Genomic DNA, 56604 nt, shown 5'->3' with positions numbered 1-56604 from the left:
GCCCTTCCATCAGGCGCCCGCTTGGTCGCCAACGCCGTTACTTTGGAAAGCGAAGCGCTGCTGGCCCGCTGGCACGAAGAATTGGGCGGAGATCTTTTGCGGATTGAACTTGCGCACTCGGCACCGCTCGGCTCTCGGCGCGGATGGAAATCGGCCTATCCGGTCGTGCAATGGAGTGTGACGCTATGATCGTCGCAGGCCTTGGCTTTTCATCAAGCGCAACAGTGGACAGCCTGCGCGCGGCCTATGACGCCGCTGCCGCTGATCATGACGTTCAAGCCTTGGCAACCGTTGCCGACAAAGAGGGCCACCTGGCTCTGGCCAGTTTCGCAGAAGGCCTTGCCCTGCCCTTGCATTTCGTTGCCGCAGCCGATCTGGCCGGGCAGCGCACCCTGACATGCTCGAACCGCAGCCGCGCCACCTATGGCACTGGTAGCGTGGCCGAAGCATCCGCATTGGTCGCCGCCGGGAATGGCGCGCGGCTTCTTTCACCCAGACATATCTCGGACGACGGGCTGGCGACATGCGCCATTGCCATCGGAGGACACTCATGACCGTTCATTTCATTGGCGCCGGACCGGGCGCTGCCGATCTGCTCACACTGCGTGGGCGCGATATCATCGCCTCCTGCCCCGTTTGCCTCTATGCGGGATCTCTGGTGCCCGAAGAAATTCTGAGCCACTGCCCCGAAGGCGCTAAGATCATCAACACCGCGCCCATGGATCTGGATCAGATCATGGCCGAGATCGATGCGGCGCATAAGGCCGGCCAGGATGTAGCACGCCTGCATTCGGGCGATCTGTCGGTCTGGTCGGCAATGGGTGAACAAATCCGCCGACTTAAAGATATGGGCATCCCCGTCAGCGTTACCCCGGGCGTGCCTTCATTCGCTGCGGCTGCGGCGTCTTTGGGCACCGAGCTGACCTTGCCCGGCCTGGCGCAATCTGTGATCCTGACGCGGACCCCGGGCCGTGCGTCCTCGATGCCCGAAGGCGAAACGTTGGAAAACTTTGCCCGCACTGGTGCGACATTGGCCATTCATCTGTCGATCGGCAACTTGGACAAGGTGATTGCCGATCTGAGCCCTGCCTATGGCGCGGACTGCCCAGTAGCGGTCGTCTATCGAGCCAGTTGGCCGGATGAGCGGATCATCCGCGCGACATTGGCCACCCTCGAAGACGCGCTGGATGAAAGTATTTCGCGCACCGCGCTGATCATTGTCGGGCCTGCGTTGGCAGGTGAAGGGTTCGACGAAAGCTGCCTGTATTCAAAAGACTATGACCGTCGCTATCGCCCGCAAAGTGCGGACAGCCCATGGTCTAGCTGGAGCCCCGAGGATGAATGACTCGATGACTAACCCTCCGGGCATTCTGATATCGGCCCCCTCTTCGGGGACCGGCAAAACCACCGTGATGCTGGGCCTGTTGCGGGCGCTGGCCGAGGATGGCCTCACAGTACAGCCGTTCAAGAGCGGCCCCGACTATATTGACCCGGCCTTCCACCGCGCGGCTGCGGGGCGGGCGTCGTTCAACCTCGACAGTTGGGCGATGGGCGACGGGCTGCTTGGCGCGATCTCGGATCAGGCCGAAGGGGCGGATATCGTGGTGGCCGAAGGCTCGATGGGCTTGTTTGACGGCGTCGCCAAACCCGGAGAGCTGGGGCATGGGTCCAGCGCCGAGACAGCACAGCGGATGGGCTGGCCTGTTGTGCTGGTGTTGGACGTGGGCGGTCAGGCCCAATCGGCGGCGGCGACCGCGCTTGGGTTCAAGATGTACAACCCCGACCTGCCTTTCGCCGGAGTTATCCTGAACCGCTGCGCCAGCCCTCGGCATGAGCGTTTGACGCGGCTGGGAATGGAACGTGCAGGCCTGCCGGTTCTGGGCGTATTGCCCCGTCGCGGAGACCTGACTCTGCCGGAACGTCACCTAGGGCTGATCCAAGCGGTTGAGCATCCTGATCTGGAAAGCGCCATTGTCGGATATGCTTCCTTCCTGCGGGAACATGTGGACCTTGAGGCGATCAAACTGGCGGCTTCCTCAGGCCCCAAAGGGCCATCGTCAGCCGCGCTGCCGCGGCCTCCGGCGCAACGAATCGCATTGGCCCGGGATGCGGCGTTTTCGTTCACCTATCCGCATCTTTTGGAGGGATGGCGCGCGACGGGGGCCGAGATCCTGCCGTTTTCTCCATTAGCCAATGAAGCCCCTGCCGATGATGCCGATCTGGTTTGGTTGCCGGGCGGGTATCCGGAGCTGCACGCGGGCACTTTGGCTGCCGCGGGCACGTTCCTGACCGGTTTGCGGAAACACGCGGAAACCAAGCCGGTGCATGGGGAATGCGGTGGCTATATGGCCCTTGGTGAGGTTCTGATCGACAAAGAGGGCGTGCCGCACCAGATGGCTGGATTGCTGGGGCTGCAGACCTCGTACCAGAAGCGCAAGTTCAACCTGGGGTATCGCCGGGCCGAACTGCTGTCTCCGATGCCGGGGTTTGCGCAAGGCGCATCGCTGCGCGGGCATGAGTTCCACTATTCCTCGATCATCGAACAGCCTGATGCACCGCTGGCGCGCGTGTTCGATGCCGAAGGAGATGAAGGCCCGCAGACCGGATCACGCCGTAGCAATGTCACCGGTACGTTCTTTCACCTCATCGCCGAGGCCTCGGCATGAGTGGGTTTGTGTCATTCATCGGGTCCGGTCCGGGAGACCCGGAATTGCTGACCCTGAAGGCTGTGGACCGGATGCAGAAGGCCGACGCCGTTCTGTTCGACGATCTGAGCAGCGGGCCCATTCTGAGCCACGCGCAACCGGATGCGGATCTTGTGGGCGTCGGCAAACGGGCCGGGCGGCCCTCGCCGAAACAGGATCATGTCAGCCGCCTGCTCGTGGAATACGCGCAGACCGGACAACGTATCGTGCGGTTGAAATCCGGTGATGGCGGCATGTTCGGACGGCTTGAGGAAGAGATCGTCGCCCTGCGTACAGCCGGGATCGACTATGAGATCATCCCCGGCATCCCCTCGGCCATCGCAGCCGCAGCCGCTGCCGGTATTCCGCTGACCCGCAGGCTGACGGCCCGGCGTGTACAGTTTGTCACCGGCCACGATGTCAGCGGGCAACTGCCCCCCGATCTGAACCTGACCGCTTTGGCGGACGCTGCGGCGACCACCGTTGTGTTCATGGGCAAACGGACCTTTCCGCTGCTGGTCGAGGCCCTGCACGCCAACGGCCTGCCACTGGATACGCCTGCACTGATGGCGGAATCCGTTTCCACACCGGATCAGAAGCTGCACCGCTCGACCATTGGCGCGCTGACCGACACGCTGAAATCCGAGATCGGAACGGCCCCTGCCCTTATCCTCTATGGGCCCTTGGCGGAGTTCGAGGATGTATGAGCTGTCCCTGGTCGGAATTGGCACCGGAAATCCCGATCACGTAACCCTGCAAGGCGCGCAGGCAATCCGCGAGGCGGATCTGATCCTGATCCCGCGCAAGGGTGAGAACAAAGCCGATCTGGCCGGACTGCGGGAGGAGATCATCGCCAAGGTCACTGAGATGCCTCCGCAGATCGCGTATTTCGATATCCCCAAGCGCCGCTCGGACGACGGATATCTGCAAGGCGTCGACGAGTGGCACGATGCTATTGCACTGCGCTGGCAAGAAGCGATGGCGGAACATCCTGAGGCCTCAAAGATCGCCCTATTGATCTGGGGGGATCCCTCGCTTTATGACAGCTCGCTTCGGATTGCCTCTCGGCTGGACCCGCAACCGCGCAAACGCGTGATTCCGGGGATTACCGCGCTACAAGCGCTGACAGCAGCCCATACCATTCCCATCAACGATATCGGCGCGCCTTATGTTGTTACCACTGGCCGCCGCATCCGCGATGAAGGCTGGCCCTCGGACGCCACCAAGGTGGCCGTGATGCTAGACGGCGAGTGTTCATTCCAAGCGCTGGATATGAAGGCGTTCGATATCTGGTGGGGCGCCTATGTCGGCATGAAGGAAGAGATCCTGATCCACGGCCCACTAGATGAGGTAGCCGAAACCATCTTGACCACCCGCGCGCAGGCCCGAGCCGATCATGGTTGGATCATGGATATCTACCTGCTGCAAAAGCGGTCACTCTGAAGACGCATACGCAAATGTGAATGCACAGGCAGGCGAAACCTGCTCTAGTTGGGCACCAACAACACGGAGACCCTGTGATGAGAGCAATCTGCGCTGCGTTCTACTTGCTGGCCTCGCCTGCCCTTGCGGATCAGGCCCTGCCGGGATGGGCCGTTCATGACACAGGGAAATCCTATGACGCGCTGGTGGCTGACACCAAGGCCGCCGTCAAGGAACACGGGCTGATCGTGGTCACTCAGGCCGGGCCGACAAAAGCGGCGGCGGCCCGTGGGATCACCATTCCGGGCAATCGCGTGATCGGCGTGTTCAACAACGACTATGCGGTGCGGGTACTCGAAACCTCGACCGCAGCGATGATCGAGGCTCCGATTCGCCTGTATGTCACCGAAAATGACGACGGCACCGCGAGTTTGTCCTACAAAACCCCCAGCTTTGTGTTTGCGCCTTACGCGGATCAGGGCGGGCAGGCCCTGTCCGATATTGCCGCAGAACTGGACCAAAAGTTTCAATCCATCGCGAAAACAGCCGTCAAATAGTCACACTGATGTGAACCCGCTTGCCTCTTGCCAGTGTGTCAGACATTTGCTGTCACATATCTTTTTCTCGGAGCATGACTGATGCAGGACCTCTCTCCCCGCGCGGCGGATCTACTGGCTCAACGATTGTATGAGGCAGGGTGCCGCCATGCGTTCGGTATGCCAGGCGGCGAGGTTCTGACGCTGGTGGACGCCCTCGAACGGGCCGGCATAACCTTTCATCTGACCAAACACGAGAACGCAGCCGGTTTCATGGCCGAAGCCGTCCATCACCGCGACGGCGCGCCCGCGATACTGGTTGCAACCCTTGGTCCCGGCGCGATGAACGGGATCAACGTGGTTGCCAACGCGCTGCAAGACCGGGTGCCGATGATCGTGCTGACCGGCTGCGTCGACGCGGATGAAGCGCTGACCTATACGCATCAGGTCATGGACCACAGCCAGGTTTATCGCTCGATCACCAAAGGGACCTTTACCCTCACCGCTGAGGGCGCGGATATCATCGCCGACAAGGCGGTGTCGCTTGCAAACCAGCCCCGCCCCGGCCCGGTGCACATCGACGTGCCGATCTCGGTCGCGGATACCCGCGTCTCATCGACGAAACGCCGCCGTCTGGCCAAGGTTGCCGCCGTGGCCCCCGAAGGCGATTGCCTGTCCAAGGCCCGTCGCTGGGTGGCCGAAGCCGAGCGTCCGATTGCGATCATCGGGCTGGACGTCCTCTATGACGACTCGCGAAGCGTGGTTCAGGCGTTTCTGGAGCATTTCAGCATTCCCTTCGTCACCACCTACAAAGCGAAGGGCGTGGTGCCCGAAGATCATCCCTTGTGTCTCGGCGGTGCCGGTTTGTCCCCTCTGGCCGACAAACACCTTGTCCCGCTGGTGGAACAGGCCGATCTGGTTCTCTGCCTGGGCTATGACCCGATCGAAATGCGCCCTGGCTGGCGCGAGATCTGGGATCCCGAGGAGACACGCGTCATCGACATCTCGGCCGTGGTCAATGATCACTACATGCATCAGGCCGGTCTGAACCTTGTTGCCGATACCGGCGAGACCCTCGAGGCCATCGCCAAAGGCAACCCCGCCCGCGCCACCTGGCCTGCCGGAGAACCCGTGAAGGTCAAAGCCGCTTTGGCGGAAGACTTCCCACAAGATGACGATTGGGGTCCCGCTGGTGTGATTGCCGAGACGCGCGCTGCTCTGCCCGCGAATACTCTGGCAACAGCGGATAGCGGCGCGCACCGCATTCTCCTCAGCCAGATGTGGGACTGCTCAGAGCCACGTGGGCTGATCCAGTCCTCGGCCCTTTGCACCATGGGCTGCGCTGTTCCGATGGCGATCGGGCTGAAACTGGCGGAACCGAACCGCCCGGTGATCAGCTTTTCGGGCGATGCCGGGTTCCTGATGGTCGCCGGAGAGCTATCGACCGCCGCTGAAATGGGCGGCAACCCGATCTTTCTGGTCTTTGTCGACGCCTCCCTCGCCCTGATCGAGTTGAAACAACGCCAACGACAAATGGGCAACAACGGGGTCGATTTCGACCGCCATGACTTTGCCGCCCTGGGCCGCGCGTTCGGAGGCTATGGACACACGGTCCGCAACCGCGCAGAACTGCGTGCAGCACTGGATGAGGCGGTCAAAGCCGACCGCTTCACCGTCATCGCTGCCGAGATCGAGCGTGGAGGATATGATGGCCGAATCTAATGGGCCGCTGAAAGGCGTAAAGGTTCTGGACCTGTCGCGCATTCTGGCCGGACCGACCTGCACCCAACTTCTGGGCGATCTGGGCGCAAGCGTCATCAAGATCGAAAACCCCTCGACCGGTGGGGATGATACGCGGCAATGGGGCCCTCCGTATGTTGAGGATGAAGCGGGCAACCGTTCCGACCTGAGCGCGTATTTCATGTCGGCCAACAGGAATAAGAAATCTGTTGCCATCGACGTTGCAACACCCGAAGGACAAGCCGAGATCAAGCGGCTGGCCTCGCATGCTGATATCCTGATCGAGAATTTCAAACCCGGCGGGCTGGCGAAATACGGGCTGGATTACAACAGCTTGTCGCAGGATCTTCCCGGCCTCGTCTATTGCTCGATTTCCGGCTACGGGCAAACGGGACCAAACTCCAGCAAGCCCGGCTATGACCTGATGGCGCAAGGGTATGGTGGGATCATGTCCCTGACCGGCGACCCCGAGGGCGCTCCGATGAAGGTAGGCGTCGGCATCGCCGATGTGATGTGCGGCATGTACGCAACCGTTGGTATTCTGGCAGCTTTGCGCCACCGCGATCAGACCGGTGAAGGGCAACAGATCGACCTTGCCTTGGTGGATGCACAGATCTCATGGTTGATCAATGAAGGCACAAACTACCTGACCTCGGGCCAGGTACCTCAGCGGCGCGGCAACGGACATCCTAATATTGTCCCATATGAGGTTTATGAGACAGCAGATGGTCACGTGATTTTGGCCGTTGGAAATGACAGCCAGTTCCGCAGGTTCTGCGCGTTCATCGGCCACGCGGATCTTGCCGACGACGCACGCTTTGCCACCAATCCGGCGCGACTGGAGCACCGTGACGCACTGAACGCGATCCTGCGCCCGGCGATGAAACAGCATCCGACGACGACCGTAATTTCCGAGCTTGAGGCCCGCAAGGTACCCGTCGGCCCGGTGCAAACGGTGGATCAGGTGTTTGACACCGATCAGGTCGCCGCGCGGCAGATGAAGGTCGCCATGCAGGCCCAACCGGCAGAGGTGAATCTGATCGGCAATCCGCTCAACCTGTCGCTCACACCTGTAACATATCGGCATGCGCCACCGGTCTTCGGGGCCGATACTGATGATATTTTAAGCGCTGAAAACCCGTTCGAAGATTGAAACACTTGCATGTTTCGGCAGCAACTTGCTGAAACATGCCCTTGAATCGGCGGTTTTTTTCACTTTTTTCACACACGCGATTTCACCAATTCGAGAGCAGGGTCGATACTGTTACGAGGCCGTCGCAGACTCTGGTAAATCGAACGGTGTCAAATACCGCAACCAGATTGGACCCAAGTATGAAACAAGACGTTTTTGGACAGATGAGCACTCTGACCCACCCGGCGGCAGTCGAGGCATGGGACGGTGTTCTGCTTGGGTTCATGGCGCATGCGGCGATTACCCCCCAGCATTTGGGCAAGGTATTGGAGCTCGAGCCCGACTTCGCTTTGGGCCACGCAGTCAAGGGCCTGTTCATGGTTCTTCTGGGCCGACGCGAGATGCTACCCGTAGCCGTCGACGCGCTGAGCGCCGCCAATGAAGCGATGAAACGCCAGCCCATCTCGAAGCGAGAGCAGCTATTTGTTGAGGCCCTGTCCCTCTATCTGGCGGACCTGCCCTCGCAAGCCGTGCAGAAATTCGAAGAGGTGCTGCGCGCCCATCCGACAGACTCGCTGGCGATGAAGCTCAGCCATGCGACCCGGTTTGTGCTGGGCGACGCGGAAGGCATGCGGCGCTCGATCGAACGCGTCATGCCCGCCTACGAGCCGGATCATGCAGGCCGTGGCTATCTGCTGGGTTGTCATTCTTTCGCACTGGAAGAGACCGGATCCTACGAAAAGGCTGAGATTGCCGGTCGTCAGGCGCTGTGGATGGTTTCCGACGATGCCTGGGGTCTGCACGCGGTCGCCCATGTTCACGAGATGACGGGCAATGCTCAGCTCGGCCTGGATTGGCTGGCGGGGCGTGAGGACGCCTGGGCCCATTGCAACAACTTCCGCTATCACGTTTGGTGGCACAAGGCGCTGATGCATCTGGATCTGGGTCAGGTCGATCAGGTCATTGACCTCTATGATCAGCATATCCGCAAGGACAAGACTGACGATTATCGCGATATCTCGAACGCAACCTCGCTGCTGTCTCGGATGGAGCTTGAAGGCATTGATGTCGGCGACCGGTGGGAGGAGCTGGCAGATCTCAGCGCCGCCCGGACCGAAGATGGCTGCCTGATTTTCGCCGACCTGCATTATCTGCTGGCGCTGACCGGCGACAACCGCTCGGACGCGACGGGCAAGATGCTGCAGCGCATCCAGAAAGACGCCCAGCGCAATCAGGGCGACACGCCGATCCGTATGTCTGACCCGGGCATTGCCGCCGCCAAAGGGCTTGAGGCCTTTGGTGATGGTCTGTACGGCGCGGCGTTTGATTTCCTGTCGACCGCCCGCTCCGGCATGCAGTTGGCCGGTGGCAGTCACGCCCAACGTGATGTATTCGAGCGCATCACAATTGATTCCGGCCTGCGCGCCGGGCGCCTGGATGCGGTCGAGCGTATTCTGGATGACCGCCGCGCCAAACGCGCTGGAGGCGAGGACAATTACGCACTCGCGCGCCGCGCCCTGATCAGCGCGGCCCGCGACAACGGCGACGCACAAAGCGTTCCGGCTGAATAACAAAAAGACCAAGAAGGACAGAAAACGTATGGCGACTGTTTCGCCCGCTTCTGATTTTGCGCCCGTTGCGGCCTCGGCCGCAGCGCCCACTGCGCGTGTGCGCGATCCGCGACTGGATTTCTATCGCGGCATCGCGATGTTCATCATCCTGATCGCCCATATCCCGAACGATCCTTGGGCCAAATGGATCCCGGCCCGTTTCGGGTTTTCGGACGCGACCGAGATCTTTGTGTTCTGCTCGGGCATGGCCTCGGCCATCGCCTTTGGCGGCGCCTTCCTGCGCAAAGGCTGGTGGATGGGGACGGCCCGCGTGGCGTTCCGCATCTGGCAGGTCTACTGGGCGCATATCTGTCTGTTCTTCTTTGTCGCCATGAGCATGGCCGCTCTGGACAATTCCGGCCTGTTTGAAAAAAGCTACGTATCGTCGCTGAACCTGCAGCATTTCTTCAATGACCCGCTGCCGCAAATGGTCGGGATTTTCACCCTGACCTATGTGCCGAACTACTTCGACATCCTGCCGATGTATCTGGTCGTTCTGGCGATGATGCCGCTCTACATGGCCCTTTACCGCGTCAGCTTTTGGCTGATGGCTGCTGTATCGGTCGCGATCTGGCTTGTCGCCCAGACCGGAGTGCTGGCCCTTCCGGCTGAGCCGTGGTCGGACCGTCAATGGTTCTTCAACCCATTCGGTTGGCAACTGCTGTTCTTCACTGGGTTCGCCTTTATGCGCGGCTGGCTTCCGGCGCCTCCGGTATCAAAAGCACTGATCTGGGCGGCCATTGCATTTCTGGTTCTGTCTGCGCCCTTCGGGTCGTGGAAGGTTTTCCTGTGGGTTCAATCCGCGGCCCCCGGTCTGGCCGAGCAAATCCGCGAACTTTGGCCTTTGACGAAAGAACTGCGTGGAAAAACCGAGTTCGGCCTGTTCCGCTACATCCACTTCCTGTCGCTGGCCTATCTGGGCTGGGTCGTTGCAGGTGAGCATGGTCACCGTCTGATCGCCACCGAGCACTCTCTGGGCGCGCGCATCTGGCAGGTGGTTCTGAAACTGATCACCAAAGTGGGGCAGCAATCCCTGGCGGTCTTTGTGTTCTCGATGGCCGCAGCCCGCCTGATCGGGGTCGCGCTGGATCAGACCGAGCGGGATGTTGCCAGTGTCTTTGTCGCCAACATGATTGGCTTTGCCATGATCATCGGGGTGGCCTATCTGGCCGCCTGGTTCAAATCTCAGCCATGGAAATCAAAGAAATGAATTTGACTCGCCGCGCATTTCTGGCCTCGACCTCCGCGCTGTTTCTGGCGCCGGCCACCTTTGCCTCGGGGTCAGAGGTTCCGTTCGACCGCAACGACGTGGTTGAACTGGCCCGAGAACTGGCCAGCCGCCCCTTTGCCGAGCGCGAGATGGTGCCGCAGGAATGGCAGGACCTGACTTATACGCAATACCGCTCGATCCGTTTCCGGCTGGACCGCGCCCTGTGGTACGAGACCGAGACCCCCTTTAACGTCGATTTCTTCACCCCCGGCTTGTATTTCCCGCGCACGGTCAAGGTTTCGACCGTCGAGAACGGGATGACCAAGCCGGTCGCTTTCGACCTTGAGATGTTCGACAAGGCCGAAGAGGTCCCGACCCTTCCAATCGACGAAACGCTTGGGTTCTCGGGCCTGCGGCTGCGCACAGAAATGCACCGCCCCGGCAAGACCGATGAGTTCTGCGTCTGGCAGGGTGCCAGCTATTTCCGCGCCATTGGTCTGCACGAGGTCTACGGCCTGTCCGCGCGCGGTCTGGCCCTGAAAACCGGCGATCCGGATGGTGAGGAATTCCCCGAATTCATCCGCTTTTGGCTGGAACGTCCCGAACCCGGTCACCGCAACATGGTTGTCCACGCCCTGATGGACAGCCCCAGCGTGACCGGTGCATACCGCTTTAACGTCACCGCCGGTGCCGATTGCATCATGGATGTCGAGGCCAGCCTCTTCCCCCGCGAAGAACTGCCACATGTGGGTATCGCACCCGGCACCTCGATGTTCCTATTCGATCAGACCAATCACAGCCGGTTCGACGATTTCCGCCCCGCTGTCCATGACAGTGACGGGCTGCTGATCCGCAACGGCGCGGGTGAGGTGATCTGGCGTCCCTTGGCGAACCCGACCCGTTTGCAAATCTCATCATTCGTGGACATGAACCCTCAGGGCTTTGGCCTGATGCAGCGCAAGCGCGAATTCTCGGACTACGCGGATCTTGAGGCGAACTATCATAAGCGTCCCAGCCTGTGGGTCGAGCCCGGCTCCGATTGGGGCAAGGGCTCGGTGACACTGGTCGAGATCCCAGCCGATCAGGAGATCTATGACAATATCGTCGCCTACTGGCGGCCCGCCGAGCCCTATGCCGCAGGCAGCCAGGTAGACCTGAGCTACCGCCTGATCTGGGGTGAGGAACCTCAGCGCACGCCGATGCCGCGGGTCATCAACACGGCGATGGGTGAGAACACCTTTGGCGAAGGCCGTCTGGCCGTGATCGACTTTGAGCCCAGCCCTCTGTTCGACGATCTGGAGGCAGTCAGCATTTTCGCGGATTCGCCTCATGCGGAAACCTCGGACGGTGTGTTGCAGCGCAACCCCGATACCGGCGGTGTGCGTCTGGCGTTCTCGTTCCAGCCGGGCGAACGAGACCATGTGGAGCTTCGCGCGCAATTGCTGGTCGGCAAGCAACCCGCCTCCGAAGTCTGGCTGTACCGTTGGACCGCATGAGCCGCGACCTGCATATCATGCCACCCGAGGCACCGCTGACAATGCCCGCTCAGGATTTCAGCGCAGGATTCCGGGATGCGCAGGTCCCCGCGGGTGCCCGCCCCTCTGCAGGGTTCTGGCGCGCACTGGCTTTATCGCCCGCAATGGCAGCCACATTGGGTTTGCTATGGGTCATGAGCGACTGGTTCGGCTCCGAAGGCATCAACCTTGTCGAAGCCATCCTTCTAACGTTGATCTCGTTCAACTTCTTCTGGATCTCATTCACCGTCTGCACCGTGCTACTAGGCATGATCTCTTTGTCCAGGCAAGAGCGCCCGGTCAGACAAGACCGCGCGCAACCGCTGCGGGTTGCCCTGCTGATGCCGACCTACAATGAGGTGCCGTGGTTCGTGCTGGGCAATGCCCGCACCATGCTGGAAGAACTGCGCGCCCGGGGCGGGCAGCATGAATACGCGATGTTCATCCTCTCGGACACCCGCGACCCGGACATTGCCGCGCAAGAACAAGCCAGTATTGAGGCTTTGCGCACCACGCTGGCCCCCGACCTGAAGCTCTACTACCGCCGTCGCGAACAGAATACTGACCGGAAAGTTGGCAATATCGCCGATTGGGTCAGCCGCTGGGGTGCGGATTGGGACGCTATGCTGGTGCTGGATGCCGACAGCCTGATGACGGGCCGCGCGATTGCTCGGCTGACTGATTCTTTGGCGCGTGATCCCAGCGCAGGCTTGATTCAAAGCTACCCGCAACTCATTGGCGCACAGTCCGTCTTTGCCCGGATGCAGCAATTCGCCAATGGCGTCTACGGCATCGCCTTTGCCGAAGGTCTGGCCCGCTGGTGTGGGCAAGAGGGCAACTATTGGGGCCACAACGCCATAATCCGCACCAAGGCTTTTGCTACCTGTGCCGGACTGCCCAAGCTTCGCGCCTTCAACGGGCAGGAAAAGCTGATCATGAGCCACGACTTTGTCGAGGCCGGTCTGCTGCGCCGTGCCGGGTGGGCCGTGCGGTTTCTGCCGCGCATTCGGGGTTCATACGAGGAAACGCCCCCCACCCTTATCGACCACGCCATGCGGGACCGCCGCTGGTGTCAGGGGAACCTGCAACATCTGAAACTGCTGGGCTCGCGCGGGTTTCGGTCCGTCTCGCGGTTTCACATGTTCCACGGGGCGGTCGGCTATTTGATGTCGCCTCTGTGGTTTGCGCTGTTGCTGATGTGGGCGTTGATTGGTCAGGGTGAGGACGCCTCGGTCCTGCATTATTTCAGCCCCGACAACCCCCTGTTCCCACAATGGCCGGAGATGTCTGAGACGCGCCATGTGCTGATCATTCTCGTCATGTATGCGATGCTGCTGGCCCCCAAGGTTCTGGGCGTTGCCGCCCTACCCCTCAGCGGTGTGCGCTATTCCGATTTCGGCGGCTGGCGGCGGTTCTTCACCTCGTTCCTTTTCGAGGTCATCCTGTCGATCCTCTACGCACCAATTCTGATGGTGCAGCAGATGATCGCCGTGTTCCGCACCGCATTGGGCATCCAGAAAGGCTGGTCTCCGCAGGCGCGTGACGGAGGTAGCTATTCCTTGCGTACGCTGGTCCTGTGCCACGCGCTGGAAACCGTCAGTGGCATAGCACTTAGCGTTGGTATTCTGGCCGGGCTGGTCTCGGTCTGGCTGGCCCCAATTGCGATCAGCCTTGCGCTGGCGATCCCGCTGTCGGCGCTCAGCGGTGTGTCGGCTGGTACCGCCCGCCGTATGGTCGGCATGCGTGAGGATTTTGCTGAGCCCGCCATCACCCGTTCGGCCCGTCGTCATCGGAATGAGTTGAAGCGCCTGATCGAGGGCAAGGGCAGCATGACCCCGGCGGAATAATCAACCGCCGGGCAATCCTTCGTACCAATCCAGGATCATATCCGCCCACCCGGTGGGCACCGTATGACCGCCGGGGAACAGCGCGAATTCCAGCGCGCTGCCCTCGGCACATCCCATCCAGTTGCGCCGCATGAACTGGCCCGTGGTCGAGAACCCGCTGGGCTTGGTATCAACACAGCCATTAGCCTCGCGCCAGATCTCAAGACCGGCAAAGATATCGCCTTGATGGAAACGGCCACCGCCCAGCAAACGCCCCTCGAGCGGAACGACATTGTCGATCCAGCCATGGGTGTGAAACATGCGGATCGGTCCGGCGCAGGATTCGGGATGCGGACGCCAGAAGCCACCCGAGACGGGGACATAGGCCGAGAAGGTCTCGGGCGCGTCGCAGGCGAGGTAATTCACCATGAAGCCGCCGGCGGAAAACCCTCCTAGAACAACGCGTTCACCGTCAATGCCAAACCGCTCAGCGGCGTCATCCACCGCTTCGCTGAGAAAGGCCGTTTCGTCACGCTCGCCAAAGCCGGGATAGAAGTTCCAGCTTTGAATGCCGCCTCGGTCCGGCCGCTCCAACCCCTCCGGCGCCATCACCGCATAGCCGCGCGCCAGCAGTGGCTCGACCATGCTGCGATTGTTCATCGTTCCTGAGCCGCTGCCTCCGTAGCCATGCAGAAACACGACCAGTGGCGGGTTTTCGGCTTCGGGCAGCTCGATGTGATACGCGCCCGAGGCGATCTCGCAGGTACCTTCATCCGGGCCACAATCGGCCAAGGTTGGTTGCGCCGCTGCGGCCAGACAGAAAGATAGCCAGTATTTGTATTTCATCACGCTCCCTCGACAAAGGTCTCAACCGGCAGACCGGCCCGCACCCATCCTGGTCCGGCGGCCGAGCCCAACATACCCTCAGGCACGTCAATGATATTGGTAAACCCGGCTGCGGTCAGTTGATTGCTCAACCGTGCCGAACGGACCCCACGCGCGCAGATCAGAGCCACAGGGGCGGACTTGTCACCGCCAGCCATTTGCACAAGGGCCGGAATAAAATCCTCGCGCCGCATGTCCAGAGGCTGCGCCCCCTGTCCGACGCCTGTGGCCCTCCATTCCCGAGGTGTGCGGATATCCACCAGCAACACGTCCCCAGCGACGGCCTTCTTATGCGCCTGCGTTACCTCCAGCTGGCCACCCGAGTAATCCTGCGGGATCAGGCTGTACTCACGAATGGCAAATCCTGCGGCAATAGCGCCTGCCCCGCCCATCAAAACCCACCGTCGCGTTCGGCTTTTCCCGTCTGCCATATGGCGTTCTCCTGCACTCATGGCTTGGTTCTATCACAAGGGTTGCAATCGCGCCCCGGGGAATTCCGGCAGCAGGATCAAGTTCGCGTCATTATCACGCAGAAAGATAGGTTCGATATACACCTTTTAACATCTGTCAAAACCTTGCAATTTTTGGACAATCATTAAATTATCCTACAAAATCTGTCATATTGACCGCCCAGACCGGAGTATCGCACTTGTCCCTATTCCTCATCGCGGCCCTTCCCTTCCTCGGAGCTGTTTTCCCAGCCCTCCTGATACGGGCGGGACGAAATGCAGCCGCCTCGGCCGCAGGGTTGACCACTTTCCTCGCCTTGATGGGGTTGCTGATCCATATCCCCAGCGTGATGCGCGGCGATGTCGTGACAGCGCGGTTTGACTGGATACCGGGGCTGGGGCTGAACGCGAATTTCATGCTGGACGGGCTTGGTTTTCTGTTTGCCCTGCTGATCCTCGGCATCGGCCTGCTGATCATCCTGTATGCGCGGTTCTACCTGTCGCGCGAAGACCCGATGGGGCAGTTCTACACTTATCTGCTGCTGTTCCAGGGCGCTATGGTTGGGATTGTTCTGTCCGATAACATCCTGCTTTTGCTCATTTTCTGGGAGCTGACCTCACTCAGTTCATTCCTGCTGATCGGCTATTGGAAACACCTACCCGAAGGCCGACAAGGCGCCCGCATGGCACTGGCCGTTACCGGAGGCGGTGGCTTGGCGATGATTGCCGGGATGCTGATTTTGGGGAATATCGTCGGGTCCTATGACCTCAGCGTGATTTTGCAGAACAAAGAGCTGATCCAGGCCTCGCCCTACTATCTGCCCGCGCTGATCCTGATCCTGCTGGGCTGTTTTACCAAATCGGCGCAGTTCCCGTTCCATTTCTGGCTGCCTCACGCCATGGCCGCCCCGACGCCGGTTTCGGCCTATCTGCACTCGGCCACCATGGTGAAGGCCGGGCTGTTCCTGATGGCGCGGATGTGGCCGGTTCTGGCGGGGACAGAGGCGTGGTTCTATATCGTCGCAACAACCGGTCTGGTGACCATGTTGCTGGGGGCCGTGATCGCCCTGTTCAAGGACGATCTGAAGGCTCTGCTGGCGTTCTCAACGGTGTCGCATCTGGGTTTGATCACAATGCTGCTGGGCTTTGGCACCAAGTTTGCAGCCGTGGCCGCCGTGTTCCACATCATCAACCACGCGACGTTCAAAGCCGCGCTGTTCATGACCGCCGGGATCGTGGATCACGAAACCGGAACGCGCGATGTCAAACGGCTGGGCGGCTTGCGTCATCTGATGCCGATCACCTTCACCATTGGCACCATCGCAGCTTTGTCCATGGCTGGTCTGCCTCCGCTGAACGGCTTTTTGTCAAAAGAGATGATGCTGGAGGAAACCGTCCACACCACTTGGCTGAACTCTCACTATCTGGTGCCGGGTCTGGCCCTGCTGGCAGCGCTGTTCTCGGCAGCCTATTCCTTCCGTTTTGTCAGCCATGTCTTTCTTGGGCCAAAGCGTGAGGACTACCCGGCCCATCCGCATGACCCTCCGGTCGGGCTGTGGCTAGCACCCGCGTTTATGGTCGTTTTGGTCGTACTGATCGGCCTGTATTCGGCGGCCATCGTCGGCCCGCTGGTGGCCGTCGTATCCAGCGCCGTGATCGGTGGCGAGAAGCTGCCGTATTACTCACTGAAACTGTGGCACGGCTTTACGCCTGCGCTGTATATGTCCGTTGTCGCCACGCTGGGCGGTCTGTTCCTGATGTCGCAACACAAACGCGCGCAGCAGCTTTGGAACACCCTGCCCCGGCCTGAGGCCAAGGTGATTTTCGAGGCCGTGATCCACGCCTTCACCCGCCTCAGTCAGTGGATCACGGATGAACTGCACAATGGTGTCCTCAGCCGATATGCGATAATCTTTGTCGCCTTTACCGTCGGGCTTGGCTACTACGCCTATTCCACCGGGACGATCGGAGTTGAAACCCGCGTGCCGCTGCCCGCACAGATCATTCCGATCGTCGGCTGGATCTGTCTGGTGGGCGCAACGCTGGGCATCATGTGGTTCCACCGTAACCGTTTGCTATCGTTGGTTCTGATCGGTGTAGTCGGTCTGATCGTTTCGGTTGCGTTCAACTACCTCTCAGCCCCTGATCTGGCACTGACCCAGATCTCGGTCGAGGTGGTGACGATGATCCTGTTGCTGCTGTCGCTGAACTTCCTGCCGACCGAAACCCCATGGGATAGCACCGCCGCGCGGCGCTGGCGGGATGCTGCGATCTCGGTTGTGGCCGGGCTTGGAACCGGGGCGCTGGTCTATGCGATTATGCTGCGCGATTTCGCCTTTCCGACCATTTCCGAGTTCCACCTCGCCAACTCGTACAAGGGCGGCGGCGGCACCAACGTGGTGAACGTCATCCTTGTGGATTTCCGGGGCTTTGATACCTTTGGCGAGATCATCGTTCTGGGCATTGCCGCGCTGATCATCTTTGCCCTGACCGAAGCGGTCCTGAGCAGCAATGTCCGAGGCTACCTGCTGAACCGCAAGCCGCACTGGCCGCAATCGGGCGACTCGCATCCGCTGATGATGGTTGTGGTGACCCGCGTGATGATGCCGATTGCCCTGATGGTGGGTGCCTACATCTTCTTCCGTGGCCACAACCAGCCCGGAGGCGGCTTTATCGCCGGCCTGATCGTCGCCATCGCCTATCTGATGCAATACATGGCCAGTGGCTACACCTGGGCGATCGAACGGCAGAGGTTCTACTATCACGGCACCATCGGCTGGGGCGTGCTGATCGCCGCCGCCACCGGTCTAGGTGCTTGGTTCAATGAACGCCCCTTCCTGACCAGCGATTTCGGCTACATCAACTGGCCACCGCTGGAAGAATTCGAATGGGCCACCGCCATGTTGTTCGACACCGGAGTATTCCTCGCTGTTCTAGGCGCGGTGATGCTGGCGCTGGATAGCCTGTCCCGCTTTGCGTGGCAGCCGGGTATGGCGCAGGAGTTCCCGATGGATATCAACCCGCTGCGGGATGCTCCGCCGGAAGAAGAACAAGAGAAGGAGCAGGCCTGATGGAAGCGCTCGTTGCCTCTGCCGTAGGTATTCTGACCGCCGCCGGGATTTTCCTGATCCTGCGTCGCCGGACATTCCCGGTCATTCTTGGCCTGTCGCTGATCACCTATGCGGTGAATGTGTTCCTGTTCGCAACCGGACGTCTGGCGCTGAATTCGCCTGCCGTTCTGAACAAATACGAAGACGTCCCTTATACCGATCCGCTGCCGCAGGCACTCGTGCTGACGGCCATCGTGATCTCGTTTGGGATGACGGCGGTGATCGTGATGATCTCGCTCTCGGCCTATCTGTCCTCGAAGGATGACCATATCGACATGAGCCCGCATGACAGTGTGGACGCGCCGGGAGAAGACGCATGAACCATTGGATCGTTGCGCCGATCGTCCTTCCTGCGATCCTAGCCCCATTCATCATCATGGTCCTGCGCTATCACCTCGACCTGCAGCGCATTTTCTCGGTCGCGGGGGTTGTTGCCCTTCTGGGCATTGCCCTGACCATCACCGCGCAGGCCGCGGGAGGCGACATTCAGGTCTATGAACTGGGCAACTGGCCCGCCCCCTTCGGGATTGTCATGGTGCTGGACCGGCTTTCAGCCATGATGGTTCTGCTGACCGCCCTTCTGGCCCTCCCCATTGTGCTCTACGCCATCGGTTCGGGTTGGGACGAGCGTGGCAAGCATTTTCACGCACTGTTTCATTTCCAGCTTATGGGCGTATGCGGGGCCTTCCTGACCGGCGACGCCTTCAACCTGTTTGTGTTCTTCGAAGTCCTGCTGATCGCCTCCTACGGTCTGATGACCCATGGTGGCGGTGCGGTCAGGCTGAAGGCTGGCGTGCAATACGTGGCCTATAATCTATTGGGGTCGACCCTGTTCCTGTTCGCCCTGGGCACACTCTATGGTGTGACTGGCACGCTCAACATGGCCGACATTGCGCTCCGGGTGGCCGAGATACCGCCCGAGGATACCGCTTTGCTGCGGGTTGGTGCTGTGTTGCTGTTATTGGTGTTCTGTATCAAGGCCGCCGTTCTGCCGTTGCATTTCTGGCTACCGGCCAGCTACGCCAACGCTCCCCTACCCGTGGCGGCCTTGTTCGCGATTATGACCAAGGTTGGGGCGTATTCGATCATCCGGATGTACACTCTGGCCTTCGGCCCGGAGGTCGAGGCAACGCAAGGTCTGGTCGGCAATTGGCTGCAACCTGCTGCGCTGGTCACCCTTGCCGTCGGAGCTATCGGCATCCTCGGCTCGCAACATATCGCGCGGATGGTCGCCTTTTGTGCCATCGCCTCGATGGGGACGCTGCTGATTGCCATTTCACTGTTCACGCCGGATGCCAGTGCAGCCGCGCTCTACTACGTGTTCCATTCGACGCTTGCGACGGCCCTGTTGTTCCTTGTCGCCGATCTGGTGATGGAACGCCGCGGTGGTGCGATCGCGCCCACGAGACCAATGGCGCAGACCGGATTGATCTCAGCGCTGTTTTTCGTCGGAGCGATTGCCATGGCCGGGATGCCTCCGCTGTCCGGCTTTATCGGCAAGCTGCTGGTTCTGGACGCGGCCCGGGATGCACCCGACGCAACCTCTGTCTGGGCGGTCATCCTGATCGGATCCTTTGTCACAATCGTTGGTCTCGCACGGACCGGCACGTTGATCTTCTGGAAAAGCCACGACGCGGACCATAACCCTCAGCCCGAGGGGGAAGACGCCGAGCCTCAACCCACCCCTGAACCGCACCCGGGTCTGGCGTTTACATCGGTCTTCGGTTTGGTCAGCGGTCTGATCCTGCTGACCTTGTTTGCAGGCCCCGCGCTAGAATACACCAGCAAAACCGCCGAGCAACTGTTCACACCCGAAGACTACATCTCGGCCGTATTGGGAGAGGCAGAATGATCAAGCTGCTACACCGTATATTCCCGCACCCTCACCTGAGCTTTCTGCTGACACTGGTCTGGGTTCTGCTTGCCAATAACGGGTCGTTAAACTCGCTCGTTTTTGGTTTGATTCTAGGGATCATCATTCCCTTCATCACCCAACCCTATTGGCCAGATCGCCCCAAACTGCGCAACTGGCCCATGGTAGCGGAATACATCCTGGTGGTGCTCTGGGACATCGTTATCGCAAATATCACCGTCGCCCGGATCATCCTGTTCAAACGCGACGACGCTCGCCAACCAAACTGGATCTGCGTCCCGCTTGAACTGCGCACACCCGAGGCAATCACCGTACTGGCCGGGACAATCACCATGACGCCCGGAACGGTCAGCTGTGATCTGTCGGCGCAAGGGCACAACCTTCTGGTCCATTGCCTCGATGCACCTGACCCCGAGGCCGTGCGCGATCAGATCAAACAGCGCTACGAACGCCGCCTGAAGGAGATTTTCGAATGATTGATTATGCGATCTACTTCGCCTTCGCCTGCTTCGGAGCCGCAATCATGATGTGCCTGTGGCGGATCATCACCGCCGATGGTGTCGGCACCCGCGTTCTGGCGCTGGACACGATGGTGATCAACACCATCGCGCTGATGATCCTGTACGGGCTGGATCAAGGCACCGAGATCTTCTTCGAGGCTGCCATGATCATCGCCATGCTGGGTTTTGTTTCAACAGTGGCCTATGCGCGCTTCATGCTGCGCGGCAACATTATCGAGTGAGGGCGACATGACATTTCTCGTCGAATTGCTGATTGCCGCCTTCCTGATCATGTCGGGTATCTTCGGCTTCGTTGGATCGTTTGGGATGATCAAACTGAAAGACCCGATGTCGCGCCTGCACGCGCCGACCAAAGCGACAACGCTGGGTGTAGGCGGCGTGCTGCTGGCCTCGATTGCACATTCCGTGTTGCTTGAGGGCAAGCTATCGATGCATGAGCTGCTGATCACGCTGTTTTTGTTCCTGACGGCCCCGATCACGGCCCTGTTCATTGCCAAATGGCACATTCATCGTCATGAAAAGCCGCAGGATCTGCCGGATGCAGGTGAGGATGAGCTTTGGGCCACTCACGCGGTCGAGCAGGTTGAAGACGTCCCTGATCACAGCACGAACTGAGCCTGATGCATAACCCTCCGCTGCCCCTGACCCGTGATCTGGTTTTGATTGGCGGAGGTCACACCCACGCTTTGTTGCTGCGCAAATGGGGCATGAACCCTCTGCCCGGCGCGCGCGTAACGGTGATCAACCCCGGCCCGACTGCGCCCTATTCTGGGATGCTGCCCGGCTTTGTCGCCGGTCACTACTCCCGCTCTGATCTGGACATTGATTTGGTCCGTCTGGCCCGTTTCGCGGGCGCGCGGGTCATTCTGGGCGCGGTTGATGAGATCGACACCGACCAGCGCCATGTGCATGTGCCGGGACGGCCTCCGGTGGCATTCGATGTCGCCTCGGTCAACGTCGGGATCACCTCGGACATGCCCGCCCTGCCAGGTTTTGCAGACCATGCCGTTCCGGCCAAACCCTTGGGCGTCTTTGCCGCGCGTTGGTCTGCATATCTGGACAGCACCGGCCCAGCCTTGGTGGCCGTGATAGGCGGAGGCGTCGCTGGGGTCGAGCTGGCGATGGCCATGGCCCATGCGCTGAAAACCAAAGGCAGACCCGCGCGGATCACGCTGATCGACGATTCCTCGGCCCTGACAGCAACCCGCCCCAAGGCCGCGGCGACGATCCGCAAGGCTATGGCCGGTCTTGGCATCGACGTGCTCGAAGGAGTTTCGATCAAAGAGATCGCTGCAGATCATGTTGCACTGGACGATGGCCGCCAGATCCCTGCCGAGTTTGTGACCGGCGCTGCAGGGGCGAGACCCTATGGCTGGATCCAGCACACCGGGCTGGACCTGCACGAGGGTTTCATCCGCGTTAACGGCCAGCTGCAATCCAGCGACCCCGCCATCTTTGCCGCCGGAGACTGCGCCCACCTGACCGAGAATCCGCGCCCCAAGGCGGGCGTCTACGCGGTGCGCGAGGCGCCAGTGCTGTTCAACAACCTGCGCGCATCGCTGGGGGCTGGGACCACGCAGCGCTATGTCCCGCAGAAGGACTATCTCAAGCTGATCTCATTGGGCGGAAAATCTGCATTGGCCGAGCGTCTGGGCACGTCGTTCAGCGGTGCCCTGATGTGGCGATGGAAGGACCAAATTGACCAGAGCTTCATGAACAAGTTCCGCGATCTTCCTACCATGGCGACCCCAGCCCTCCCGCGTGCCCACGCCGCCGGTATGACCGAAGCGCTTGGTGAGAAACCCATGTGCGGCGGCTGCGGGGCGAAACTCGGTCGCGGCGCGCTGCGCGGCGCGCTGTCCGCGCTGCCTGAGCCATCGCGTCAAGACGTGACTGCGCTGCCCGGAGACGACGCGGCGCTGCTGACAACCGGGAATGCGCGGCAGGTATTGACCACAGACCATCTGCGCAGTGTCACCGATGACCCTGTCCTGATGACCCGTATCGCTGCGGTTCATGCGTTGGGGGACATTTGGGCGATGGGGGCCGCGCCGCAGGCTGCAACGGCCACTCTCATCCTGCCGCGCATGTCCTCTGACCTGCAAGAACGGACGCTTTCCGAGATCATGCAAACCGCCAGCGACGTCATGCGAGACGCCGGAGCCGAGATCGTCGGCGGCCACAGCTCAATGGGCGATGAGATGACGATTGGCTTCACGGTGACCGGACTATGCGCGAAAGACCCAATCACTCTGGCGGGCGGCAGGCCCGGCGATGTGCTTATCCTGACCAAACCCATCGGCAGTGGCGTTATGATGGCTGCAGAAATGGCCGGACGGGCCGAGGGCGCAACGGTCGCGCAAGCCTATGAGATGATGACCCAACCGCAAGGCGCAGCGTCGCGCATTCTGGCAGAGGCCCACGCGATGACCGACGTCACAGGGTTCGGCTTGGCCGGGCACTTGAACGGGTTGTGCGAGGCTTCAGATTGCGGAGCGGTGCTTGATCTTGAGGCCGTCCCCGTGATGCCCGGAGCCATCGAGCTGAGCGACGCCGGCATCCAATCGACCCTTTTTGCAGATAACCGTTCTATCTCGCCCGAGCTGCCCATGGACGGCAAAGCGGCGCTGTTGTTCGACCCACAAACAGCGGGCGGACTGCTGGCTGCGGTAGCACCCGAGATCGCCGACAAATTGCTAGAGGATCTGCGAGCGACGGGTTACCCGGCCGCGCGGATCGGGCATTTGACCGGCACTCCGGGGTTAAAGCTTCAAAGCTGATCCAGCGTATTTTTGATGCGATCCGCCGCACCCCTCAAGCCATTGTCATCCAACTGTGCGATATTGATCCGCACCAAAGTCTTGGCCGGGTGTTGACGCTGGGATTTGGCGTAGGCCGGATCATAGTGCTGCTCCATCAACGCACGCGTCAAAGCCTGTTTGTCGCCCGACGAGATGAGGCTCAACCACCCGTCCACGACCTCATGCCCGCGATGAGATCGCAGTGGAGACAAACGATCCCGAAGACGCTCGGTATCCGACAGGATATCGTCATAGGCCTGGGTCAGGTAAGCCGACCGGGCGGACAAAGGCGCGTCGATATGAATACGAGGCGCGGCGCACATCGCTGTCCAGACGCTGGGCGGCAGGATACGATCGCCTATTTTCGACGACTCCGCCTCGACCACCACAGGGCGAGATGGGTCTAGGGCGCAACAGGTGGCAGACAGAGCAGATTCGAAGGCTTTCTGACTGGGCTGCCCACCTGGCCTTTCGCCAAGCAGCGAGCCGCGATGGTTGGCTAGCCTCTCCAAATCAACCACTTGCACGCCGCGTTGATCCAGATGGTGCAACAACTCAGTCTTGGCGGTGCCAGTGTAGCCATCCAGCGCGATCAGTTGGAAGGGCAGCGGCTGGTCGTACAGGTAGGCCTTCACTAGCCGGCGATAGGTCCGATAACCTCCATCGACGACATCCGCCTGCCAGCCAATCTGCTGCAACGTCCATGTAAACGAGCCCGAGCGTTGCCCGCCGCGCCAGCAATAAACCAAGGGCCGCCAGTTCCCCTCATGATGGCTGAGGCGATGTTCGATATGGTTCGCTGCATTGCGAAACACCAGCGCCGCCCCTAGCTTTCGCGCCAGAAAAGGGCTTTTCTGTTTGTAAATCGTGCCGACCCGCGCGCGCTCTTCATTGTCCAGAACCGGCAGATTGATCGCCCCCGGCAGGTGGTCTTCGGCGAACTCTGCCGGGCTGCGGACGTCGATAACTGTATCGAACCCGTGCGCGTAGAGCTGCGGTAATTCTGTGAATTTCAGTGCCATACCAAGCGCACATCTCTTAGTCGCAAGTAAATGGAACGCATCTGCAGCTAGTCCTCGATGACTTCAATCAGGTCCGGGCCAGACGCCCGATTGGAGTTAACGGCGGGGTCGACACGATGAAACTCCAGCACATCTTCAGCGCCGGGTTGCATCAAACGCGCGGCACCTTTGCCTGCTTCTCCCAACCAAAGCGGCCAATCGTCGGATTCTAAGATTAATGGCATCCGATGGTGAATGGTCGACAGGTTCTGGTTCGCCTGGGTCGTCACGATGGCACAGGTGGATTGCCGTGCCTCTTCCGGCCCCCAATCCTGCCAAACTCCCGCAAAGGCGATGGGCGCACCGTCCTTGCGGTGGATGTACCACGGCAGGCGCGTGCCCTGCTGGGTCTTGGTCCATTCATAGAACCCTGTTGCCACGATCAGGCAGCGCCGCGATCGGCAGGCGTCGCGAAAAGCGGGTTTTTCAGCCAGTGTCTCGGCTCGTGCGTTGATCAACAAGGGGCCTGCATTTTCGGCCTTGTACCAATGGGGCAGAAAGCCCCAGCGCAGCGCATCCAAGCGACGGCCAGCATCTCCTGCACGAACGACGTGCACCTGATTGGTCGGGCAAACGTTATAGTTGGGCACGTCGGGCAAGGCATTGGCAGGGCGCGCGGCAAACAGCTGCGCCATCGCGTCATTGGGCAAAGTGATTGCAAACCGTCCGCACATCAGTCCGTTGTCCAATCCCGGATCATCGCGGGATGCGATTTCAGCCAAAAGAAAAAGCCGCACCCAAACGGGCACGGCTTTTCAGGTCTTATTTCTGCTTGATGCGACCATCCAGATAAGGCTGGTACGGCGCGTTTTCGGCCAGGTATTCCGCCGTCACATCCGCCAGATCCGGGCCGAAATCATAGGCATTCTTGTCGTCGCCTTCGAAGACGCTGTAGCCGTCACCACCGTTGCGCACGTAGTTATTGGTCACAACCAGATATGTGGCAGAGGGATCAATCGGAACGAAACCGTCACCATCGGCAACCATCACCTCGGTGATGCGCCCTTCATTCGGGGCGGCTGAGGGGTCCCATGTAAAGGTCAGGCCTGCGACCTGCGGGAAGCGGCCCTTGACCTCTTCGACTTGGCTTACGCCATTTTCCAGTGCGTCGATTACGCCCTGCCCGGTGATCTCAAAAGTCGACAGGGTGTTCTGGAACGGCAGAACCGTCAGGACTTCGCCCATGGTGACCTCGCCTTCGTCGATCGAGGCACGCAGACCGCCCGCATTCGCAATCGCGATCTGAGCGCCCTGATCCGCAACGCGGGCCAGCATGGCATCTGCAACCAGATTGCCCATCTCGCATTCCTGCACACGGCAGACATCGCGTGAGCCCTCGATGGTTGCAGCTGAGCTGGCGACAACGCGGCCCTTCATCTCTTCAATCGGGGCGCCCATTTCCGCAACTCGGACCGCGATGCCCTCGTCCGGTGTGACCGAGGCATCCAACAGAATCGGCTCACCTTCTGCCGAAATCAGATTGCCGTCGTCATCAAATGTCAGTGTGATTTCGCCCAGATATTTCGAATAGGCATAGGCCTGAACAACTGGAACTTCGCCCACCATCACCGGGTACGCGCCTGCCGCATCCTCATCCGTGTTGGACAGCAAGGTGTGCGAATGCCCACCGACAACCAGATCAAGGCCGGGCACCTGTTCGGCGATCTTGATATCCTGAGCCAGACCCACGTGGTTCAGCGCGATGATGATGTCCACACCTTCGGCTTCCAAAGCGGCCACATCCGCCTTCAGGCTTTCGACCTCATCCTGAAAAACGACGTCCTTACCCGGGCTGGACGTGTCCACAGTATCCGTGGCCAGGGCCGAGATGATGCCGATCTTCTGGCCACCCACCTCAAGCACCACGTGGTTTTGCACCTTGTCCTTCAGCTCAGCCGAAGACGACAGGTCCAGATTGCCCGAGATCACCGGAAAGCTGACCGCATCGATAAAGGCCGCGAGACCTTCAGGCCCGTCATCGAATTCGTGGTTGCCGACGGCCATCACGTCATAACCGATCGCTTCCATGAACTCGGCCTCGGCGGCACCTTTGTAGGTCGTGTAGAACAACGAGCCCTGAAACGGATCGCCCGCATCCAGCAAAAGTACATTCTCATCCGCCAGTTCGGCGCGCTTGGCGTCAACGGCTGTTTTCAGACGCGCCACACCGCCAAAACACTTCCCTTCGGCTTCATCTTCAGCATCGCAAGTGGAATCGTATTTGTTGATCGACTCGATCCGGCTGTGAATGTCGTTGGTGTGCAGAATGGTCAGCTTGTAGTCGGCAGCAGCGATGCCTGCACTTAGGCCGAGGATCGCGACCGACGTCAAAAGGCGGCTTACCATGTTGAAACTCCCTGTCATTGTTTTTCGGGATCGTGCGCTGATGCGGCGGAAGAGTCAAAGGGGGAAATCCGGCTTGATTCCACGGGCTATGCGGGGCATCAGACCCTCATGCTGATCTACAAGATATTCCGGGCCGAGGAATGGGCCGCGTTGCAGGCAAATGGCGCAACTGATGGCGCGCCAATTGATATCGCTGACGGGTTCGTCCATTTTTCGACAGCCGAACAGGCGGCGGAAACCGCGGCCAAACACTTTGCTGGGGTTGAAGGTCTGACACTGCTTGGCTGCGACGTTGACGCCATGGGCGACGACTTGAAATGGGAAGTTTCGCGCGGTGGGGCCTTGTTTCCACATCTCTACCGCCAAATCCGGCTCAGCGATGTGGTTTGGTCCCGCCCCCTGCCCTTCGATGGCCAAACTCACCAATTCCCGAGCGAGATGGTATGACCGCCTATATTGATCCCGATCGTGAACAGTTCGAAGCCTTCAAGGCATTGGATCGGGATCAACCTATCGAGATGCTGAACCTTATCAGGTTTCGCGCCAAGGCCAACTATCCGGTGGGCCACGCCTTGGCGGATCAGGGTTTGACAGGCGCCGAAGCCTATCGCCACTACGGGACTGAAACCGCCCCAATCATCGCCAGAATCGGTGCGTCAATCCTGTGGCGTGGGGCGTTTCAGACCACATTGATCGGACCGCAGGAAGAGGCTTGGGATGAAGTGTTCATCGCTCGCTATCCCACAGCCCATGCGTTTCTTGAGATGGTAACAGACTCGGTTTACCGGTCTGCGGTGGTTCACCGTCAGGCCGCAGTCGCAAACTCCCGCCTGATCCGCTGCGGCACCGCGCAAGGAGGCGCGTCTTTCGGATGAAACTGACCGAGAAACTGGGCCTCGCCGCCCTGCACCGCATGGACCCTGAAGCGGCCCATGGTCTGTCGATCAAGGCCTTGCAGGCCGGCCTGGCCCCAACGCCCGGACCGGTGACGTCATCGCGTCTACAGACCGAACTCGCAGGGCTGCGTCTGCCCAACCCCGTAGGCCTTGCCGCCGGGTTCGACAAGAACGGAGAGGTTCTGGCCCCTCTCTCCCGTGCCGGTTTCGGTTTCATCGAGGTCGGAGCGGTGACCCCGCGCCCGCAACCCGGCAACCCGAAACCCCGCCTGTTCCGCCTGACCGAAGACAAAGCCGCCATCAACCGCTTTGGCTTCAACAATGAAGGTATGGAGGTGATGGCCGAGCGGTTGGCCAACCGCCCCAAGGATGCGGTGATCGGCCTGAACCTCGGGGCCAACAAAGATAGCGATGACCGGCCCGGTGACTTTGCCAAAGTGCTGGCCCATTGCGCCGCGCATTTGGATTTCGCGACGGTCAATGTCTCCTCCCCAAACACCGAAAAACTGCGCGATCTTCAGGGCAAGGCGGCCCTTGGCGCTTTGTTGAGTGGTGTGATCGAAACGCGGGACGCTCTGCCGCGCCCTCTGCCCATTTTCCTGAAAATCGCACCTGACCTGACCGAGGATGAATTGCAGGACATCGCCGAAGTGGCCTCGGAAACGGGTGTGGATGCGGTTATCGCCACCAACACGACCCTGTCGCGCGACGGGCTGCGTAGCCCGCACAAAGACGAAAAAGGCGGCCTGTCCGGTGCGCCACTGTTTGAGAAGTCCACCCGCGTTTTGGCCCGCTTGAGCAAGCTGACCGATTGGAAAATCCCTCTGATCGGTGTGGGCGGCGTCAGCTCGGCGGAGCAGGCCTACGCCAAGATCTGCGCAGGCGCGTCGGCAGTGCAGTTTTACACCGCGATGGTCTATGGCGGCCTGTCCTTGGCCGCCGATATTGCGCAGGGTCTGGATGACCTTTTGGCCCGCGATGGGTTTGACACCGTGGCTCAGGCTGTGGGCAGCAAGCGAGAGGATTGGCTGTGATCGAATATTGGCACAACCCGCGTTGTTCAAAATCCCGCATGGGATTGGCTTTGCTAGAGGAGCGCGGTGCAGAGATCGAGGTTCGGAAATACCTTGAGAACGCTCCCTCGGTCGACGAATTGCGCGTTGCGCAATCTCTGCTGGACCTGCCAGCCATCAAGATGATGCGCACGGGCGAGAAACGGTTCAAGGAGCTGGGCCTGTCAAAGGACGCGCCGGATGCGGAGCTGATCCAAGCCATGGCGGACAACCCGATCCTGATCGAACGTCCTCTGGCCATCTCGGGCGGTAAAGCAGCAATTGGCCGCCCGCCCGAAAATCTGCTCACCCTGCTCTAGGCCACCTGAGCTTCAAGCTTCAGATAACGCCAACCCATCGTCACGCCGCGCGCAAGGTTCAGAACCATCAGCGCGGCCCACAGGCCATGGTTGCCGAACGCGGGCACCAGAATGAACAAAGCGACCACATAGATTGCCACTGATTGCAGCATCGCATTGCGCATGTCGCGGGTCCATGTGGCTCCGATGTAGATACCGTCGAACATCCAGCTTGCGACCCCGATGATCGGAGCCAAAGCCGCCCAGAACAGGAACGTGCGTCCCGCCTCGCGTACTTCGGAAGAGGTGGACATCAGATCAATCAGCGCGGGACCTGCAAAGAAGAAAACGGCGCTGAGAAGCACCGCGCCTCCGACACCCCACTGAGACGCCATGACCGAGGCGCGCCGTACTTGGTATCGGTCCCTTGCGCCAACCGCGCCTCCGACCAGCGCCTCGGCGGAAAAGGCGAATCCGTCTAGTGCAAAAGCGGTTATTTCAAGGAATTGTAGCAGCACTTGATTGGCCGCCAGATTGACGTCTCCCAAATCGGACCCGACGAACAGGAAGGTGGTGAAAGAGCCAGTCAGCAGAACCGAGCGGATCATGATGTCTCCGTTCACCTGCACCATCCGACGCAGCCGCGTGGCATCGAATATGCGTGGCCAGTCGCGCCAGATTTTCCCGGCAAACCCGTCCCGGCAAAGCCACAGACCCAATGCCAAACCGGTCCACTCTGCGATCAGGGTCGCAATCGCCACGCCCTCTACACCCCAGCCCAGCCCCAGAACGAACCACAGGTCCAGCACGATGTTCAGACCATTCATCCAAACCTGCAGCAGGAACACACCCCGTGTCCGTTCGACCGCGATCAGCCAGCCTGTGATCGCATAGAGGGCAATGGTTGCGGGTGCGCCCCAGATCCGAATCTCAAGGTACGACCGCGCGAGTGTTTCAACCTCGGGGCTGGCCGGGGATAGCCAGAATGCGCCACTGAAGATTGCGACCTGGGCAAAGATAAACACGAGGCCGGCCGCCCCGCCGAGCATCAACCCGCGAATGAGCAAGGCGCGCATCTCGGCGGTCTCTCCGGCCCCGCGTGCCTGCGCCGCAAGGCCCGTTGTGCCCATTCGAAGAAAGCCGAAAATCCAGTAGATCGCGGACAGGATCACCGCGCCCATGCCCACCGCGCCAATCGGAGCAGCCGCCCCCATCTGCCCCACAACGCCCGTATCCACGGCGCCAAGGATCGGCACAGTCGCGTTAGACAACACAATGGGAACCGCGATCTTCAGCACCCTTTTGTGAGTTATGGGTGCCGAGGCATCCTGCATGCTCAGCCCTAGTCGCGTGGCTGTTGCGGCATCAGGAAATGCCCCGTCGCCTGTGCAAACAGCTTGGCATGGTTGTCTTGCCACGCCTCAACCCGAACCGAGGCGTAACGCCGTCCGGCCCGGTTCACAAAGGCGCGCGCATAGGCGTCGCGCGGCAGGCCCGAGCGCAGGTAGTCTACCGTAAAGTCGATGGTTTTGGGAAAGCGGATCGATTCATCCGTGACAATCGCCTCGGCATCAATTTCACCACTTTCGATGTCCGAGAACATGTGCTCCCAGCTCAGCGTAATCACGGCAGTGACCTCAAGAAACGCCGCGGTAACGCCGCCATGAAGGGCTGGAAGAAACGGGTTGCCGATCAGTTTCTCGTCAAAGTTCAGCACGCCGGTCAGCTCATCCCCGCGCCGGTCGAAACTGATATTGAGGAACCGGATATAGGGCACGCCATCGACCAAAGCGCGCAAGGCGGCGTCGCGCCGTTGTTTGACCACTTGCATGGGTTCGGGACGGGAACGAGCCATGTTACTTCCCCTCAACCGTGAAAGACCCCGAAGCGGTCGCCACTGGCAGGTCAAGATCATCATCCATCGCCGTTGCACGCACGAAGGCCACATTTCGGGTGATGTGATAGCAATTGGCCCGCGCGGTGATGCTCTGCCCTGGCGTGGCGGCGCGCATATAGTCGATGCGCAAATCAATCGTCGCTGTTCCGCCCGGTGAAGACGGGTGGCTCATGACTGCGGCCCCGCAGCAGGTATCCAGGATGGTCGAAATCGCGCCACCGTGGATCACGCCCGTGCGCGGATCTCCGATCAGATCTTCGTTGTAAGGCATTGTTATCTCGGCTTCACCTTCCCCGATCTGGCTAAGATGAAGGCCCATCGCACGCGCATGCGGAATGGCTTCGATAAACTGGCGGGCTAGCTTTGCTTTGTCGACCATGGTGATATCCTGTTGTCTTGCCCCTTTATGAGCCGCCATCCGATCAAAGGGCAAGCCCACCTGTTGCGCTTGTTCGCATGACGTCCTAGGTTGCTGCCGAGGAGACCCCGAATGTCCGACAACCGTTTGTCATTCAAAGAGATGTGTGCCGAGTTCGACGTGACTCCGCGCACTCTGCGCTACTACGAATATATCGAGCTTTTGCAGCCCGATCGTGAAGGGCGATCCCGGTACTATGGCCCCAGAGAATGCGCCCGCATGACCCTGATCATGCGCGGCCGGAAATTCGGGTTTCCTTTGGAAGAGATTCGCCAATGGCTGTTGATCTACGAAGATCAAGGCAACGAAGCGCAGATGGCAACTTTTGTGGAAATGGCCGATCGTCAGATGGAAGAGCTGCGCCAGCAGCGCGCGCAGCTTGACGAGGCGATGGATGCCCTCAAACAGCTTCGGGACCAAACGGCTAAGTCCATCAAGTAGAACACCCCGGCCCTTCAGGGTTCTGGTGAGAACAAGCAATACACCTTGGAATCGCGTCCTAGGACCAGTCTGAGGGCGAATTTCCCTTGCCCCTAGGGAAAGAAAATTTCGCAAAACCCGTCATTACGCGACTGGAAGTTACGTCAACTTAGAAATGACGCAGCGTCTGGATTACGTAAACGTCACCTACATGTTGTAAAGCGTCCAGCAACTGCGCAACTCTATTCGGACGACGCCAGTGACGAGAGTATGACGAATGACCGAAGATCTGATGACCATCCGTGAAATGTGCGAGACCTATGATGTCACGCCCCGCACCTTGCGGTTCTACGAGGCGAAGGAACTTCTGTTTCCGATCCGCGAGGGTCAGAAGCGTCTGTTCACCAAACGCGACCGCGCGCGGCTAAAGCTGATTCTGCGCGGCAAGCGGTTTGGTTTCAGCCTCGAGGAGATTCGCCAGCTTCTGGACCTTTATCACGTGGGCGACCAGCAGGTGACCCAGATGTCGCGCACCTATGAAATCGCGTGCGAACGTCTGGCCGATATGGAATCGCGCCGAGAAGAGCTGACGCAGGCCATCGACGATCTGAAAGAGCAGTTGCGCTGGGGCGAGAAAGTCATCGCCTCGATGAAACAGGAAAAGAAGGCGGCCGAATAACTTCGCCCTGCCCTCCGGACATATGAATTAAGGGAGCTTCACATGCCCGTCTACAACGCGCCAACCAAAGATATGCAGTTCATCCTGCATGATGTCCTGAAAATCTCGGACTCTGACATTCCGGGTTACAACGAACTTGAGACCGAATTCACCGGTGCCGTTCTGGAAGAAGCAGGCAAGGTCGCCAGCAATGTTCTTCACCCGCTGAATGTTGTTGGCGACACTGAAGGGTGCCGTTTGGAAAACGGTATCGTTTACACACCCACAGGCTTCAAGGATGCCTTCGAGCAGATGAAAGAAGGCGGCTGGACTGGCCTCGACATGCCGGAAGAGTATGGCGGCCAGAACATGCCCTATGTGATTGGGACTGCCGTGGGAGAGATGTTCTCGGGCGCGAACCAGGCGTTTACGATGTATCAGGGCCTGACCCACGGTGCAGCCTCGGCGATCTTGGCACACGGCTCGGACGAGCAGAAGAACAAATACCTGCCGAACATGATCAGTTGCGAATGGACCGGCACCATGAACCTGACCGAGCCGCATTGCGGTACCGATCTGGGACTGATGCGCACCAAAGCGGAACCTCAGGGCGACGGCAGCTATAAAATCTCGGGCCAGAAGATCTTTATCTCGGCCGGTGATCACGACATGGCCGACAACATCATCCATTTGGTTTTGGCTAAAATCCCCGGCGGCCCTGAGGGCATCAAGGGCGTTTCGCTGTTCATCGTGCCCAAGTTCATCGTGAACGAAGATGGCACCCCGGGTGAGCGCAACGGTGTTTCGGTCGGCAAGATTGAAGAGAAGATGGGCATCCACGGCAACTCGACCTGCGTCATGAACTATGACGAGGCCACCGGTTGGCTGCTGGGTGACGAACACAAAGGCATGCGCGCCATGTTCACCATGATGAACGAAGCGCGTTTGGGTGTGGGCATGCAAGGCCTGTCGCAGGCCGAAGCTGCATATCAGAACGCTGTTGAATACGCCAAAGACCGCCTGCAGGGCCGCGACGTAACAGGTGTGAAGAACCCGGACGGCCCCGCCGATCCGCTGATCGTTCACCCCGACATCCGCCGCAACCTGATGGATCAGAAAAGCTTCACCGAGGGCGCGCGTGCGTTCATCCTGTGGGGCGCGACAATGATCGACAAGGCGCACCGCTCGGGCGACAAGGACGCAGATGGGCTGATCTCACTGCTGACACCGGTCATCAAGGGCTTCCTGACGGACGAAGGCTACGACATGACCGTTCAGGCGCAGCAGGTCTATGGCGGCCATGGCTACATCGAAGAATGGGGTATGTCGCAATACACCCGCGACGCCCGTATCGCCATGATCTACGAAGGCGCAAACGGCGTTCAGGCGCTTGATCTTGTCGGCCGCAAGTTGGCGCAGGATGGCGGCAAGCACGTCATGGCGTTCTTCGAAATGGTCAAAACCTTCTGTAAGGAAAACGCGGGCCAGAACGAAGCCTATGACAAAGCCTTCATCGAACCGCTGAAAGCCGCATCCAAGGATCTGCAGGCCGCTGGCATGTACTTTATGCAAGAAGGCATGAAGAACCCCAACAACGCTCTGTCCGGGTCTTATGACTTCATGCACATGTTCGGTCACGTCTGCCTGGGCCTGATGTGGGCACAGATGGCGAAGGCCGCTCAAGACGCGCTGGACGGTGGAGCCTCGGACAAAGAGTTCTACGAGACCAAGATCAACACCGGCCGGTTCTATATGGCCCGCCGCCTGCCCGCGACTGCGATGCATCTTTCCCGCATTCAGACCGGCGCAGACACTGTGATGGTTCTGGACGCGGCGAACTTCTGATCAAAGTCTGGGCTCGGGCATCACAGCTCGGGCCCTACTATTCGGAGGAGACAGAATGCCGAAACGCTTTCGCCTGACCCGCCGTTTCCCGGTCGCCATGACCGAGGACGGCTATCGCAAACTCCGCGGCTTCGCCCGCGAGGCCGGGTTGGATGAAGGTGAAGCGCTGTCTTTTCTGTTCGAGAACTTCAACAGCGTCATTGATGAGGACAACCTGACCCATCGTTTGCGCCTCTTCAATTCCGAGTTGGAGGCACGCAAGCGCTAGGCACCAAGGCCGAAAAGCTTGGGCGGAAGTTGCACAAAACGCCACGGGAGGGGCGACCGCATGACCATAAAACTGCACTGCTTCGGTGAAAGCGGCAATTCTTACAAGGCCGCTCTGGCGCTGGAAATGTCCGGCCTAGAGTGGGAGCCGGTCTTTGTCGATTTCTTCAAAGGCGTCACCCGCAGCCCCGAATTCCGCTCGGATGTTAACGTTATGGGCGAAGCGCCCTTCCTGATCGACGGTGATTTCAAAACCTCCCAATCTGGTGCGATTCAGGCTTATGTCACCGAAAAATCCGGCAAGTTCGGCGGCAAGACGCGGGAAGAGAATTACGAGATCCTTCGCTGGGTGCTGTGGGACAACCACAAGCTCAGCTCGATGGCTGGCATGACGCGGTTTCTGATGAACTTCCTGCCCGAAGAACACCGCAATGCCGATGTGATTGCCTTCAACCAAGGCCGTCTGAAAGCGGCCTATGATGTTCTGAACAATCATCTTGAGGGCCGCGACTGGATTGTTGGGCATGGCGTGACCAACGCCGATCTCAGCTGTTGCGGCTACCTCTACTATCCCGAACCATTCGGCTTTGACCATGCCGACTGGCCCAACATCGACGCCTGGCTGACTCGCCTGTCCGAGCAGCCCGGCTGGAAACACCCCTATGACCTGATGCCCGGCAACCCGTCGGATCGAGCTTAAGGAGAAGACCCATGACCGAAGCTTACATTTATGACGCCCTGCGCACTCCGCGCGGCAAGGGCCGTAAGGATGGCAGCCTGCACGAGGTAACCTCGGTGCGCCTGTCCGCCTTGACCCTGAACGCGATCAAGGAACGCAACAACCTCGAAGGCCACGCCGTTGAGGATGTGATCTGGGGCAACGTCACCCAAGTCATGGAGCAAGGCGGCTGTCTGGCGCGCTCGGCGGTTCTGGCCTCTGACCTCGACCAGTCGATCCCCGGTCTTGCGATCAACCGCTTCTGCGCCTCGGGCATGGAAGCCGTGAACCTGGCCGCGAACCAGGTTAAAGGCGGCGCGGGCGACGCCTATATCGCTGGTGGTGTTGAGATGATGGGCCGCGTGGCCATGGGCAGCGACGGTGCCGCGATTGCCGTAGACCCGACGCTGGCAATGGACACCTACTTTGTACCGCAGGGTATCTCGGCCGACATCATCGCGACCGAGTATGGGTTCAGCCGCGACGACGCCGACGCACTGGCCGTAGAGTCTCAAAAACGCGCGGCAGAGGCTTGGGAAGACAACCGGTTCGAGAAGTCGGTCATCACCATCAAAGACCAAAACGGCCTGACCATTCTGGATCGCGACGAATATATGCGCCCCGGCACTGACATGCAGAGCCTCGGCGCGTTAAACCCGTCCTTCCAGATGATGGGTGAGCAAATGCCCGGCTTCGACAAAGTCGCGATGCTGAAATACCCGCATCTGGAGCGGATCAACCACATCCACCACGCGGGCAACAGCTCGGGCATCGTGGACGGCTCGGCCGCTGTTCTGATCGGCAACAAGGAATTCGGTGAGAAATACGGCCTCAAGCCGCGCGCCCGTATCAAGGCAACCGCGAAGATCGGCACCGACCCGACCATCATGCTGACCGGCCCGGTTCCGGTAACCGAGAAAATCCTTGCCGACAACGGCATGAAAATCAGCGATCTGGACCTGTTCGAAGTGAACGAAGCCTTCGCCTCGGTCGTGTTGCGCTTCCAGCAGGCGTTCGACGTCGATCCGGCGCTGGTAAACGTCAACGGCGGCTCGATCGCAATGGGTCACCCGCTGGGCGCAACCGGTGCCATGATCATCGGCACGCTGCTGGATGAGCTTGAGCGTCAAGACAAGGAAACCGGTCTGGCAACGCTCTGCATTGCGTCCGGCATGGGTGCGGCAACCATTATCGAGCGGGTCTGATGCCCAAGCTGGATCTCTCTCAGATCCCGTTCAAAGGTGGCTCGTCTTACCCCGGCAAACTGGCCGAAGCGGTCGGTGGCCGTTTCAACCAGGGCGTCGGAGATGCAGGCGGGCTGACCCAGTTCGGGGTCAACATCGTACGGCTTGAGTCACAAGCTCTGTCCTCGCTGCGCCACTACCACATGGAGCAGGACGAGTTTGCCATCATGCTAAGCGGCAAATGCGTGCTGATCGATGACGATGGTGAGCATGAGATGCTGCCCGGTGACTGCGCCGCTTGGCCAGCCGGTGAGGCCAATGGCCATCACCTTGTGAACAAGACCGATGCGCCCGCGACCTTCCTGGTGGTGGGCACACGGACCCCGACCGAGACTGGCTATTACAGCGACATAGACATGATGGTGAAGGATGATGAGAACGGCTTCTCTTTCACCCGGAAAGACGGCAGCCCGCTGACGGCTGACCAGATTGGAGATGACAATGACTGATTTCACTCTGACCAAAGACGCAGACGGCGTCGCCTTTGTGACCTGGAACGCCCAGGGCAAATCCATGAACGTTCTGACCCGCGAGGCCTTTCAGGAGGTCAGCCAGCTGATCGATCAGGCCCTGAGCGATGATGAGATCAAAGGGATCGTGATCACCTCGGGCAAAGAAGGCTCCTTCGCGGGTGGCATGGACCTGAACACGCTGGCCACCATCCGTCAGGAGGCCGGTGATGAACCGGCGCAAGCGCTGTTCGATTTTGTCATGGGCGGCCACCACATCCTGCGCAAGATGGAACTGGCGGGCATGGATCCCAAGACCAAGAAGGGCGGCAAACCGATCGCCTGCGCCATCAACGGCACCTGCGCCGGGATCGGGACCGAGATCGCACTGGCCTGTCATCACCGTGTCATGACCTCGAACCCCAAAGCCAAGATCGGCCTGCCTGAGATTCTACTGGGCATCTTCCCCGGCGGTGGCGGCACCATGCGCTATAGCCGTATGGTTGGTGCGATGGCAGCCGCTCCGGTCCTGCTGGAAGGCAAGATGATGGACCCGAAGAAAGCCAAGGGCGCACAGCTGATCGACGATGTTTCGGACGATCCGGTCGCAGCAGCCAAGGAATGGGTTCTGAACGCCAAGGACGCCGATCTGGTCAAGCCTTGGGACGCGAAGGGCTACAAAATGCCCGGAGGCGCGCCCTACCACCCTGCTGGCTTCATGACTTTCGTTGGTGCCAACGCGATGGTGAACGGAAAGACACAAGGTGCTTTCCCAGCGGCTAAGGCTCTTCTGAGCTCGATCTACGAAGGGGCGCTGGTCGACTTCGACACCGCCCTGAAGATTGAGGCACGCTGGTTCACCAACGTCCTGATGAACCCGTCGTCGTCGGCCATGATCCGGTCGCTGTTCCTGAACAAGGAAGCGTTGGAGAAAGGCGCGGTTCGCCCCAAAGATGTGGCAGACCAACGCGTGAAAAAGGTCGGCGTTCTGGGCGCTGGCATGATGGGCGCCGGGATCGCTCTGGTCTCGGCGCAGGCCGGGATGGAGGTTGTTCTGGTCGACCGTGATCAGGCTGCCGCCGACAAGGGCAAGGCCTATAGCGAAACCTATATGGACAAGGGCATCAAGCGCGGTAAAGCCACAGCCGAGAAGAAAGAGGCCCTGCTGGCCCGCATCACCGCCACCCCTGATCTGGAGCATCTGAAAGGCTGCGATCTGATCATCGAAGCCGTGTTCGAAGACCCGGGCGTCAAGGCCGATATGACCAAGAAGGTCGAGGCGATCATCCCCGAGGATTGCATCTTTGCCTCGAACACCTCGACCCTGCCGATCACCGATCTGGCGAAAGCCTCAGTACGGCCCGAGCAGTTCATTGGCATCCACTTCTTCTCACCGGTTGAGAAGATGTTCCTGGTCGAGATTATCAAAGGCAAGGAAACCGGTGATCGCGCGGTCGCCAAGGCTCTGGACTATGTGCGCCAGATCCGCAAGACGCCGATTGTGGTCAACGATGCGCGCTTCTTCTACGCCAATCGCTGCATCATTCCCTATATCAACGAAGGCGCGCGCATGATCACCGAGGGCGTCAGCCCGATCCTGATCGACAACGCGGCGCGTCAGTTGGGCTTCCCGGTGGGACCGATCCAGCTGACCGATGAAACCTCGATTGATCTGGGTGCCAAGATTGCACGGGCGACCAAGGCGGCGATGGGCAATGCTTATCCCGAAAGCCCTTCAGACGATCTTATCTTCTGGATGGAGGAACAGGGCCGTTTGGGTCGCAAGGCAAACGCGGGCTTCTTCGACTATGACGAGAAGGGCAAGCGCGTCGAATACTGGAAGGGTCTGCAGGACAAGTACCCTCTGGCCGCCGAGCAGCCTGACCTGATCGAAGTGCAGGAACGTCTGATGTTCGCACAGGTTCTGGAAGCCGTCCGTGCGCTGGAAGAAGGTGTTCTGGAAGACATCCGTGAAGGCGACGTGGGCGCGATCCTGGGTTGGGGCTTTGCGCCTTGGTCCGGTGGTCCGCTCAGCTGGCTGGACATCATCGGAACGCCCTACGCAGCCGAGCGTTGCGATCAACTGGCCGAGGCCTATGGTGCGCGTTTTGCCTGCCCGCCCCTGCTGCGTGAAATGGCCGAAAAAGGTCAGAGCTTCTACGGCCGGTTCAACCCGGACGCCAAAGCCGCTTAAAACAGCGACGCAGGCGCAACTCCCCTTGCGCCTGCGTCTTCCTTACTGAACAGCCGGAGCGGTTTGCCATTCAGGCCGGAGAAACAGAACCGGCGCATTTGGTCGACCCGGCCGCCCGGGCCTGCGAATACCCGCCGCTGGGCGGATCGGGAAAATCGGATCCGTCGGAATCGGAGCAGGCAAAGCGCCCAATGGGTTCGCCAAAGCCGAAATCTCGCCACTTGCAGCAAGCGCACCGACCAAGGCAGTCGCCGCGTCTTCGTCGGCCACAGCATACTTTTTTGCCTGACCAGAGGTGCGGCTGAAGCGCCCTGAAGGGCAATAGGCTTGCAAGCCCCCCTCGATATAGATCACCTCGTCCCGATCGAAGAACAGGGTCGTGACCTCGAACGACGATCCCGGAGATTGCGAGGACAACCGACAGGCCCCGTCCAGAAGCCGCGCAGGCAAAACAGAAACACCTTGATCCGTCAGGTCCAGTTTGCCGCAATCCAGCGCGACGCCCTGTTCCGGCATCAACCAAACCGCGCGCCCGTTATAGGCCGCCCGCGCAGGCACAAAGATAGGTAGATGGGCCGACCGCCTCTCACCTGCCGGGATATTGACCCAACTGGTCGAGACTCTGCGGACTTCTTTGAAACCGTGATCCAGCGTTCGAACCAGATCGCCAGCGGCGATACGTTCGATCAGCTTCCATCCACTGGTGGTCGCGATTTTGGTTCCGTGCAGGAACCCTCCTCTGCGCGATGACACTGCGTCCAGCGCAACTGGCAGATCCGCATCGTCATGATACTCGGAAACATCCGAAAAACTCACTACTTCCAACACGTGCCGAACCCCCTTTTGGCACAAATACTCACACCTCAAGAGATAGCAGACGTAGCGGCTTTCGGTCTTAGTTCCGCCGTATTTACGCCTGATTTGGACTAAAACGAGGCATTTTTCGCGACAGAAAGCAGTGCAGGAGTGGGTTTATCAACCAATCGGAAACTATAAGCTGGAAGTCACGTCAAAAGCGTAGCCGAATCTCTGGATGTCTTCTGCGCAGGCTTCTGCCACGGATTGGGCGGACCTGTCGGAATAGTATGCCCGATAGTCTGCTTGTCGGTCCGAGGGGTTGATATGAGGCAATTCCACCTCAAACTCCAGATGGCGAAACAGAGGTTGCGCGTCCTGTTCGAACTGTTCCAACCGTAGGAACAGCTGGCACTGTTCGACCCCATCCGCGCGGGTCATGTAGCGCCGCGCCGGATGATCCTGAAATGAACGACGGATGTTTGGGTGCAGGACAAAAGGCTCGAACTCCAATTGCTGCGACAGGGTGACGGCCTCATGCGCGAAGCTCTGAGAACGTAGCCAGTGATAGTAGCTGACCATGCGGTCCCACGGGTTGCGGACCAGCGTGAAGGCAAACATTGCCTCAAGTTCACCCTCTGGCAACACCCCGTCTATATCCGCAAGCGTCGCGTGTTTGTGCAGCCTCCCCCGCGCGGTCAGTTCCTTGGCGCGGCGCCGCCGTTTCAGGGCCTTAGGCGTGTCTCCCAACAGGATGTCATCCTTCATGGCCCGCTGTTCAAGCGCCAAAGCAAGCGAAGTTCCCCCCGTCTTGGGCATATGCACAAACACGTAGCGGCGGCCGCGAGAGATGATCATGCGACCTCCTGCTCAGGGGCCGCGCGCCTGGCTCTCCAGCCCAGAATTGCGCCGGCTGTTGCGATCAGGCCGATGCCAAAGATCTGCATCACTCCGATCGTCTGTCCAAGGGCGACCCAGGCGAACAGAGGGCCGAAGATCATGATCGAATATTCGAACACGGCAACGAATGAGGGCTCTCCGACCTGATAAGCCTTGATCATCATAAAAACGGCCACGGTGGACCCGACGGCCTGAACCGCGACCCATGGCAAGGCAGCGCGCATATCGAGGACCAGACCACGGGTCACAAAACCTTCGGGACCATCGGGTCCGGACGCCGGAAAGGCCGTGAAAACGATCAAGCCGATGGCCCCGGCAACGCCCAGAACCAGCATGTTGTTGGCCAGTAGGGCGACTGTGCTTTCGTCCGAGCAATAGGTCCGCGTGACAATCACGCTGAGCGCGTAGAAGAATCCTCCGACAACAGGCAGAAAGGTCCTGAAGTCGAACTCAGTCGGGTTGGGTTGCAACACGCACAGGATGCCCACGAACCCCAGTAGAACCGCGCCGATGCGCCATGGTCCGATGACTTGTTTCAGCCCCAGCGCCGATATCAACAGCACGAACATCGGTGAGGTGAACAAACCCGCCAAGGCCTGCGCAATCGGCATCAACGCCAGCGAGGCGAAATAGAACAACATGCCCGTCGCGATCAGAACACTACGCAGCAAGACAAACCGCAGCCGTTTTGGCCGCAGACTTCCCAAACCCAGCAGGGACAGCCCGATGATGAGAGGCAACATCAAAACAGCACGGCTGAGATGGAACTGCCACAGCCCTATGGTTTCAGCCAGCAGGATCACCACGTTATCGATCACGCCAAGAATGGCCATTGCCGAGACCATCAGCACCGAGGCCAAAAAAGGGAGCGTTTCTTTGCCTGGCTGCATGTCCTGCCTCGGGTTAGATGCGCGCAACAGCGCTTGTGCCATCCAGCATATTTCTGAAAGCCTGCGCAACAGGTTTGCGCCCCGCGATTTCCACATGCTATGCTTTGGCATAAGAAAAACACGAGCAGCCCAATCCAGATGACGGCCCTGAAACAGTACCAGCGGATCGAAGCCACCGGTCTGTGGCGCTCCTCGCCCGATGAACAGCGGCGCGAGGTTGTGGTCTCAATCGGTAAGGCGACCCTGACGATCTCGGATTTCAATGACCGGGCGCTGACGCACTGGTCTCTGGCCGCATTGGAGCGTCAAAATCCGGGCAGTTTCCCCGCGATTTTCAACCCTGACGGCGACCCGGACGAAACGCTGGAGCTGGCCGAAAGCGAAAAGACCATGCTTGAGGCCATCGACCGACTGCAGCGCGCCATCGACCGCTCGCGCCCGCATCCCGGTCGGTTGCGCTGGTTCAGCGTCGCAGGCGTCGTCGCCGCTGTGCTGGCGGTGTTGCTGCTTTGGTTGCCCGGGGCACTGCAAAACCACGTGGTCTCGGTCGTGCCCGAGGTCAAACGGCAGGACATCGGCGATGAGATTCTGAAACGAATCGAGCGGGTCTCGGGGCGCGCTTGTGCCTCACGCGATGCGCAGGCCTCTTTGGACCGGCTGGCCAAGCGCACGGGCGTACGGCAGATCATCATCCTGCCCGCCGGGGTGCAGGACAGCCTCAGCCTGCCGGGCGGGACGGTCTTGTTGAACCGGGCCTTGGTCGAGGATCATGAAGACCCAGCTGTGGCCGCCGGCTATGTCATCGCCGAGCGCGCCCGTATCGATGCTCAAGACCCGTTGGATGATGTTCTGGACAGAACCGGCGCCTCCTCGGCCTTTCGCCTGCTGACGACCGGGGGCCTGACGCCCGAGATCGTCGACAGCTATACCGAGCAAGTCCTGTCTGAACCCCGTCCTTCTCTGACAGATGAGGCACTGCTGGCGGTTTTTGCACAGGCCGCCCTGCCCTCGACCCCATATGCCTATGCGCGGGATGTGACAGGGGAAACGGTTCTTGGCCTGATCGAGGCCGACCCAATGGCCGGGCGCACGTTGGAACAGGTGTTGCCGGACCGCGATTGGGTCCAGCTTCAAAACATCTGCAGCGAGTGATCAGGCTTATTTGGTGCCAAACATACGGTCGCCGGCATCGCCGAGACCGGGCATGATGTAACCTTTCGAGTTCAGCTCGCGATCCAGCGCGGCAGTGACGATATGCACGTCCGGGTGGGCCTCTTTCATGCGGGCAACCCCTTCTGGTGCCGCCAGCAGGCAGAGGAACAGGATCTCGGTCGCGCCCGCTTCTTTCAGCAGATCAATGGCTGCAGCCGAGCTGTTGCCGGTGGCCAGCATCGGATCCACGGCGATAACCAGCCGGTCTTTCAGGCCCTCTGGCGCTTTGAAGTAATACTGAACCGGCTTCAGCGTTTCTTCGTCGCGGTACAGCCCCACAAACCCGACACGGGCCGACGGGATCAGCTCCAGCACCCCGTCCAGCATCCCGTTCCCGGCGCGCAGGATCGAGACCAGCGCCAGTTTCTTACCGGCGAGAATGGGCGCGTCCATCTCCTCCATCGGAGTTTCGATATGGCGGGTGGTCAGCTTAAGCTCGCGGGTCACCTCATAGGCCAGCAACAGCGTGATTTCCCGCAGCAACTGACGGAATTCGGCGGTCGAGGTCCCCTTGTCCCGCATGAGCGTCAGTTTGTGCTGCACCAGCGGGTGGTCAACGACGGTCAGGTGTTCGCTCATATGTTCTCCAGTCTTTTCTTGACCCGCGCGCGGGTGTCTTCATCGCAAAAGGCGGCCTTCAGGGCCGTTTCATTTAGGGCTGCGAAGTCTTCGGCGCCCCAATCAAAGGCTGCCTGCAACATCTCATATTCACGCCGCATTGTGGTATGGAAAAATGGCGGGTCATCCGTTGAAACGGTGACTTTCGCCCCGGCGTCGCGCAACCGCGCAATCGGATGCGCGGCGAAATCGGGATAGAGCCCCAGAACCACGTTTGATCCCGGACAGACCTCAAGCGTGACATCCCGGTCGATCAGTTCATGCACCAGATCAGGGTCTTCAATGGCGCGAACGCCGTGGCCAAGACGCTCAACACCCAAGTCACGAACCGCGTCGCGCACGCTTTCTGGACCGCCAAACTCACCTGCATGGGTGGTCAGGCGCAAGCCGGCCTCGCGGGCGCAATCGAAGGCCCATTTGAAGTCGCCCTGAGTGCCGATGGATTCATTGCCGCCCATACCGAAACCGGTGATCCAATCGCCTGCGGTTTCCGCAGCGCAGCGGGCGCTGATCTTGGCCTGATCCGGGCCGAAATGGCGGACACAGGTGACCACGCCGCGCAGAGTGATGTCGAACTTGCGCTCGGCCTCATCGGCGGCGTCCTGAATGGCGTTCAGATAGTCGCGCCACGCGTGCAGATCGCCACCGCCGCAAAAATCGGGGCTAAGGAAGGTCTCTGAATACACCACCCCATTGGCTGCGCTTTCCTCAAGGATCGCCAGGGTCAGACGGCGGAAATCCTCGGGCGATTTGAGGACCTCACACGCGGCCTCATAGACGCTGAGGAAATGGGCGAAGTCGCGGAAGTCGTAGCTGCCATCGGGCTTGAAGATGCCGCTCAGATCGATGCGTTTTTCATGCGCCAGTTGCCGGATAAATGCGGGCGGCGCGGCACCCTCATGGTGTAGGTGCAATTCGATCTTCGGAAGGTCCGCGACACTCATAAAAAGCTCTTTCCCGGCCCTTGCGCCGGTACGTTCAGGTGATGGGCAACGCTGGCAGCGACATCGGCGAAATGGATTTGACCGAGCTGGCCTAAGCCTTGCCCGGCCACCAAGACCGGCACCTGTTCACGTGTGTGGTCGGTGCCGATCCAACTGGGGTCATTGCCGTGGTCCGCGGTCAATACCAACATGTCATCCGGACGCAACTTGGGTAGGATGGCTCCGATTTCCCGGTCAAACCACTCCAGCGCACGAGCATAGCCGCTGATATCGCGACGATGACCGTAGAGGCTGTCGAACTCGACGAAATTGGCAAAACTTAGACTGCCATCCTCGGCCTGATCCACCAGGTCGGACAGGTGCACCATCAATTCGACATCGGAGCCTTTGCGCAGCGTGTCGATGCCCTGCATCGAAAAGATGTCTCCGATTTTGCCAACGGCATGCACGCGGCGGCCTGCGTCCTGAACCCAGTTCGTCAGCACCGGCGCGGGCGGCAAGATGGCAAAGTCCTTGCGGTTCGTTGTGCGGGTGAACCCCTCGTCAGATGAGCCGACGAAGGGGCGCGCAATTACACGGCCCACCTTCATCTCATGCAAACGGGGCGCGAGTGTTCGGCACATCGCAAGCAGGTTATCGAGGCCAAAGCGCTCCTCATGCGCGGCGATCTGGAACACGCTGTCGGCGGACGTGTAGCAGATCGGCCAGCCGGTGCGCATATGCTCGGCCCCCAGCTCGGCAATGATGGCTGTTCCAGATGCGTGGCAATTGCCCAGAATACCCTCGGTCCCCGCAGCTTGCGCTGCTGCTCGACTCAGATCGGGAGGAAATGCGGGCTGTGTGTCGGGAAAATAGTGCCAGTCCCACGGCACCGGCAACCCCGCCAATTCCCAGTGGCCCGAGGGCGTATCCTTGCCAGGCGACAGCTCGCGCGCGCATCCCCACAGGCCAGTCGGTTGAGCCGCCAGCCCCGGCGTTGCGTCGCCCGAGGCCAGACGCGTCGCAGCACCCAAACCCAGCGCATCCAGATGGGGCAGCGCAAGCAAGCCGCTGCGCCCGTCCTCAGCCCGCCCCTCGGCACAGGCTTGCGCGATATGGGCCAGTGTGTTGGCCCCGGTGTCAGGCACATCCCCGTTGAAGAACGCGCCTGCATCAGGTGCTCCGCCGATACCGACCGAGTCCATCACGACGAGAAAGGCGCGGCTCATGCCGTGATCCTCTCATGCACCAGATCGGGCACGGCAACCGGAGTATCTCCGATCGTGATCGCCGCCAATACGCTCTGGGTCGCCTGAGCCGCCGCGTCCTCACGCGCCGCGTGAACAGCGGCCAATGGCGCGCCTTTGGTGATCCGCTCGCCCAGCCGTACCATGTTTGACAGACCCACCGCCGGGTCGATCACATCGCTTTCCACCTGACGTCCACCGCCAAGAGCCACCACTGCCAGCCCCAAAGCTTCGCCGTCAATGGCCGTGACGTATCCGTCACGCGAGGCTGCCACCTCGGTGATCACGCTGGCTTCGGGCAGGAACCTTGACCACGTATCAACAAATTGCACTGGGCCTCCAACGGCGGCCATCATCCGACCAAACCGTTCTGCGGCGCGGCCATCCCGGATAATCTCCGCAATTTTGGCGCGGCCCTGATCCATCGTTTCAGATATACCCGCATCCGCCAGCAGTACACCGCCCAATTCTGCAGAAATTTCGGCCAGAGGAGACGCTCCCCCTTCGGTCAGGACCTTCATGACCTCTGCCACCTCCAACGCGTTGCCCAACGCCGAGGAGAGTGGTTGGTTCATATCGGTGATGACGGCCGAGGTTCGGCACCCGGCAGCATTCGCTGTTGCAGTCAGCGCCTGAGCCAGCTCGCGCGCGTCTTGAATGGTCTTCATGAACGCACCGCTTCCGGTTTTGACATCAAGCACCAGCGCATCAGGACTTGCCGCCAGTTTCTTGGACAGGATCGAGGCCGTGATCAGATCGAGGCTCTCTACCGTCGCCGTAACATCCCGCACCGCATACAGCCGTTTGTCCGCAGGCGCGATATGCCCCGTCGCGCCTACAATTGCGGCCCCTGTGTCGCGCAATACCTGCGCCAGACGCTCCTGCCCGATCTGCGTAGTGACGCCCGGAATCGCCTCGAGCTTGTCCAGCGTCCCGCCTGTATGGCCCAGCCCACGGCCCGAGATCATGGGCACATAGGCCCCACATTCGGCCAGAGCCGGAGCCAAGATCAGGCTGACGCAATCACCGACACCACCCGTAGAGTGTTTATCGATCACCGGGCCGTCCAAATCCCAGCGCAACACGTCACCACTGTCTCGCATTGCAACGGTCAGGTCAGCACGACCCTGCGCGCCCAGCCCACCCATGCAGACAGCCATCGCAAAGGCCCCAGCCTGCGCGTCACTGACGCTGCCATCGGCTAGGCCTTGGGCAAACCACGCAAGCTCTGGCCCGGTGGGCACTTCGTTGCGGCGCAGTTTAGCGATGATCGAACGGGCATCCATGCGGTCAGCTGTCCTGCATGTGCGAGGCGTCAAATGCGCCGGGCAAAAGCTGTCCGATCGTGGTTTCCAACTCGGCGCCGTCGGTTGTCGCCAAGGTGACCTTCACATCCCGCGCGCCGAACTCGGCCAGTTTCTGACGGCAGCCACCACAAGGCGGCACCGGCTGCGGGCTTTGGGCAACGACATAGACCTCGGCCAGCTCGGTCTCGCCCGAGGCGACCATGGCAGCAATTGCGCCCGCCTCGGCACAGGTGCCTTCGGGATAGGCCACGTTTTCTACGTTGCATCCAACATAGAGCGTCCCTGATCCCGACAGGATCGCCGCGCCCACCTTGAAGTTCGAATAAGGCGCATGGGCGTTTTCGCGGACCTTCAAGGCGGCATCTTTAAGCGACATGGCGATTCCCCATTTTTTGATCAGTTGGTCAGAAATTCAGACCCTACCGGAAAACGCGGGGCGAATAGAAGCCCCGCCGCGCATTTATTCCAGCACCGTCTTGAACACCCCCGGCAAGGTCACCTCGAGCAGTTCCACATCGTCAGAGGGCTGCGACAAGCGTGTGCGCATACCCGGTGGTATCACAAAGGCATCCCCTTGCTCCAGTTGATAGGGGTCACGGCCTTCGCCCTCCAGAGTGACCTCTCCGTTCATGACGAAGGTGAAATGGATGTCAGTGTCGTGGCTGGACCAGACCGGATCACCCTGCCCGCGCCGGACGACCTGAACACCGGCGACGCCTTTGGTGTTCTCGGCAATTGTGGTGTCGCGGCAGATATAACCCGGCAGTCGGAACGGCACCCAATCCGCATCTTTCGCCTGATTGTAAACAAAGCGTTGCCCCTGCCATTCCCGGTCGGGGCGCAGATGCGGCGTCGGCAATGTCATCTCGTGTTCAATTTCGGTGACATGTTCGGCTGGCACGCCGATCTCGATCACCTGCACATTGTCCGAGGCTTCCAGCACGCGGTGGCGGATTTCCGGCGGTTGGATAAAGCAATCCCCGGCGGTCAGACGCAATTTGTCGCCCTGATCTTCGTAAACGACATCAACCCAGCCATGGATGCAGAAGATCAACTGAAACCCGACCTTGTGGAAATGCACCATATCCGGCACCGGGCCCCCATCAGGGATGCGGATATGGCTGGCAATGATCGACCCGCCCAAGCGATCCGGCACCAGATCGCGATAATGCATCCCAGCCCGTCCAATGATCCACGGAGCCTGATCCTTGAGCCTGCGCACCACAAAGGAATGCACGGTTTCGGGCATCACCAGAGGGGGATCGAGGTCCTCGATTTCGATACGCGTGCCATTCGGTGCAACCAGAACCCGGTCGCCATCGGCAAAGCCATCCGGGTTCTCGGTCAGAATACGTAAAGTGCCAGGGGTTTCAGGCGCATCCTTCTCGATCCGCACCCTCAGGCCATGGCCGGAAAAAACAGCAGTTCGAGGATCGTCAGCAGGATAGATCATATCCATCTGCATCCCCAAAACCTTGGTGTAGAACGGAATATCGTCGCGCAATTCCTGCGTCGGCAAACGGATTTCAGCGCGGGTGTTCGCCGCGTGCGCTGTCTGGGTCATGCAAGCTCTCGTCAGTCGGTTCTTTCGGCCATCCGATCAGAACCGACGCCAGAATGCCAATCGAAAAATACATCTCGAGCGTTTCTTCCAGAACAAACAGCCGCGTCTTCATAACCGAAGACATCGTAGCCTCATACAGGCCCGAGATTTCCTCGAGCCCCTGCGCCACAACTGCGGCCACCCCGGCAAGCACAAAGATCGCAAGGAACGGCGCCTGAACTCTGACCGCCCGCCACGCGTTGGGAATGCCGTGCCACAGCACACCCCCCAGCACGACCACCGCCAGGGCGACACGCACGAGCGTCATGTCCAGCAGTCCGTCCAAGCCGCTTAGCACCGCGAATGGCACAGAGCCTTCCGCGTAAATATCCGCCTCAAGCTCACGCTCGGCCAGCAGCAGGCAGCCCACGCCGATGTAAAGCCGCGCGAGGCCTCGGTATTTAACCAAAGCCAAAACCCCAGCCATGAACAAGCAAGCCGCCGAGATCGTCTCGATCAATCCTCCTTCCTGATTGAACACCTCAGCCCGCAATGGAAACAAGGCGATAAACCCGAGGATCAGAGCCGCAACGCCCAGCGCAGCCCAGAACCAGACCTGGTCCACCCCAAAGCGGAAACGGGATGGCGGGAACACCTCGGAGGATGTCATTTTGAGGTCGTTGGGCATTTTGGTGTCTCAGAACAATTCGCAGGAGTTTGCGGTTTGTAAAAATTTTGCGACAATTAATCAAGGAAACGGTCGGGTTTTGCCAAGCTTCAGACGCGGCATAGCCAAGTCGAAAAAAATAGTTTAAGGCTAAATCAAATTTTGCAGGGGAGCTTTACCGCCGATGTCTGACACACCCAGCTTGCGGCAGGCCGCGCTTGACTATCACGCCCATCCCAAGCCTGGAAAGCTTGAAATCAAGGCCACTAAACCGATGGCAAACGGCCGGGATCTGGCCCGCGCCTATTCGCCCGGCGTGGCCGAGGCCAGTCTTGAGATCAAGGCCGACCCCTCGAATGCGGAACACTATACGGCGCGCGGCAATCTTGTGGCTGTGGTGTCGAACGGGACGGCTGTGCTGGGCCTGGGCAATATCGGTGCCCTCGCTTCGAAACCGGTGATGGAGGGCAAGGCCGTCCTGTTCAAGAAATTCGCCGGGATCGACTGCTTCGACATCGAGGTCGACCAGCCCGACCCTGAAAAACTGGCCGATGTCGTCTGCGCGCTAGAGCCGACCTTTGGCGCTATCAACCTTGAAGACATCAAAGCCCCCGATTGCTTCATCGTCGAAAAGCTATGTCGCGAGCGCATGAACATCCCCGTTTTTCACGACGATCAGCACGGAACCGCCATTGTTGTCGGGGCCGCGGCCCGCAATGCGCTGCACGTCGCCGGCAAGACCTTCGAGGATATCAAAATCGTCTCGACCGGTGGCGGAGCGGCCGGGATCGCCTGCCTCAACATGCTGGTCAAACTTGGCGTCAAGCGCGAGAATATCTGGCTGTGCGATATTCACGGGCTGGTCTATGAGGGTCGCGCCGAGGATATGAATCCGCACAAAGATCAATTCGCCCAGAAATCCGACCTGCGCACCTTGGACGACGTGGTTGGAGGGGCCGATCTGTTCCTGGGCCTGAGCGGCCCGAATGTTCTGACGCCCGAGATGGTCGAGAAAATGGCCGCCCGCCCGATCATCTTCGCTCTGGCCAACCCGACGCCCGAAATCCTGCCCGAAGCCGCGCGCGAAGTCGCGCCTGATGCGATCATCGCGACCGGACGCAGCGATTTTCCCAATCAAGTCAACAACGTGCTATGTTTTCCATTCATCTTCCGCGGCGCATTGGATGTCGGCGCAACCGAGATCAATGACGAGATGCAGATTGCCTGCGTCGAAGGCATTGCCGAATTGGCCCGCGCCACCACAAGCGCCGAGGCCGCCGCTGCCTACAAGGGTGAGCAACTGACGTTTGGCCCGGACTACCTGATCCCTAAACCCTTCGATCCACGCCTTGTGGGGATCGTATCTTCGGCGGTCGCCAAGGCCGCAATGGAGAGCGGCGTTGCCAAACGTCCGATCGACGACCTTGAGGCCTACAAGGAAAAGCTGAACCAGACCGTCTTCAAATCTGCCCTTCTCATGCGCCCCGTGTTCGAGGCCGCCGCAGCCTCAAGCCGCCGGATCGTCTTCGCCGAGGGCGAGGATGAGCGCGTATTGCGCGCTGCGCAGGCCATCCTTGAGGAAACGACCGAAACTCCGATCCTGATTGGCCGCCCCGAAGTGATCGAGGCCCGCTGTGAGCGTCTCGGCCTGGTCGTCCGTCCCGGCAAGGATCTGCAGATTGTGAACCCGGAAAACGATCCGCGCTACTACGACTACTGGAACTCATACCACCAGATCATGCAGCGCCGCGGCGTCACACCCGATCTGGCCAAGGCGATCATGCGCACAAATTCCACCGCGATTGGCGCAATCATGGTTCACCGCGGCGAAGCCGACAGCATGATCTGCGGCACGTTCGGCGAATACCGCTGGCATTTGAATTACGTCGAACAGGTTCTGGGCACCCCTGACCTGCGCCCACACGGGGCTTTGTCACTGATGATTCTCGAAGACGGCCCTCTATTCATTGCCGACACGCATGTACGGCAATTGCCCAATCCGGCGGAACTAGCCGAGATCACGCTGGGCGCAGCCCGCCACGTGCGGCGTTTCGGGCTTGAGCCCAAGATTGCCTTCTGCTCGCAGTCGCAGTTCGGCAACCAGGCCGAAGGCTCAGGCAAGCGACTGCGTGAGGCAATTGCCATTCTGGACAGCGAACCGCGCGACTTCACTTATGAAGGCGAGATGAACCTAGACACGGCCCTCAACCCCGAACTGCGCGAGCGTATTTTCCCCGCCTCACGCCTTGAGGGTGCTGCGAATGTCCTGATCTTCGCGCATGCGGATGCCGCAAGTGGCGTGCGCAACGTTCTGAAGATGAAAGCCGACGGAATCGAAGTTGGTCCGATCCTGATGGGCATGGGCAACAAGGCACATATCGTGACCCCTTCGATCACCTCAAGGGGGCTGCTGAATATGGCTGCAATCGCCGGCACGCCCGTAACCCACTACGGCTAGAGCGGCCAGATCAACGCCAGACATCCTGTGGGTGTCTGGCTGTCCGACTCAACCAATACCCTTTGCACTCATAAATTTGCAGGTTTGCAAAATCCCATTTTGAACCTGCTAAATTCCATAAAATCTTGAGGTTTGCAAAAATTTGCAGGCTGTTTTCGACCATCCTGCAAATATTTTGCGATAAACTGACGCGCCGTCACTCGCGCCGCTTGCCCGCTGCCCTTTCGCTGCCTAACAACTATCGCAGCGATTTTGGGAGGAGGGCCTGATGGCATATCAAGACGTTTACGATAGCTGGAAAAACGACCCCGAGGCTTTCTGGATGGATGCCGCCAAAGGCATTGATTGGATCTCGGCCCCCAGCAAAGCCCTGTTTGCCGACAACGCCCCTCTTTATGAGTGGTTCAGCGATGCGCAGGTCAATACCTGCTGGAACGCCGTCGACCGCCACGTGGAAAACGGGCGTGGCGAACAGACCGCCATCATCTACGACAGCCCTATCACCCATACCAAGCGCGAAATCTCGTATGTCGAGTTGCGGAACCGAGTAGCAACGCTGGCTGGTGCGCTGCGCGCCAAAGGCGTTGAAAAAGGCGACCGTGTCATCATCTACATGCCGATGATCCCCGAAGCGCTCGAAGCGATGCTGGCCTGTGCCCGTCTGGGCGCGGTGCATTCGGTGGTGTTCGGCGGCTTTGCCAGCAACGAACTGGCTGTGCGGATCGACGATGCCAAACCCAAGGCCATCATCGCCGCCTCCTGCGGGTTGGAGCCTGGTCGCGTGGTTCACTATAAACCTCTGCTGGACGGCGCCATCGACCTAGCCAGCCACAAGCCCGAGTTCTGCGTCATCTTCCAGCGCGAACAGGAAGTGGCACAACTGATCGAAGGGCGCGACTACAACTGGCATGGCTTCCAATACGGCGTCGAACCTGCCGAATGCGTGCCGGTCGCGGGCAATGATCCAGCCTATATCCTTTACACCTCGGGCACCACGGGAGCGCCTAAAGGCGTTGTGCGTCCGACCGCCGGGCATCTGGTGGCGCTGCACTGGTCGATGAAGAATATCTACAATGTCGATCCGGGTGATGTGTTCTGGGCCGCATCGGATGTGGGTTGGGTCGTTGGGCACTCCTACATCTGCTACGCCCCGCTGATCCACGGCAACACCACCATCGTGTTCGAGGGCAAACCCGTTGGCACACCCGACGCGGGCACCTTCTGGAGGGTGATCTCCGAACACAACGTGCGCAGTTTCTTCACCGCCCCCACCGCGATCCGTGCCGTCAAGCGTGAAGACCCCAAGGGTGAGCTGATTGGGAAATACGACCTGTCCGGTCTGCGCGCCATGTATCTCGCAGGTGAACGCGCCGACCCCGATACGATCACCTGGGCGCAGAATGCGCTGAACGTTCCGATCATCGACCACTGGTGGCAGACCGAGACCGGTTGGGCCATTGCAGGCAACCCGCTGGGAATCGAGGAACTTCCGGTCAAGCTGGGGTCTCCGGCCAAGCCGATGCCGGGTTATGACGTTCAGATCCTCGACGAAGGCGGCCATCCGCTGAAACCGGGTGAGCTGGGCGCGATTGCGGTCAAGCTGCCGCTGCCTCCGGGCACTTTGCCAACGCTGTGGAACGCAGAAGAGCGGTTCAAAAGCTCGTACCTGAACCATTTCCCCGGCTATTATGAAACCGGCGATGCGGGCATGATCGACGAGGATGGTTACCTCTATATCATGGCGCGCACCGATGACGTGATCAACGTTGCGGGCCACCGACTGTCGACCGGCGGGATGGAGGAGGTCTTGGCCGCCCATCCTGACGTCGCCGAATGTGCCGTGATCGGCGTTTCCGACCAGTTGAAAGGCCAGATGCCGGTGGGTTTCCTGTGCCTGAATACCGGTGCCGACCGCGACCATGCCGAGGTTTCGAACGAAGTCGTCAAGATGGTCCGAGACAAAATCGGCCCTGTGGCTGCATTTAAACTGGCCGTGGTGGTGGACCGCCTGCCCAAGACCCGCTCGGGCAAGATCCTGCGGGGCACCATGGTTTCGATTGCCGATAGCAAAGAGTACAAGATGCCCGCGACCATCGACGATCCCGCCATCTTGGACGAGATCAAGGACGCGTTGCAGACAATTGGCTACGCTCAGTAGCGCGGCCCCCCTCTTGCAACCTGAAATAGGCCCCTTACTGTCTTTCTAAGACAGTGAGGGCCCATGACTCAAAGCAAAATCTGGCAACTCAGCGCCACTGAGCTGACCACCCTGACCCGCAACGGTGACCTGAGTGCCGAGGACGCCGTTGCATCCTCCATCTCTCGCATGAATGCCGTCAATCCCGATCTGAATGCTGTGGCCGAGGATCTGAGCCAGCAGGCCTTGCAACGCGCGCGCGCCTTGGATCAAGCACGGGCAGCAGGGGCACCGACCGGACCGCTGCACGGGGTGCCGATAACCATCAAGATCAATGTCGATCAAAAGGGCCACGCGACGACAAACGGGGTCGTGGCGCTGAAAGATGTTATCGCCCCTGATGACGCGCCTGTTGTATCAAACCTTCAGAATGCCGGGGCAATCGTTATTGGCCGGACCAACACGCCCGAGTTTTCCTTCCGCGCCGACACCGATAATCCGCTTTATGGGCGCACGCATAACCCTTGGGGGCGTCATATCTCAGCCGGAGGGTCGTCGGGCGGTGCCGGGGCGGCCGTCATGGCCGGGATTGGCGCTTTGGCGCATGGAAACGACATTGGCGGAAGCCTCAGGTTTCCGGCTGCCGCCAACGGGGCGGTGACAGTCAAACCCGGCCTTGGTCGCGTCCCCGCCTGGAACCCCAGCCAAACGGCCGAGCGCGGAATACTCGCCCAATCCATGTCCGTTCAGGGCCTGATCACGCGATCCGCAGCCGACCTGTCCCTGTCGATGCCCAGCCTGATCGCCCCAGACCCGCGCGACCCGTTTCATGTCCCTTTGCCCTGGCGGGGTGAGGCAGCGGACGCCCCGATCAAAGTGGCCTTTACCAAAAACACGTTCGGATACGCCCTTCACCCAGAGGTCGAAAAGGCGCTGGACACTGCGCGCGACGCGCTGGTCGATGCGGGCTATCAGGTCGACGAGGTCGATCCCCCTGATGTCTTCGAATGCGGTCGCATCGGATACCGCACTTTGATGGGCGAGGTTCTGACCCTCCTGAAATCCGATATCCAAGCGGTCGGTTCCCAAACCATCCAAGATATCTTCGAGGTCTATTTTCAGGAATTCCCGCCCATCGTCGAGACCGAGCTGCTGCGCATGCTCGCCAAACGCAGCCACTATGCCCGTGAATGGTCCGTCTTCCTTGAAGATTACCCTCTGGTCCTGTCGCCGTTCCTGCCTCAACCCTTTTTCAAGCCGGACCGAGACACCGAAGGGGCCAAGGGCGTGCATGAGGTTCTGGGCTGCGCGGTCTATTCCTATGCGATGAACTTCCTTGGCCTGCCTGCCGCCTGCGTTCCGGCAAGACTGGCAGAATTGCCCAACGGCCTGCAGCCCATCAATGTTCAGATCGCAGCGCGTCGTTGGCGTGAAGATCTGGCGGTCGATGCGGCGGCGGCGATTGAGGCGCGGGTCGGGCAGATGTGCAAACCTCTTTGGGAGCGGATGACCCGCTCCGACTGACCCCCCCCAAAAAAAATCGACCCCGGGTTTTTGTGCCCGGGGTCCGCTTGCTTAAATATGCCTGGATTTCAGATAACGAGCGTGGCACCACCCACCCTCGCCAGCGCAAAAAAATGCGCAAGTATGTCGAAAACGCTGTTTGGTGGCCACTCACTCCCACCTAAGCGTGTTCTCCAGGCAAGATCACATTACCCATTGCACGCTCACCAGCATGTGAACTTGTTCACACAAGGAAAAATTATTTTTCAAAACTGACGAAATTCTAAGTGAATTGTTCAGAAATCAGGCGCTCTTCAAGACCATGCCCGGGGTCGAAAAGAATACGATGGGTGATTTCGGATTCCGAGCAGATCTCGACCCAATCAATGTCAGGAAAGGAAATTGAATCAGCATCGGCCATAACCGGGCGTTTTTCGGCATCCAGCACGTCTATGCGAACTGTTGCGGTTTTGGGCAACAAGGCCCCGCGCCACCGACGGGGTCGAAATGCAGCAATCGCGGTCAGGGCCAACACATCCGCCCCGATCGGCAAAATCGGACCATGGGCCGAATAGTTATACGCTGTCGATCCCGCAGGCGTAGACAGAAGCGCGCCGTCACAGACCAGCTCTCCCATCCTTTCGCGGCCATCGACGCTGATCTTCAGACGCGCGGCTTGCGGACCTGCACGCAGCAAGGATACCTCGTTGATCGCCAGCGCCTCATGGAGTTTCCCGGATTGATCCATCGCGCGCATGGCCAGAGGGTTAATGACCTCCACCTCGGCGTCATCGAGACGTTCCAAGAGATCGGTATCAGAATAGGTGTTCATCAGGAACCCGATGGTCCCGCGGTTCATCCCGTATACCGGCGCATCGAGATGCTGCATGTTCTTGAGCGTGCGCAGCATGAACCCATCGCCACCCAATGCCACCACCACATCCGCATCGCGCGGCGCGGCGTTTCCGTATTTGGCGACCAGGACCTCGCGGGCTGATTGCGCGACATCAGCCTCGCTTGCGAGAAAAGCGATTCTCTTTTTCATTTTTTCCGGTTTCCGGTGCTGCACATTTGGTTCCGAAACAAACATACCTTTCCCCAATAGGCCAGAGTTGACGCCCACGCCGTGCAATTCGTCGCTTTAAAGCTGTTGCCTCGGCAGGGTTTCCGATAGGAAATCCGCAAGCAATACCTCAGACATGTGGAGCTATCATGAACGCCAATCTCCGTGACACCGGTTTTTTCACCCAGTCTTTGTCGGACCGTGATCCTGAGCTTTTCGGCTCGATCACGTCCGAACTGGGCCGTCAGCGCGACGAGATCGAGC

55 protein-coding genes (1 of these 55 only partly in view) are annotated in these 56604 nt (G+C 59.9%); 36 read left to right on the top strand and 19 right to left on the bottom strand.

Annotated elements, in window-relative coordinates:
- From cbiE to mdoH, 13 genes are all read left to right on the top strand, one after another.
- Positions 1 to 189 carry the 3' portion of a precorrin-6y C5,15-methyltransferase (decarboxylating) subunit CbiE gene (cbiE, locus tag ACR0IP_RS00275; RefSeq protein ID WP_170688939.1) on the top strand. It extends 1011 nt beyond the left edge of the window, so 189 of the gene's 1200 nt are visible here — the last part of the coding sequence; its start codon lies off the left edge, out of view; the stop codon is at positions 187 to 189.
- Positions 186 to 554, top strand: a complete 369-nt coding sequence (locus ACR0IP_RS00270; RefSeq protein ID WP_170688940.1) for a cobalamin biosynthesis protein — start codon at positions 186 to 188, stop codon at positions 552 to 554. Before cbiE ends, ACR0IP_RS00270 begins: the two co-directional genes overlap by 4 nt.
- Positions 551 to 1345, top strand: a complete 795-nt coding sequence (gene cobM, locus ACR0IP_RS00265) for a precorrin-4 C(11)-methyltransferase (RefSeq protein ID WP_170688941.1) — start codon at positions 551 to 553, stop codon at positions 1343 to 1345. Before ACR0IP_RS00270 ends, cobM begins: the two co-directional genes overlap by 4 nt.
- On the top strand, positions 1338 to 2666 hold the full coding sequence (locus ACR0IP_RS00260) for a cobyrinic acid a,c-diamide synthase CobB (protein WP_425083156.1): 1329 nt from the start codon (positions 1338 to 1340) through the stop codon (positions 2664 to 2666). Before cobM ends, ACR0IP_RS00260 begins: the two co-directional genes overlap by 8 nt.
- Positions 2663 to 3391 carry a uroporphyrinogen-III C-methyltransferase gene (gene cobA, locus ACR0IP_RS00255; protein ID WP_425083157.1) on the top strand — a complete coding sequence of 243 codons (729 nt, stop codon included), beginning with the start codon at positions 2663 to 2665 and terminating at the stop codon, positions 3389 to 3391. Before ACR0IP_RS00260 ends, cobA begins: the two co-directional genes overlap by 4 nt.
- The gene (gene cobF / locus ACR0IP_RS00250; protein WP_170676623.1) at positions 3384 to 4127 is read left to right on the top strand and encodes a precorrin-6A synthase (deacetylating); all 744 of its coding nucleotides are present in this window, start codon (positions 3384 to 3386) and stop codon (positions 4125 to 4127) included. Before cobA ends, cobF begins: the two co-directional genes overlap by 8 nt.
- Before the next feature lie 77 nt (positions 4128 to 4204).
- Positions 4205 to 4663: a DUF302 domain-containing protein gene (locus ACR0IP_RS00245; protein ID WP_480523158.1), complete on the top strand. Its 459-nt coding sequence runs from the start codon at positions 4205 to 4207 to the stop codon at positions 4661 to 4663.
- Between the two features lie 81 nt (positions 4664 to 4744).
- On the top strand, positions 4745 to 6364 hold the full coding sequence (locus tag ACR0IP_RS00240; protein ID WP_480523156.1) for a thiamine pyrophosphate-binding protein: 1620 nt from the start codon (positions 4745 to 4747) through the stop codon (positions 6362 to 6364).
- Positions 6351 to 7535, top strand: a complete 1185-nt coding sequence (locus tag ACR0IP_RS00235) for a CaiB/BaiF CoA transferase family protein (RefSeq protein WP_480523154.1) — start codon at positions 6351 to 6353, stop codon at positions 7533 to 7535. The genes ACR0IP_RS00240 and ACR0IP_RS00235 overlap by 14 nt, the downstream gene beginning before the upstream one ends.
- A 179-nt stretch (positions 7536 to 7714) precedes the next feature.
- Positions 7715 to 9085: a tetratricopeptide repeat protein gene (locus tag ACR0IP_RS00230; protein ID WP_480523152.1), complete on the top strand. Its 1371-nt coding sequence runs from the start codon at positions 7715 to 7717 to the stop codon at positions 9083 to 9085.
- 28 nt (positions 9086 to 9113) lie between these two features.
- Positions 9114 to 10334, top strand: a complete 1221-nt coding sequence (locus tag ACR0IP_RS00225) for an OpgC domain-containing protein (RefSeq protein WP_170374205.1) — start codon at positions 9114 to 9116, stop codon at positions 10332 to 10334.
- The gene (locus ACR0IP_RS00220) at positions 10331 to 11830 is read left to right on the top strand and encodes a glucan biosynthesis protein G (RefSeq protein ID WP_170374207.1); all 1500 of its coding nucleotides are present in this window, start codon (positions 10331 to 10333) and stop codon (positions 11828 to 11830) included. The genes ACR0IP_RS00225 and ACR0IP_RS00220 overlap by 4 nt, the downstream gene beginning before the upstream one ends.
- The gene (mdoH, locus tag ACR0IP_RS00215) at positions 11827 to 13695 is read left to right on the top strand and encodes a glucans biosynthesis glucosyltransferase MdoH (protein WP_480523149.1); all 1869 of its coding nucleotides are present in this window, start codon (positions 11827 to 11829) and stop codon (positions 13693 to 13695) included. Before ACR0IP_RS00220 ends, mdoH begins: the two co-directional genes overlap by 4 nt.
- Here mdoH and ACR0IP_RS00210 read toward each other — a convergent pair whose 3' ends face one another.
- The gene (locus ACR0IP_RS00210) at positions 13696 to 14520 is read right to left on the bottom strand and encodes an alpha/beta fold hydrolase (protein WP_170688950.1); all 825 of its coding nucleotides are present in this window, start codon (positions 14518 to 14520) and stop codon (positions 13696 to 13698) included.
- The gene (locus ACR0IP_RS00205; RefSeq protein ID WP_170688951.1) at positions 14520 to 14990 is read right to left on the bottom strand and encodes a rhodanese-like domain-containing protein; all 471 of its coding nucleotides are present in this window, start codon (positions 14988 to 14990) and stop codon (positions 14520 to 14522) included. Before ACR0IP_RS00205 ends, ACR0IP_RS00210 begins: the two co-directional genes overlap by 1 nt.
- Before the next feature lie 218 nt (positions 14991 to 15208).
- On the opposite strand from ACR0IP_RS00205, the gene ACR0IP_RS00200 reads away from it, so the two are divergent.
- The 7 genes from ACR0IP_RS00200 to selD are packed head-to-tail and all read left to right on the top strand — an operon-like array spanning position 15209 to position 23292.
- Complete coding sequence (locus tag ACR0IP_RS00200) at positions 15209 to 18079, top strand: monovalent cation/H+ antiporter subunit A (protein ID WP_480523147.1); 2871 nt, start codon at positions 15209 to 15211, stop codon at positions 18077 to 18079.
- Positions 18079 to 18438: a Na+/H+ antiporter subunit C gene (locus ACR0IP_RS00195; protein WP_170374216.1), complete on the top strand. Its 360-nt coding sequence runs from the start codon at positions 18079 to 18081 to the stop codon at positions 18436 to 18438. Before ACR0IP_RS00200 ends, ACR0IP_RS00195 begins: the two co-directional genes overlap by 1 nt.
- Positions 18435 to 19970: a monovalent cation/H+ antiporter subunit D gene (locus ACR0IP_RS00190; protein ID WP_170660272.1), complete on the top strand. Its 1536-nt coding sequence runs from the start codon at positions 18435 to 18437 to the stop codon at positions 19968 to 19970. Before ACR0IP_RS00195 ends, ACR0IP_RS00190 begins: the two co-directional genes overlap by 4 nt.
- Positions 19970 to 20467: a Na+/H+ antiporter subunit E gene (locus ACR0IP_RS00185; RefSeq protein ID WP_170467657.1), complete on the top strand. Its 498-nt coding sequence runs from the start codon at positions 19970 to 19972 to the stop codon at positions 20465 to 20467. The genes ACR0IP_RS00190 and ACR0IP_RS00185 overlap by 1 nt, the downstream gene beginning before the upstream one ends.
- Entirely contained in the window at positions 20464 to 20733 is a 270-nt protein-coding gene (locus tag ACR0IP_RS00180) for a K+/H+ antiporter subunit F (RefSeq protein ID WP_152457439.1), read from the top strand. Before ACR0IP_RS00185 ends, ACR0IP_RS00180 begins: the two co-directional genes overlap by 4 nt.
- A 7-nt stretch (positions 20734 to 20740) precedes the next feature.
- Positions 20741 to 21127 carry a Na+/H+ antiporter subunit G gene (locus ACR0IP_RS00175; protein WP_170374220.1) on the top strand — a complete coding sequence of 129 codons (387 nt, stop codon included), beginning with the start codon at positions 20741 to 20743 and terminating at the stop codon, positions 21125 to 21127.
- Between the two features lie 5 nt (positions 21128 to 21132).
- Entirely contained in the window at positions 21133 to 23292 is a 2160-nt protein-coding gene (gene selD, locus ACR0IP_RS00170) for a selenide, water dikinase SelD (protein WP_480523144.1), read from the top strand.
- On the opposite strand, the gene mnmH is transcribed toward selD, so the two are convergent.
- The 3 genes from mnmH to ACR0IP_RS00155 form a co-directional block, all read right to left on the bottom strand.
- Positions 23283 to 24335 (bottom strand): tRNA 2-selenouridine(34) synthase MnmH, encoded by a 1053-nt coding sequence (gene mnmH, locus ACR0IP_RS00165; RefSeq protein ID WP_480523142.1) that lies wholly within the window; start codon positions 24333 to 24335, stop codon positions 23283 to 23285. The genes selD and mnmH overlap by 10 nt on opposite strands.
- A gap of 47 nt (positions 24336 to 24382) precedes the next feature.
- The gene (locus tag ACR0IP_RS00160) at positions 24383 to 25048 is read right to left on the bottom strand and encodes an SOS response-associated peptidase (RefSeq protein WP_170688996.1); all 666 of its coding nucleotides are present in this window, start codon (positions 25046 to 25048) and stop codon (positions 24383 to 24385) included.
- A gap of 88 nt (positions 25049 to 25136) precedes the next feature.
- Positions 25137 to 26720 (bottom strand): bifunctional metallophosphatase/5'-nucleotidase, encoded by a 1584-nt coding sequence (locus ACR0IP_RS00155; RefSeq protein WP_170641028.1) that lies wholly within the window; start codon positions 26718 to 26720, stop codon positions 25137 to 25139.
- 108 nt (positions 26721 to 26828) lie between these two features.
- Between ACR0IP_RS00155 and ACR0IP_RS00150 the strand changes: the two genes are divergently transcribed.
- From ACR0IP_RS00150 to arsC, 4 genes are read left to right on the top strand one after another with little or no spacing between them, the layout of a single operon-like run.
- Complete coding sequence (locus ACR0IP_RS00150) at positions 26829 to 27167, top strand: DUF952 domain-containing protein (RefSeq protein WP_170688957.1); 339 nt, start codon at positions 26829 to 26831, stop codon at positions 27165 to 27167.
- Complete coding sequence (locus ACR0IP_RS00145) at positions 27164 to 27595, top strand: DUF1330 domain-containing protein (protein ID WP_480523140.1); 432 nt, start codon at positions 27164 to 27166, stop codon at positions 27593 to 27595. Before ACR0IP_RS00150 ends, ACR0IP_RS00145 begins: the two co-directional genes overlap by 4 nt.
- A complete protein-coding gene (locus tag ACR0IP_RS00140) occupies positions 27592 to 28650 on the top strand; it encodes a quinone-dependent dihydroorotate dehydrogenase (RefSeq protein ID WP_480523138.1) in 1059 nt (352 codons plus the stop codon). Before ACR0IP_RS00145 ends, ACR0IP_RS00140 begins: the two co-directional genes overlap by 4 nt.
- Positions 28647 to 28988 carry an arsenate reductase (glutaredoxin) gene (gene arsC, locus ACR0IP_RS00135; RefSeq protein ID WP_480523136.1) on the top strand — a complete coding sequence of 114 codons (342 nt, stop codon included), beginning with the start codon at positions 28647 to 28649 and terminating at the stop codon, positions 28986 to 28988. The genes ACR0IP_RS00140 and arsC overlap by 4 nt, the downstream gene beginning before the upstream one ends.
- On the opposite strand, the gene ACR0IP_RS00130 is transcribed toward arsC, so the two are convergent.
- From ACR0IP_RS00130 to ACR0IP_RS00120, 3 genes are read right to left on the bottom strand one after another with little or no spacing between them, the layout of a single operon-like run.
- The gene (locus ACR0IP_RS00130; RefSeq protein WP_480523134.1) at positions 28985 to 30301 is read right to left on the bottom strand and encodes an MATE family efflux transporter; all 1317 of its coding nucleotides are present in this window, start codon (positions 30299 to 30301) and stop codon (positions 28985 to 28987) included. The two genes, arsC and ACR0IP_RS00130, sit on opposite strands and share 4 nt — an antisense overlap.
- Positions 30302 to 30309: 8 nt before the next feature.
- Positions 30310 to 30822, bottom strand: a complete 513-nt coding sequence (locus ACR0IP_RS00125; protein ID WP_170641038.1) for a PaaI family thioesterase — start codon at positions 30820 to 30822, stop codon at positions 30310 to 30312.
- 1 nt (position 30823) lies between these two features.
- Complete coding sequence (locus ACR0IP_RS00120; RefSeq protein WP_170465671.1) at positions 30824 to 31243, bottom strand: PaaI family thioesterase; 420 nt, start codon at positions 31241 to 31243, stop codon at positions 30824 to 30826.
- A 111-nt stretch (positions 31244 to 31354) separates the two neighbouring features.
- On the opposite strand from ACR0IP_RS00120, the gene ACR0IP_RS00115 reads away from it, so the two are divergent.
- The 8 genes from ACR0IP_RS00115 to ACR0IP_RS00080 all read left to right on the top strand — a co-directional run bounded on the left by ACR0IP_RS00115 (position 31355) and on the right by ACR0IP_RS00080 (position 39077).
- Positions 31355 to 31723: a MerR family transcriptional regulator gene (locus ACR0IP_RS00115; RefSeq protein ID WP_170374244.1), complete on the top strand. Its 369-nt coding sequence runs from the start codon at positions 31355 to 31357 to the stop codon at positions 31721 to 31723.
- Between the two features lie 256 nt (positions 31724 to 31979).
- Positions 31980 to 32381: a MerR family transcriptional regulator gene (locus ACR0IP_RS00110; RefSeq protein WP_170374246.1), complete on the top strand. Its 402-nt coding sequence runs from the start codon at positions 31980 to 31982 to the stop codon at positions 32379 to 32381.
- Positions 32382 to 32423: 42 nt separating this feature from the next.
- The gene (locus tag ACR0IP_RS00105) at positions 32424 to 34205 is read left to right on the top strand and encodes an acyl-CoA dehydrogenase C-terminal domain-containing protein (RefSeq protein WP_170666340.1); all 1782 of its coding nucleotides are present in this window, start codon (positions 32424 to 32426) and stop codon (positions 34203 to 34205) included.
- Positions 34206 to 34260: 55 nt separating this feature from the next.
- Positions 34261 to 34473 (top strand): hypothetical protein, encoded by a 213-nt coding sequence (locus ACR0IP_RS00100; protein ID WP_170374251.1) that lies wholly within the window; start codon positions 34261 to 34263, stop codon positions 34471 to 34473.
- 60 nt (positions 34474 to 34533) lie between these two features.
- The gene (locus tag ACR0IP_RS00095) at positions 34534 to 35172 is read left to right on the top strand and encodes a glutathione S-transferase family protein (protein WP_480523131.1); all 639 of its coding nucleotides are present in this window, start codon (positions 34534 to 34536) and stop codon (positions 35170 to 35172) included.
- An 11-nt stretch (positions 35173 to 35183) separates the two neighbouring features.
- A complete protein-coding gene (locus tag ACR0IP_RS00090; protein ID WP_170767050.1) occupies positions 35184 to 36395 on the top strand; it encodes an acetyl-CoA C-acetyltransferase in 1212 nt (403 codons plus the stop codon).
- Positions 36395 to 36883, top strand: coding sequence for a cupin domain-containing protein (locus ACR0IP_RS00085; protein ID WP_480523130.1), 489 nt, complete (start codon positions 36395 to 36397; stop codon positions 36881 to 36883). Before ACR0IP_RS00090 ends, ACR0IP_RS00085 begins: the two co-directional genes overlap by 1 nt.
- Positions 36876 to 39077, top strand: a complete 2202-nt coding sequence (locus ACR0IP_RS00080; RefSeq protein ID WP_480523128.1) for a 3-hydroxyacyl-CoA dehydrogenase NAD-binding domain-containing protein — start codon at positions 36876 to 36878, stop codon at positions 39075 to 39077. The genes ACR0IP_RS00085 and ACR0IP_RS00080 overlap by 8 nt, the downstream gene beginning before the upstream one ends.
- Positions 39078 to 39119: 42 nt before the next feature.
- Here the strand turns inward: ACR0IP_RS00080 and ACR0IP_RS00075 are convergent, their stop codons facing one another.
- From ACR0IP_RS00075 to ACR0IP_RS00065, 3 genes are all read right to left on the bottom strand, one after another.
- On the bottom strand, positions 39120 to 39905 hold the full coding sequence (locus ACR0IP_RS00075) for a Hint domain-containing protein (RefSeq protein WP_480523126.1): 786 nt from the start codon (positions 39903 to 39905) through the stop codon (positions 39120 to 39122).
- A gap of 162 nt (positions 39906 to 40067) precedes the next feature.
- A complete protein-coding gene (locus ACR0IP_RS00070; protein ID WP_480523124.1) occupies positions 40068 to 40730 on the bottom strand; it encodes a sulfotransferase family 2 domain-containing protein in 663 nt (220 codons plus the stop codon).
- Positions 40727 to 41662, bottom strand: coding sequence for a DMT family transporter (locus ACR0IP_RS00065; protein ID WP_480523122.1), 936 nt, complete (start codon positions 41660 to 41662; stop codon positions 40727 to 40729). Before ACR0IP_RS00065 ends, ACR0IP_RS00070 begins: the two co-directional genes overlap by 4 nt.
- Positions 41663 to 41800: 138 nt before the next feature.
- Here ACR0IP_RS00065 and ACR0IP_RS00060 point away from each other — a divergent pair, with 138 nt between their 5' ends.
- Positions 41801 to 42814, top strand: a complete 1014-nt coding sequence (locus ACR0IP_RS00060) for a hypothetical protein (protein WP_170374266.1) — start codon at positions 41801 to 41803, stop codon at positions 42812 to 42814.
- 6 nt (positions 42815 to 42820) lie between these two features.
- Here the strand turns inward: ACR0IP_RS00060 and upp are convergent, their stop codons facing one another.
- From upp to ACR0IP_RS00025, 7 genes are all read right to left on the bottom strand, one after another.
- On the bottom strand, positions 42821 to 43453 hold the full coding sequence (gene upp / locus ACR0IP_RS00055) for a uracil phosphoribosyltransferase (RefSeq protein WP_170374268.1): 633 nt from the start codon (positions 43451 to 43453) through the stop codon (positions 42821 to 42823).
- Positions 43450 to 44436, bottom strand: a complete 987-nt coding sequence (locus ACR0IP_RS00050; protein WP_170374270.1) for an adenosine deaminase — start codon at positions 44434 to 44436, stop codon at positions 43450 to 43452. The genes upp and ACR0IP_RS00050 overlap by 4 nt, the downstream gene beginning before the upstream one ends.
- Complete coding sequence (locus ACR0IP_RS00045) at positions 44433 to 45644, bottom strand: phosphopentomutase (RefSeq protein ID WP_170465635.1); 1212 nt, start codon at positions 45642 to 45644, stop codon at positions 44433 to 44435. Before ACR0IP_RS00045 ends, ACR0IP_RS00050 begins: the two co-directional genes overlap by 4 nt.
- A complete protein-coding gene (locus ACR0IP_RS00040; protein WP_480523120.1) occupies positions 45641 to 46948 on the bottom strand; it encodes a thymidine phosphorylase in 1308 nt (435 codons plus the stop codon). The genes ACR0IP_RS00045 and ACR0IP_RS00040 overlap by 4 nt, the downstream gene beginning before the upstream one ends.
- A 4-nt stretch (positions 46949 to 46952) precedes the next feature.
- On the bottom strand, positions 46953 to 47345 hold the full coding sequence (locus ACR0IP_RS00035; protein WP_170465629.1) for a cytidine deaminase: 393 nt from the start codon (positions 47343 to 47345) through the stop codon (positions 46953 to 46955).
- Between the two features lie 84 nt (positions 47346 to 47429).
- Positions 47430 to 48533: a cupin domain-containing protein gene (locus ACR0IP_RS00030; RefSeq protein WP_480523118.1), complete on the bottom strand. Its 1104-nt coding sequence runs from the start codon at positions 48531 to 48533 to the stop codon at positions 47430 to 47432.
- Positions 48496 to 49200, bottom strand: a complete 705-nt coding sequence (locus tag ACR0IP_RS00025) for a hypothetical protein (RefSeq protein ID WP_480523116.1) — start codon at positions 49198 to 49200, stop codon at positions 48496 to 48498. Before ACR0IP_RS00025 ends, ACR0IP_RS00030 begins: the two co-directional genes overlap by 38 nt.
- Positions 49201 to 49363: 163 nt before the next feature.
- Here ACR0IP_RS00025 and ACR0IP_RS00020 point away from each other — a divergent pair, with 163 nt between their 5' ends.
- The 3 genes from ACR0IP_RS00020 (at position 49364) to ACR0IP_RS00010 (ending at position 55298) form a co-directional block, all read left to right on the top strand.
- Complete coding sequence (locus ACR0IP_RS00020; RefSeq protein WP_480523114.1) at positions 49364 to 51637, top strand: NADP-dependent malic enzyme; 2274 nt, start codon at positions 49364 to 49366, stop codon at positions 51635 to 51637.
- Positions 51638 to 51905: 268 nt separating this feature from the next.
- Positions 51906 to 53795, top strand: a complete 1890-nt coding sequence (prpE, locus tag ACR0IP_RS00015) for a propionate-CoA ligase PrpE (RefSeq protein ID WP_480523112.1) — start codon at positions 51906 to 51908, stop codon at positions 53793 to 53795.
- Positions 53796 to 53858: 63 nt separating this feature from the next.
- The gene (locus ACR0IP_RS00010) at positions 53859 to 55298 is read left to right on the top strand and encodes an amidase family protein (RefSeq protein WP_480523110.1); all 1440 of its coding nucleotides are present in this window, start codon (positions 53859 to 53861) and stop codon (positions 55296 to 55298) included.
- 262 nt (positions 55299 to 55560) lie between these two features.
- On the opposite strand, the gene ACR0IP_RS00005 is transcribed toward ACR0IP_RS00010, so the two are convergent.
- Complete coding sequence (locus ACR0IP_RS00005; RefSeq protein WP_170374288.1) at positions 55561 to 56367, bottom strand: NAD kinase; 807 nt, start codon at positions 56365 to 56367, stop codon at positions 55561 to 55563.
- Positions 56368 to 56604 lie beyond the last annotated feature (237 nt).

Source organism: Ruegeria sp. AL11 (assembly GCF_056540865.1).
This window is presented reverse-complemented; position numbering and strand designations above follow the sequence as displayed.

Bases quoted from the DNA above. Each gene is read 5' to 3' on its own strand.
- ACR0IP_RS00245 (WP_480523158.1), top strand. From the start codon at position 4,205: ATGAGAGCAATCTGCGCTGCGTTCTACTTGCTGGCCTCGCCTGCCCTT.
- ACR0IP_RS00005 (WP_170374288.1), bottom strand. From the start codon at position 56,367: ATGTTTGTTTCGGAACCAAATGTGCAGCACCGGAAACCGGAAAAAATG.
- cobF (WP_170676623.1), top strand. From the start codon at position 3,384: ATGTATGAGCTGTCCCTGGTCGGAATTGGCACCGGAAATCCCGATCAC.
- ACR0IP_RS00130 (WP_480523134.1), bottom strand. From the start codon at position 30,301: ATGCAGGATGCCTCGGCACCCATAACTCACAAAAGGGTGCTGAAGATC.
- ACR0IP_RS00155 (WP_170641028.1), bottom strand. From the start codon at position 26,720: ATGGTAAGCCGCCTTTTGACGTCGGTCGCGATCCTCGGCCTAAGTGCA.
- ACR0IP_RS00175 (WP_170374220.1), top strand. From the start codon at position 20,741: ATGACATTTCTCGTCGAATTGCTGATTGCCGCCTTCCTGATCATGTCG.
- ACR0IP_RS00090 (WP_170767050.1), top strand. From the start codon at position 35,184: ATGACCGAAGCTTACATTTATGACGCCCTGCGCACTCCGCGCGGCAAG.
- ACR0IP_RS00180 (WP_152457439.1), top strand. From the start codon at position 20,464: ATGATTGATTATGCGATCTACTTCGCCTTCGCCTGCTTCGGAGCCGCA.
- ACR0IP_RS00140 (WP_480523138.1), top strand. From the start codon at position 27,592: ATGAAACTGACCGAGAAACTGGGCCTCGCCGCCCTGCACCGCATGGAC.
- selD (WP_480523144.1), top strand. From the start codon at position 21,133: ATGCATAACCCTCCGCTGCCCCTGACCCGTGATCTGGTTTTGATTGGC.
- upp (WP_170374268.1), bottom strand. From the start codon at position 43,453: ATGAGCGAACACCTGACCGTCGTTGACCACCCGCTGGTGCAGCACAAA.
- ACR0IP_RS00230 (WP_480523152.1), top strand. From the start codon at position 7,715: ATGAAACAAGACGTTTTTGGACAGATGAGCACTCTGACCCACCCGGCG.
- ACR0IP_RS00040 (WP_480523120.1), bottom strand. From the start codon at position 46,948: ATGGATGCCCGTTCGATCATCGCTAAACTGCGCCGCAACGAAGTGCCC.
- cobA (WP_425083157.1), top strand. From the start codon at position 2,663: ATGAGTGGGTTTGTGTCATTCATCGGGTCCGGTCCGGGAGACCCGGAA.
- ACR0IP_RS00105 (WP_170666340.1), top strand. From the start codon at position 32,424: ATGCCCGTCTACAACGCGCCAACCAAAGATATGCAGTTCATCCTGCAT.
- ACR0IP_RS00210 (WP_170688950.1), bottom strand. From the start codon at position 14,520: ATGAAATACAAATACTGGCTATCTTTCTGTCTGGCCGCAGCGGCGCAA.
- ACR0IP_RS00270 (WP_170688940.1), top strand. From the start codon at position 186: ATGATCGTCGCAGGCCTTGGCTTTTCATCAAGCGCAACAGTGGACAGC.
- ACR0IP_RS00080 (WP_480523128.1), top strand. From the start codon at position 36,876: ATGACTGATTTCACTCTGACCAAAGACGCAGACGGCGTCGCCTTTGTG.
- ACR0IP_RS00260 (WP_425083156.1), top strand. From the start codon at position 1,338: ATGAATGACTCGATGACTAACCCTCCGGGCATTCTGATATCGGCCCCC.
- ACR0IP_RS00190 (WP_170660272.1), top strand. From the start codon at position 18,435: ATGAACCATTGGATCGTTGCGCCGATCGTCCTTCCTGCGATCCTAGCC.
- ACR0IP_RS00235 (WP_480523154.1), top strand. From the start codon at position 6,351: ATGGCCGAATCTAATGGGCCGCTGAAAGGCGTAAAGGTTCTGGACCTG.
- ACR0IP_RS00020 (WP_480523114.1), top strand. From the start codon at position 49,364: ATGTCTGACACACCCAGCTTGCGGCAGGCCGCGCTTGACTATCACGCC.
- ACR0IP_RS00025 (WP_480523116.1), bottom strand. From the start codon at position 49,200: ATGCCCAACGACCTCAAAATGACATCCTCCGAGGTGTTCCCGCCATCC.
- ACR0IP_RS00115 (WP_170374244.1), top strand. From the start codon at position 31,355: ATGTCCGACAACCGTTTGTCATTCAAAGAGATGTGTGCCGAGTTCGAC.
- ACR0IP_RS00060 (WP_170374266.1), top strand. From the start codon at position 41,801: ATGACGGCCCTGAAACAGTACCAGCGGATCGAAGCCACCGGTCTGTGG.
- ACR0IP_RS00045 (WP_170465635.1), bottom strand. From the start codon at position 45,644: ATGAGCCGCGCCTTTCTCGTCGTGATGGACTCGGTCGGTATCGGCGGA.
- ACR0IP_RS00145 (WP_480523140.1), top strand. From the start codon at position 27,164: ATGACCGCCTATATTGATCCCGATCGTGAACAGTTCGAAGCCTTCAAG.
- ACR0IP_RS00065 (WP_480523122.1), bottom strand. From the start codon at position 41,662: ATGCAGCCAGGCAAAGAAACGCTCCCTTTTTTGGCCTCGGTGCTGATG.
- ACR0IP_RS00195 (WP_170374216.1), top strand. From the start codon at position 18,079: ATGGAAGCGCTCGTTGCCTCTGCCGTAGGTATTCTGACCGCCGCCGGG.
- ACR0IP_RS00010 (WP_480523110.1), top strand. From the start codon at position 53,859: ATGACTCAAAGCAAAATCTGGCAACTCAGCGCCACTGAGCTGACCACC.
- ACR0IP_RS00220 (WP_170374207.1), top strand. From the start codon at position 10,331: ATGAATTTGACTCGCCGCGCATTTCTGGCCTCGACCTCCGCGCTGTTT.
- ACR0IP_RS00110 (WP_170374246.1), top strand. From the start codon at position 31,980: ATGACCGAAGATCTGATGACCATCCGTGAAATGTGCGAGACCTATGAT.
- ACR0IP_RS00085 (WP_480523130.1), top strand. From the start codon at position 36,395: ATGCCCAAGCTGGATCTCTCTCAGATCCCGTTCAAAGGTGGCTCGTCT.
- ACR0IP_RS00070 (WP_480523124.1), bottom strand. From the start codon at position 40,730: ATGATCATCTCTCGCGGCCGCCGCTACGTGTTTGTGCATATGCCCAAG.
- ACR0IP_RS00205 (WP_170688951.1), bottom strand. From the start codon at position 14,990: ATGGCAGACGGGAAAAGCCGAACGCGACGGTGGGTTTTGATGGGCGGG.
- ACR0IP_RS00240 (WP_480523156.1), top strand. From the start codon at position 4,745: ATGCAGGACCTCTCTCCCCGCGCGGCGGATCTACTGGCTCAACGATTG.
- ACR0IP_RS00030 (WP_480523118.1), bottom strand. From the start codon at position 48,533: ATGACCCAGACAGCGCACGCGGCGAACACCCGCGCTGAAATCCGTTTG.
- mdoH (WP_480523149.1), top strand. From the start codon at position 11,827: ATGAGCCGCGACCTGCATATCATGCCACCCGAGGCACCGCTGACAATG.
- ACR0IP_RS00035 (WP_170465629.1), bottom strand. From the start codon at position 47,345: ATGTCGCTTAAAGATGCCGCCTTGAAGGTCCGCGAAAACGCCCATGCG.
- ACR0IP_RS00120 (WP_170465671.1), bottom strand. From the start codon at position 31,243: ATGGTCGACAAAGCAAAGCTAGCCCGCCAGTTTATCGAAGCCATTCCG.
- ACR0IP_RS00150 (WP_170688957.1), top strand. From the start codon at position 26,829: ATGCTGATCTACAAGATATTCCGGGCCGAGGAATGGGCCGCGTTGCAG.
- cobM (WP_170688941.1), top strand. From the start codon at position 551: ATGACCGTTCATTTCATTGGCGCCGGACCGGGCGCTGCCGATCTGCTC.
- ACR0IP_RS00160 (WP_170688996.1), bottom strand. From the start codon at position 25,048: ATGTGCGGACGGTTTGCAATCACTTTGCCCAATGACGCGATGGCGCAG.
- ACR0IP_RS00050 (WP_170374270.1), bottom strand. From the start codon at position 44,436: ATGAGTGTCGCGGACCTTCCGAAGATCGAATTGCACCTACACCATGAG.
- prpE (WP_480523112.1), top strand. From the start codon at position 51,906: ATGGCATATCAAGACGTTTACGATAGCTGGAAAAACGACCCCGAGGCT.
- ACR0IP_RS00100 (WP_170374251.1), top strand. From the start codon at position 34,261: ATGCCGAAACGCTTTCGCCTGACCCGCCGTTTCCCGGTCGCCATGACC.
- ACR0IP_RS00125 (WP_170641038.1), bottom strand. From the start codon at position 30,822: ATGGCTCGTTCCCGTCCCGAACCCATGCAAGTGGTCAAACAACGGCGC.
- ACR0IP_RS00095 (WP_480523131.1), top strand. From the start codon at position 34,534: ATGACCATAAAACTGCACTGCTTCGGTGAAAGCGGCAATTCTTACAAG.
- ACR0IP_RS00225 (WP_170374205.1), top strand. From the start codon at position 9,114: ATGGCGACTGTTTCGCCCGCTTCTGATTTTGCGCCCGTTGCGGCCTCG.
- mnmH (WP_480523142.1), bottom strand. From the start codon at position 24,335: ATGGCACTGAAATTCACAGAATTACCGCAGCTCTACGCGCACGGGTTC.